This is a genomic window from Labilibaculum manganireducens (assembly GCF_963665805.2).
In the GTDB taxonomy this organism is placed as follows: Bacteria; Bacteroidota; Bacteroidia; order Bacteroidales; family Marinifilaceae; genus Labilibaculum; species Labilibaculum manganireducens.
In genome coordinates, this window is record NZ_CAXXEE010000003.1 from 1,384,119 (window position 1) to 1,441,789 (window position 57,671).

Genomic DNA, 57,671 nt, shown 5'->3' on the forward strand with positions numbered 1-57,671 from the left:
AGTGGCATCAGTTATTTTGTTGTAATCAAGAGTAAATTCCTTTATCTCTTCGAGATAGATATTCAGAGGCGTTGTTTCATATTGTTTTAATTGTTCCGCCGTATAGGTTTCACTAAACGTTTTATAGCCTGATTTCTCTACTTTTATGCTGTAATTTTGCAGTCCATCATTTATTGTTAACACATTTAATGCTCCGTTTATTTCTTTATTGAGACATTCTTTGTTATTCGCTGTTAATGTAATGTTGGCATTGGTCGCAATTGCAGTTTGGTTGTCATCGAGTGTGTAAATGCCCATTGCAAAATCGAATGTTTTAATGTATCTGAATCCAAACTCAACATAACCAAAGTCAGATGGTTCAAAATTATCAATACGTAATACTTCGGGAGTAACCGTAGTTGTTTCGTTTAAGTTAACCGAAAAGTTAATGGCAAGAGGGTCATTAACCAAATTGGCTAAATCAGAGCCGTCTTTGGGCGTCGCATAGGCTACATTGCCATTGATATCGAGTAGTAAAAACTCTGTTAGTGTGTAGTGTCCAACTTCCAGCAATAATTTATTTGTAATAAAATTGCCGTTAAAACTAATTAGTTCAATTTGTTCCAGTTCGTAAACTAAGTTGCCATTGTCATCAGCAATAGAAACTAAAGCAGACTTTACATTGGTAACTTCGGTAGTTTTTAGCTTGTTTCCAACTGCAGACTTTGTGCTGTTTTCGCTAACTGTCATTTTAAATTCAACCGGGCTTAGAGTTTTGTTGTCTTCAATACTATCTTTATTGCAAGCTGTAAATGCAACTAGTATTAAAAAGATACCTGTAAGAAAATTTTTCGTATTCATAATTTAAATTTTTAATATTTACACTCATATAACAATCAATACCTGTTGTTCCCTAGTGAAATATTAGAAATAATTTATAACACCAACAGTCATGTTTAGGTAAATGGGATTCCTGTTAATGATTTTGTTGTTGGCATTCAATGAAGTACGAGTTCGCCCGCCAGCCATAAAATAGTAGTGTAAATTGTTAGAAAAAAACTTTAGCCCCGTACTTATTCCTACTGATATATCTAGTTTATTAACTGCTTTTGGATTATATGCGGAAAATGGTGAGGTGTAATTTTCTTTCAAAGTGATAGCATAAGTTACGCCCAAAGAGCCAAATACACTCCATTTTGCGTTAATAGGAATTGAGTAATCAATATCGAATGGTATCTCAAGATACGAGGATTTATATTTTTGCCTAAATACAGCCACAGAATCGGTTACAATGGTTTGTGTAATAGGAATAGTGTCGGTGTGTATTATAATTCCCTCAGAACTTTTTTCCTGCCATGTAATTCCTTCCAAATGTGTTTGTCTGGAAAATATTTTGCGGGTTTTCTTTATTGAAAATCTTTCAATGAATTGGGTATACAACAGACCGGTTTTGAATGAAAAACGTTTGATGGTATATCCAAGTTTTATTCCGCCGCCGATCCCATAACTGGCCACACTATTGTTTAATATTTGAACCTCTTCGGTACTGAGTGTATCACCTTTGCTAAAACCAGGTGAAATGCCTAATTCTTTTTTTATCTGAATGGAATAAAAGTATTTGTTTGCTGAGGGTTTATCTGTTGAAGTGTTTTGTTCTGCAATGTTAAGACATGAAAGCCTGAGACTATCGGAAGAGCAATTTTGGTTAACTGCTAATTTTGCGGAAATTAGAAAAATGCGCACCTCGTCTACTATAGAGTCAGTTGCAAGAGGTGTTGCTTTTAAAGTATCTGTTATTATATTTTTGTTGATATCAAGAGTAGGTTTGTTCGCAGTATCCAAAAGAGGACTACGATCACAAATATTTTTCTCTGATTGAATGATATTTTTCGAAATTGCTACATGCTTATTGGCGGATAGCTGACTTGTTTCGGGTTTTATTAAAACTTGAATGGATTTTGCAACAGGGGCAGTAACTTTAAAAAAAACCACTTGATTGTCAATTACTTTATAATTGTTGCCAGACTCCTTACAAATTTTTTGTAAAAGAGTGTTGATGTCAGCATCTTTAACATCAATACTCACTTTTTGAGCGTTTTTCATTATGGAAGTGTTGTAGACAAAAGAAACACCACTTTGTGTTTCAATAGCTTTTATTACTTCTATCAATGAGGTTTCGTTAAGTTGCAGGCTGATATTTTTATTTTCTAAATTTGTTTGGGCGAAAGTGAAGGAATGAAAAAAAAGGAAAAACACCAGGCATGAATTTCGGGTAATTAGCAAATTGTAAATTTTTAATGTGAGATTTCAGGTTGAATATAATTTGGTGGAGGTATTATTTCTGCAGGTTTGTATTAACATCCGTCTCCTTTTAAAGTGAGGGTACCGTTATTTATTAGCTCTAAATTAAATGATAAACAAATTATTTTAAGAACTGATTCCAGACTTGATTTTTCGAAATTTGCACTAAGTCTGCAGTTTTTGATGTTTTTAACATCAAGCTGAATATGTACCTTGTAATGATTATTGATGTCATTAATAACCTGCTGTAATGGGCAATCGTCAAAAGCCAATGTTTGGGTCAACCAGGAATTGATATTGGAATTCTTTTCGGCATGAGATTTATGAAGTGTTTTATTAGTTTTGCTGTAGACAATCATGTCACCGGGATTTAGTATATCCAATTTGCCTTTCTTATCATAAACTTTCACCTGCCCGGATGTTACATAAACGTTAATTTGTTTGCTGTTTATGTAATTGCTGACGCTAAATGAAGTTCCGGTCACTTCTACGAAAAGCCCGCTGCAATCTACAATAAACGGAAGGTGGGTATTTTTTTTAACTGAAAAGAATGCTTCACCATTAAGCTGTACAGTGCGATTTTTGATGCCGTATTTATTTGAGTACTGCAAAGAACTATTTTTATTTAAAGTTACAATTGAGCTGTCGGGCATTAGTTTTTCAGAAAGGATACTGTTTGTTGAAGAAAGTAATATCTGTTTTGGTTTATCCTGAATCAAAAAGGTAATAATAGCTCCAAGTACAATTATCCCTGCAATTTTTAGAACTCTTCTTAATTGCATTGCAGGCTTTGGTTTAACTGTATTTTCTTCTTTAATATTTGCTTTCGAATAAATTTGTTTAAGCGCTTTTTCTTCATCAATGCTTTCGTAAAAAAGAAGGGCATCAACGGTTTTTACTGTTTGCTGCATACCGAGAAATACTTCTTTAAATTGATCGTCGGTTTGCAGCAGATTAATTACCTTCTGTCTCTCGGCTTCTGAAGCATGGTTGCTTAAAAAGCGGGAAATAAGAAGTTCGTTTTCTGTATGTTTTGTATTACCTGACATTTTAAGAAGAGATTTATATAGTTATAACAATGCAAGTTGCTGATACCATAGTGAAAAGCATAAAAAAAAGTAAAAAAAGAGTTGAATTCAAATCCTCCCGTAATAATTTTAAGGCTTTACATATATGATATTCAACACCTTTAATGCTTATGTTGAGCCTGTCTGCTATATCTTGGTAAGAGAGTTCGAGTTTACGGCTCATAATGAAAACACGTCGCGTTTTGTCGGGTAGTTTTTTTATGGCCTTCCTTATTTCTTTTCTTATCTCATTTTGGTTGATCTCTATCCCATGGCAGTTGCTAAGGCTTTTCAGGTTTTGTATACTATTTTCGTCGTAAGTATCATACTTTTGTTTTTTCAGAAAATTGAGTGATTCGTTTAGTACAGCACGGTACAAGTAGCTGCCAATATTATCAGAAAGGTTAAGCTTTTCGCGTTTTTCCCAAATTTTAACAAACACGTCCTGTACTATTTCTTCTGCAATATCATTACGGTTAGTAATTTTAAAAGCGTGAAAACATAGTTTTTTATAATACTCCAGGTATAAGCTCTTGAAGGTGGCAATATCGCCTTGCTTAATTTTATAGACAGAGGAGAGGTTCGTATTCATATATTATCATAAAAGTTTTGCAATATAAGTTAAATATGGGAAATTGAAAAATCAAAAAAATTATAATTTCAGTTTCATATGACGTCATATTGGCTGTCTGTTTACATGAAAATTTTTCCGTGTAAATTGCAAATAAGCTATCTAACATGGAGAATAAGCAGAAGTAATTGATCATTTCTGTATCCGACAACGGAGTTGGAATGAGGATATGGATAAATTGTTTTGGCTTGAACATAGCCATTCAACATGGAAAACGAGTAATGAGAAGGGGACCGGGTTTGGATTGTTACTTAGAAGTTTATTGAGATGCACGGATGTGAAGTACAAGCTGAGTGCAATCAAGAGAAAAGTTGTACGTTTAATTTTATGATATCACTTAATTGATAATTACCAGCAAGCCAAATAAATGGCTTACTGGTCAGTTTTATAAACACTTCAGCAGTTGTCAAAGCACTAGTCAATCGGCAATGAAAAATAAAACATAGAACCTTTTCCCTGATTACTTTCTACATTTATCTGGCCTTTGTGACCTTCTACAATTTTCTTAACAATGGCAAGTCCTAACCCATGGCTTGCTTCACCACCTGTAGGTTTAGTGCTGGTCTTTTGAAACATCGTAAAAACATTTTCAAGTTCTTCTTTAGGAATACCTTGTCCTTGATCAATAATTTGGGTGATTATCTGATCGTCTTTTTTTAATACTTTGATTTTTATCTTAGAATCAGGATAGGAATACTTGATTGCATTTCCAATAATATTATTTAAAACTTGTATAATTTGCCCTTCGTCAACAGACAATAATTGGTGTTCAATTTCAGACTCAACAGTAATTGAGATATTTTTCTTTTGAGCAAAAAAGCTATTGGTTTTAATGTTCCGATGAATCAAAGCTATATAATCAATTTCTTTTCGTTTCAGATCCAACTTACCCGATTCAATTTTTGAAATGTCCAGTAGATCGTTTAGTAAATACAGTAAATTTGAACTCTCCGTATGAATTAGTGAAGCAAAATCTTTATGCTCTTCATTTTTCATTTCATCTTCCAATAATTCCGAAAAGCCTTGTATTACACCAAGCGGACTTCGTAAGTCATGGGCTACGATACCAATAATTTCGTTTTTTTGTTCATTAAGAACTTTCAACTTAAGACTCTTTTCTTCCATTTGTTCAATTAAAACATTGATGAAAAAAATCAGGCGGGAAAGAATTCGGTTGTGTTGATTTGTATATGGATCTATGAGGGTATGCTTTTTTAATGTGTCATTGGAGGATTCGGCTTTTGTTATTGGTTCTCCTTCTCGAAATCCAACAGTCACCATTGAAGAATTAAGTAAGGCATGAAATGAGTTATTCGAAAAAAATTCACCAAATGTGTAAAAACCAGCAGTTGGGGCGATAGCATTAAAAGGCAATGTTTCAAAGTCAACTTCATCCTGCATTAAAAATCTTCTGCAAATACAAGTGTATATAAAGATAGCTTCAGGTTTAAAATTACACATTTGGTGTTGCAATACAGCTGATTCTTCTTTAATAGTTTGAGGATTGCCGTATCCAATACGAAATTTTTCACCTGCCTTTACATCTGCTACCATTTGTATGGACTGATCATCTTCATTCACAAAAAATGGAGTTCGGGCAATTTCGTGATTATTCCGGGTTATTATAAAAGGAAATTCTAGGCTGTTTTGAAAGAAATTGCTGTCGGCTTTAATTCCTAAATATTTTTCATAAACCGAAAACGCAGGCATATTATCAATGGTTTTAACCGCCACATCACCTACATCGGTTATTGTCATTTCTTTGCTCAGAGGTTGCCAACCAAGACAGGTTGACAATTCAATTTGTAAATTGTTCCCTGAAAAACAAACTGCAACAACGCCTTCTTTATAGCATTGTTCCCCATCGAAAACCAATGTTTCGCGCTCATTTGCATAATCACCGGCTCCACCGCCAAAAATTGGAAAATCGAGACTTGAAGTTGCCAGAGTGTTAAATATTTTCCCAGAATCGTTGGCGATAGGTGTGGAAAGTAATAGCATTCCCTTAATTTTATCATCCAGCAGTTTTGTGTTTCTAAGCAGTGCATTGCCAACCTTCTCTTCCTCTCCTAATTGGCAGCTGTAAGAAAATAAATTTAGCTTTGCGCTTTCGAAAAAGGAAAACAAGACAGCTGTTGAATTTGTGAAAATTCTACCTTCTGTAATTTCTCCCACTGATGTAGCTCCGGTAATTACAGCGTCAGGGTAAACTTCTTTAATTGTTTCACCTATTGTCAAATACCAGTCTGATTTATTATGAGCTGAAAATACTTGCACCAGAAGAGATTGATATGTTGTAGAATGGCTTATCTCATTAGATTGTAATATCTTTTTAAGATCACTAATATCTGATATTTTGAAATTGTGTTGATGCATGTTTTTGCTTTTTATGTGAAAAACGTATACAAGTTACCTCTTAAAAATTTAATAATTTCGATAGCTAAGCTGGAACATATCAAAAGATAATGGTTAAATTTTTTGTATCAAACTTTTTCAATAATTGAGATTGGTTCTTTACAGATTTATGGATGGTTTCTTTTATGATAGCAAAAGGAGTGGAGGGATTCGATCTCTTCACGAAAGAAACATTTATCAAAATCATTAAATGTAAATTTTATTGATGGTAAAAACCAATATAAATGTATTCTTTATGTGATAGTGATTGTATTTACCAACATAAATTGTTTGTGTTTGAATTGTTTTTTATATATTTATGCGAGATAATGCCAACATTAAATACATATAAAAACATTAGTGATGGAAAATACCAACAATAATTGGGTTTCGATGAGTGATAAGGCAATTATTTCTACAATTGGCAGGTATGTAAAAGAGCAACGTTTGCTTCAAAATAAAACACAGGCAAAAATTGCTGAAGCGGCTGGAGTTAATCGCTGGACCGTGAGTCAACTGGAGAAAGGGGAAGCTGTTTCATTGATTTCATTACTCCAAATTCTGCGGGCTCTTGACTTACTGCATGTACTCGACAATTTTAAGCTTGAAACTAAGTTAAGTCCATTGGAACTGGCTAAGTTGGATAAGCAAAAAAGACAAAGAGCCAGAGGCAAGGATGATAACAAGCAAAATGAAAGCGAATGGTAGAAATAAGAACGGCATATGTAAAAATTTGGGGACAGACTGTTGGGGCTGTAGCCTGGGATGAGAATCAGGGGCTGGCCAGTTTCGAATATGAACCTAAATTTAAATCGAAAGGAATTGATTTAGCACCAGTCAAAATGCCGGTTCAATCCAGTCAACGCATATTTTCATTTCCTGAACTCAGGCCTTCAAAAAACAGCGAACACGATACATTTAAAGGTTTACCTGGTTTATTGGCCGATGTGTTACCCGATAAATATGGAAATCAGCTGATTAATGTTTGGTTGGCACAAAATGGTCGCCCGGCTAACAGTATGAATCCAATAGAACAACTCTGTTTTATTGGAACAAGAGGAATGGGAGCGCTGGAATTTGAACCCACACAACTCAACTCTAATAAAAACTCTTTTCAGGTTGAGATCAATGGTTTGGTTGATATTGCACAAAAAATGCTCGGAAAGCGGGAAGATTTTGAAGCCAATTTGAGTGAAGATGAACAGCAGGCAATGATGGAGATCCTAAAAATTGGAACATCAGCTGGTGGAGCAAGACCCAAAGCCATTATTGCCTACAACAAAAAAACGGGTCAGGTTCGCTCCGGACAAGCGAATGCTCCCAAAGGTTTTGAGCATTGGTTAATAAAGCTCGATGGTGTAAGTGATGCTCAATTTGGAAAAACCATTGGTTATGGAAGAATCGAAATGGCCTATTACAACATGGCAAGGGACTGTGGAATAGAGATGATGGAATCTGACTTATTGGAAGAAAATGGCAGGGCACACTTCATGACCAAACGATTCGATCGGGAAAATGGTTCTCAAAAACACCACATTCAAACTTTCTGTGCAATGCAGCATTACGATTTTAATGAGGTAGGAAGTTTTAGTTATGAGCAATTGTTTCAGACCATGAGAACACTGCGCTTGCCATATCCTCAAGCAGAACAGATGTATCGAAGAATGGTATTTAATGTGATTGCACGAAATTGTGATGATCATACCAAGAATTTTGCTTTTAGATTGAAAAAAGGAGAAAGTTGGGAGCTGGCACCCGCATACGATATTTGCCATGCCTACAGGCCCGACAGTATTTGGGTGAGTCAGCATGCCTTAAGTATTAATGGCAAAAGGAAAGATATTACGAGAGAAGATTTAGTCAGCTTTGCAAAAGCAATGAATATTAAAAAAGCAGAAAAAATTATTGCTGAAATAAACAGTAAAGTGCAAAATTGGAATAATTATGCCGATGAAGTAAGTGTTGATTTTAAACTTCGGGATGCAATTAAAGGAACACTATTGAATTTTGAGAATTAGAAACCACTTAAAATGCTTACCGATATTAAACCAAATAAGAAAAAATGAAAAATTTACTGCTGTCAATTGTATTCATAGTTTATGGATGCATGGTATTTGGCCAGAAAACCACATATGAATTAAAAACAGACATTAATTACTACAGCGATTCCATAAATTCGGGTGATGCTTACATAAAAGAGCGTTGTGTTTTAGACATTTACTATCCGGTAAATGTAAAAGATTTTGCGATTGTAGTCTGGTTTCACGGAGGAGGGTTAAAGGCTGGTAATAAGGAGTTTCCTGCAGTATTAAAAGAGAAAGGCGTTTGTATTGTTGCGGTTAATTACCGTTTATATCCAAAAGTAAATGCGCCAAAATACATCGAAGATGCGGCGGCATCGGTAGCGTGGGTTTTCAAAAATATAAACAGTTTTGGCGGGGATTCAAACCTGATTTTTGTTTCGGGACATTCTGCCGGTGGATATCTTACCAGTATGATTGGTTTGGATAAGAGGTGGCTGAAACCCTATGGGATAGATGCGAATCAAATTGCAGGTCTGATTCCATTTAGCGGTCAGGCCATTACCCATTTTACGGTTCGTGAAGAACGGGGAATAGCAGGAACGCAACCAGTTGTTGATGATTTGGCACCACTTTTTCATGTAAGACCGGATGCTCCGCCTTTACTTCTAATTACCGGCGACCGGGAACTGGAATTATTGGGACGGTATGAAGAGAATGCATATTTAATGCGAATGATGAAGGTTGTTGGCCATAAAGAAACTAAACTTTATGAATTGAATGGTTATGGACACGGAATGACTGAACCAGCTTTCCCTTTGCTGTTAAATGAAGTGCAAAGAATTGTAGAAAAGAAAAAAGAAGAGGCTAAATGATGACATCAAACTTCGATTTTTCAATAGTAAAGGAGCATGTTTACGACAAATGTGCTTTCGAAATCACGAACTTTGTTTTGGAAAAGGAAAGCAAGGAATATAATGCCTGCGCATTCAAAATCAATAATTTTTTGGCGATAGCAAGAAAAGCAAAAATTACTCCTGCAAAAACAGGACAATTTGTTACCGTATGGAAAAGGGATACAAATGGGCTGACACAAGCTTTTAGTATCTCCGATGGAATCGATTTTTTCATCATAAACACTCGCTCAGGCAGCTATTTTGGACAATTTATTTTCCCTAAATCAGAATTGGTAAAACAAGGCATTATTGCAACTGACCGAAAGGATGGAAAAAGAGGATTCCGCGTTTATCCACCTTGGGATAAGGCAAATAGCAAGCAGGCAGAAAAAACACAAAAATGGCAGTTAAAATACTTTTTGTCCGTTGATATTGATCAGCCTGTTGATTTAGATCGGGCAAAATTTCTTTATTCTAAAACGGGGGAGTCAGAATTGAGGGAGACAAATCAAACCGTTAATGTTTGAATCGAAAACCCATTTAGAGAATCCAACTAAAAAAGCTTTACTTTTGGCATCTTAACAAAGAGTAGGATGGTGACGAAAAGAAAGATTGAATTATTAGCGCCGGGCGGAGATGTTGATTCCATAAAAGCAGCGATATTGGCCGGTGCAAATGCGGTGTATTGCGGACTGGATCAGTTCAATGCCCGGAATAGAGCTGTCAATATTGGTTTTCAAGATCTGCAGGGCATTTTGCATTTGGCTCACAGCCACAATTGTGAAGTTTTTCTTACACTCAATATCATTATCATAGAACGCGAAATTCCGGCTCTGATTAGTTTGCTGAACAAGTTGGTAAATACCAGTATTGATGGTGTAATTGTGCAGGATCTGGGAATGCTTTATCTGCTCAAAAAGTATTTTAAATCACTCAATGTTCATGCTTCTACTCAGTTGACCACTCATAACGAAGGGCAGATAAAATTCCTGAGCAAACTTTCTGCAACCCGGGTAAATTTATCCCGCGAGTTGAATATCCATGAAATAAAGCATCTGACATCCGCAGCGCATAAGAACAATGTTTTAACAGAGGTGTTTGTGCATGGTTCCAATTGCATCTCCTTTTCGGGACTCTGCTATATTAGTTCTGTTTTAAGTGGGAATTCGGGCAACCGCGGTCGTTGCAGTCAACCTTGCCGCGATCAGTACAAGACTACTGCAGCAGGCAAAGAATACCCGCTGAATTTAAAAGACAATTCGGCCTTTTTCGATCTGAAGGAATTGTACGATGTCGGTGTTGATTCCCTAAAAATTGAAGGAAGAATTAAAAAGTGCGATTATGTGTACACGGTGGTGGATGCCTGGAGAAAGCAACTCGATACTTTTTACTCACAAAGCAAAATTGGCACGGATGATAGCCTTTTGTACAAAGTTTTTAACCGCAGCTTTTCAAATACTTTGCTAAAAGGGGAGATCAGCAAAAGCATGTTCATCGATAATCCCCGCGATCATTCCATCAAGCATCTTTCCGAAATTAATTTGTACGCTTCCGCTGATGAGGCAGAAGTTGGGCAGTTAAAATTATATCAGGAAAAGGAAGAGATAAAAGCAATGGTTGAAGCTAAGATCAATCAGGTGAGTGCTGAAAAAGCGCCTTTACAAATTTATCTTTCCGGAGAATGTGGCTCTCCATTAAAAGTTTCTGTAAAAACACCGGAGGCAGGCTTTGATATATTTTCGGAAAGCAATCTGTTCAACAAGGGCACAGAGGTGTTGACTGAGGCTATGGTTTTAAAGCGATTCAAAGCTTTTAACGACACCGAATATTTTATAGAGGAGTTGAATTTGGAAGGCATAAAGGCTGAGGTTTATATTTCTTTTAAAGAGCTTACTTCACTTAAGAAAAAAATCCTGTTCATTTTAAATGGATCGAAAGAAACTGTTGTTCCGGTTACTCTTCCTGCCATAAAGAATCCTGAAAAGGAGATTGATAAACCGAGGCTTTCAGTATTGATTTCTTCTGAAAAAGATGAGTTTCTTGTTAATGAAACCAAAGCCGACATCTATTTTCAGCTGCCCAATAGTTTTAAGGGCCAATGTTCTCACTTTGTAGATTTCTTTGCAAAGAACAAAAATTTGATTCCTTACTTTCCTTCGGTGATTATTGGGGAAGATTATACTGCGGCGGTCGAATTTCTGAAACAGCTAAAACCAAAATTGATTGTCACCAATAACACCGGCATAGCTTACGAAGCTTATCAGTTGGGAATAGATTGGATTGCAGGTTCGCAAATTAATATTGCGAATTCGTATGGCCTGCTGGCTTTAAAAGAGGAATTGAATTGCTCCGGGGCGTTTATCTCGAATGAGTTGAACCAAAATCAGATTAAAAACATAAAAAAGCCGGTAAATTTTAAAATTCACTACAGCATTTATCATCACATTGTACTAATGATCAGCAGACAATGTTTGTTTCATCAGGTAACTGGTTGTGAGAAAAACCGGGTGGATGATACATGCATTCAGCAATGCGGGAAATCATCATCCATCACCAATCTGAAAAACGATTCGTTTTTAATTGAAAAATCAGAAGGAAACTATCATACCATCTACAATCAGAACAATTTCCTGAATACAGACATTCTAAATGAATTGCCAGCTGTTTTTTCTTCTTTACTGATTGATTTACGAGATGTAAAAACCGAGAGCAAGCTATTGATATCGAAATCAGAAGTCATTCAGCTTTTTGAAAATCTGCTTGACGGAAAAGCAGATTCTGAAACGAAAGTGAAGGAAGTGATTCAATATACCACCAACCGACAATACAAAAAGGGAATTTAGTTGTATCCTTAAAAGGAAAGAGCAATCTTTGCACAATCAAAAAAACATAGCCTTAATCCGATATCCGCAGATAGAAATAATGGAAGAGAGTCAAAAACCACAGCATAAAGTAAAGCCTAGATTTCAACCCAGAGGTTGTGCCATTCTTCACGAAGATCAGGATATAATTGTTGTTGAGAAAGTGAGTGGTTTGCTAACCATGGGAAGTGATCGTGAGCGCACGAAAACAGCTTATCAGCATGTAACGCATTACGTAAAAAAAGGAAATCCGCGATCGAAAAACAGAATTTTTATTGTGCATCGTCTGGATAAGGATACTTCAGGCGTATTGGTATTTGCCAAAACAGAAGCGGCAAAAATATTTCTGCAAACCGAGTGGCAAAGTTTCAGTAAAACATACATTGCTGTTGTTGAAGGAAAGCTGGACAAAAAGGAGGGCATTATAGAATCGTACCTGACCGAGAACAGCATTCACAGGGTTTTTTCTGTTAAAAATCCGAACAAAGGGAAGTATGCAAAAACCGGTTATAAGGTCATCAGGGAATCGAAATACTTTAGTATGCTCGAAATAAACTTGTTTACCGGCCGTAAAAATCAGATTCGCGTTCATTTCTCCGAACATGGACATCCGGTGGCGGGCGACAAAGTTTATGGAATAAAAGGAAAGGGAGTGAAGCGCTTGGCTCTTCATTCGGCATCGCTTACCATACAACATCCTTTTACTAAAAAAGAGATGACATTTGAAACAAATACTCCGGGTTTCTTTAAACAACTTATGAAATAAACAGGAAATAAAAAGGGTGAAGGGTAAAACAGTCCGGAATGCCTTTACAATCTTTTCGGGACTGTCCGCCCGATTTGCGGAATGTCTGCCCAAAATAGGACAGTCTCAGCCCGATTCGGAAATCTTTCACCACATTTATTTTTTCGCCATTCTCCTTTTCCCATCATGCATCTCTGTTTTGGGCTTGTAACAATTTCTTAACAATAAAGCTGTGTTTTTTTATTATTTCATAAAATAGGTTAGGCTATAAGTTAACAGGCGCAGTATATATTTATTGTATAAATTAATCTGTTATTTATGCCTAAAAGCAAACGCGAAGTAGATGTTTTGGTTCTTTCTGATATTCATTTGGGAACCATGGGATGTCGGGCCGAAGAACTGTTGAAGTACCTAAGTTCGATTCAGCCTAAGAAAGTAATTTTGAATGGAGACATTGTTGATATCTGGCAGTTTAGCAAACGATTCTGGCCAAAATCACACATGCGCATCATCAAGCATTTTACCTCTTTTTTATCCAAAGGGATTCCTGTTTATTACGTTACCGGAAATCATGATGAATTGCTTCGGAAATTTGAAGGTTTTACCTTGGGAGGTTTAAGTATCGTGAATAAAATCGTTTTGAATCTCGATGGAAAAAAGGCGTGGATATTTCATGGCGATGTTTTCGATGTTACCATGCAGTATGCCAAATGGCTGACCAAGTTAGGATCTATTGGTTATGATCTGCTGATTCTGATTAATTCGGCTGTTAACTTTTTTGCTAAAATGTTGGGCAAGGAGAAGGTGTCTCTATCTAAGAAGATCAAGAACAGCGTGAAGTCGGCTGTGAAATACATTAATAATTTCGAGGAAATTGCCGGAGATATTGCCATAACAAAAGGCTACGATTATGTAGTTTGCGGGCACATTCATCACCCTGAAATGAAGGAAATAAGTAATAAAGAAGGGGCAACAATGTATCTTAATTCAGGAGATTGGATTGAAAGTTTGAGTGCTCTGGAATATCACCAGGGGAAATGGAGTATTTATGAGTATAATGAAGATGAAAATGCCAGAGATGTAGTTCCTGATTTGGATAGTTACAAGCTGGATGATTACGATAAAATATTCAAGGAGATGCTCACTGAATTTACATCCAATAATAAGCTTATTGCATCCTAGTTCGTTATTACAAGCTTTCTCTTTTCTATATTATACTGAATCAATGAAAATACTATACGGAATTCAAGGTACCGGCAATGGACATTTAAGCCGGGCAATTGAATTAATACCTCATTTAAAAGAAGAGGCCGAAGTCGACATTTTAATTTCCGGTCTTCATCACGATTTGGAATTTAAACATCCAATCAAATATAAAAAGCAGGGACTGGGCTTCTTTTTTGGTAAAAGCGGAGGTGTTGATATTTGGAAAACCATTCGAAAATTTAATGTTTACCGTTTTATCCGGGATATAAAATCACTTCCGGTTGAAGAGTACGATTTGGTAATCAGCGATTTTGAACCGGTTACAGCATGGGCCTGCAAACTGAAAAAGGTATTCTGTTTAGGGCTTAGTCATCAGTCAGCAATGCTGAATAGCAGAACTCCTTTGCCCGGAAACATAGATGCATTCGGATTTAAAATCTTAAAATACTATGCTCCTTGCTCACAAAATTTAAGTTTTCATTTTAAAGAATACGGGCACAACATGTTTACACCGATAATACGAAGGGAAATCCGCAAATTGGAGGTGCAGAACAAGGGCTTTTATGTGGTGTATCTGCCGGCTTATTCCGATGAGAAAATAATCTCAGTGCTGTCGCAGTTTTCATCTACAAAGTGGTTGGTTTTCTCAAAACACAGCAAGCAGGCATATCAGAAAAATAATATAAGCGTAAGGGCGGTTAATTCAGAAGAATTTATTGAAGGATTAAAAGATTGTGAAGGTGTTCTTTGTGGTGCCGGTTTCGAAACACCTGCCGAAACCATGCATTTGGGCAAGAAGTTGGCGGTAATTCCAATGAAGAATCAATTCGAGCAGGTTTGTAATGCCTATGCATTGGAAGAATTAGGAGTTCCCGTTTTTTATGATTTGGAGGAATACAGTATTAAATTAATTGGGCATTGGTTAAAAGAAAAAGAAAAGTCTGTTCGTATAAATTACCCCGATAACGCACGAAATGTAATCAAACATCTAATGAATCATTTCACGGTAAATATTTAGGTTTTCTGTTCATATTAAGCATTTTATTTCTGTTTAATTGATAGAACAGAACTTTCAAATATATTGGTTTCATGGGCTTTTTATTGTATTTTTCCCGAATTAGGAACAATAAAAATTACCATATGTCCGAATTTATAAATAACAATCAGGCAAGAGTTAATTCGTTATATGACTTTTGCTTTCAGCTGATAAATGGAGCAAAAGGTACCGGATTAATCAAAAAGCATCAAACGGCTATCGACCAATTAACACCAAACGATATTGTTTTGGTAGTGCATCGTTTGGTTGAGGCAAAACTTCCGATGGAAGATCTTAAGATAGGGATCAATAAAGCACTCAACGTATTTCACAGGCAGATACATAATCATCCAAAGCCTGATGTGGACCCGACTCATTTTTTGGGCATTATGATGCAGGAAAATGCTGAGCTGGATACTCGCCTGAAGGAAATTAAACCATTGGCAAAAAGCATCAATACCATAAAAGATGAGGTGAAATTGGCTGATGAATTGTCTTTCCTGAAAACTAAGATAGAAGCCTTGGCTGAGATGGATAAGCATTACCAGCGCAAAGAAAATATTTTCTTTCCTTATTTCGAAAATCAGTTTCCCGATTACAAATGTTTGGGTGTAATGTGGTCCATTCACGATGATATCCGAAGAGTTCAAAAGCAATTGACTGCAGAGCTTACATCCAGCTTTATCAATCTGCAATTGATTAATAAATTGTTGGGTGATTTGTTCTTTTTCATGTATGCCATTATTTCAAGAGAGGAATATTTATTGTTTCCGGTGGCATTAAATGCCGTTTCGGAGGAATTGTGGGAGGAAATGAACGAACAAAGTCATGAAATTGGCTTCAGTTTTATCGAAGCTCCCAAACTGGTGAAAAAGGAAAAAAAACAAGAAACAAACAAGCGCGAAATGGCAGGAAATAAATTAGATATGGATCAATTGGGAGATGCAGTACTTAACTTTGAAACGGGACTAATGACTTTGAAACAAGCGATGATGTTGCTGAATCATTTGCCGGTTGATATTACCATGATTGATGAAAATGACCGGGTGTGTTTCTTTTCCAATCCGAAAGAACGCTTTTTCCCCCGCTCGAAAGCGATCATTGGAAGAACGGTACAGAATTGTCATCCACCCGAGAGCGTTCATGTGGTTGACGATTTGGTGAAAGCGTTTAAAAGTGGTGAAAAGGACAGCGAATCGTTTTGGATTCAGATGAAGGGGAGATTCGTTTTGATTCAGTATTTCGCTTTACGCGATGAGGATAATGCTTACAAAGGCTGTATTGAAGTCAGCCAGGATGTAACTGATATCCGCAGACTGGATGGCGAAAAACGCTTGATGGATTAAGAATAGTTACAAAGGATAGATGCCAAATATTAAATTCTCTGTGTTTCTCTGAGGTGTATTGTTTTCTGTTATTGATCAAAGAAGAACAAGTCCTGCTGGTGGATAAACTTTAAAAAGCCTGCAATTCATAAAGATTTGCAGGCTTTTCTCATATTTTGAAAGCAGGGTTTAGAGTCTGCTCATAAATTTCACAGGATCGATGATGTATCGAATATGAGATGCGTTTCCGATGTTTCCTCCCTCGTCAGAAGCTTCAATTTCGAAACTTAGTTTCTTGCCATCTACTTTTACCAATTTAGCGGTGCAGGTAATTAAAGCTCCAACTTTACTGGCTTTGCTGTGTTTGGTGTCAATTTGAATGCCGACACTATCGGTGCCTTTTTCCATTTCCGGATCAATACAGGCAACTGCCGTATTTTCCATGAAAGCCACCATGGCCGGTGTGGCAAACACTTCCAGTTTCCCGGAGCCATGATGTATTGCTGTATCTGTTTTGCTGACAGTCATTGTTTGTGTTACAGATAATCCTTCTTTTAATGCCATATAAATAATTGTTAATATCGTAGTTAGATGATTAAAATTCCGATGTGAAATGGAATTCCAATTTGGGGTAATTGCTTTGTGCCATTTGCAGCATATAGCCAGAATCAGCAAGGAAAACATCTCTACCGTGTTTATCTTTTGCGATGTATTGATATTTGGCTTTTTTAAACTCTTTCAGCTGTTCATCATCGTTGGACTTAATCCAGCAAGCTTTGTGAAGGTTGATATGTTCCCAGCGGCATGAGGCAGTATATTCGTGTAGTAAACGATATTCAATAACTTCGAACTGAAGTGCACCCACTGTACCAATAACCTTGCGGCCATTAAATTCAGAAGTGAAAAGCTGAGCAACTCCTTCATCCATTAATTGGTCAACACCTTTTGCCAGTTGTTTCGATTTCATCGGATCAGCATTCTCGATGTATTTAAACAACTCAGGAGAGAAGCTCGGAATTCCTTTGAAGTGGATTTTTTCACCTTCCGTTAAAGTATCACCAATTTTAAAGTTTCCCGTATCGTGCAAACCAACAATATCACCCGGATAGGCTTCCTCAATAATCGATTTTTTCTCGGCCATAAATGCAGTTGGACTCGAAAACTTTATTCTTTTTCCGTTTCGTACATGCAAATAAGCAGTATTTCTTCTAAATACACCCGACACAATTTTCACAAAGGCAATGCGGTCGCGGTGATTTGGATCCATATTCGCATGAATCTTAAAAACAAAGCCTGAAAATTTTTCTTCTGTAGGTTCAATTACACGCTCAACAGTTTGGCAAGGACGGGGAGAAGGTGCAATCTGAATAAAAGCATCCAAAAGTTCCCGAACACCAAAATTATTTAAAGCCGAACCGAAGAAAACAGGAGCAATTTTTGCATCCAGATATTCCTGAATATCCAATTCAGGATAAACACCTGAAACTAGATCAAGTTCTTCTCTGAGTATTTCGGCATCATCCCCAATGTATTCTTCCAATTTAGGATTGGAGAGATCGTCAAATTCAATGGTCTCCTGAATTGTTTGAGTTGCCGGTGTAAACAAACTCAAATTCTTCTGGTAGATATTGTAAACACCCTTAAAATCAGGTCCCATGTTAATTGGCCAGCTTAAAGGATTCACACTGATTTGCAATTCGGTTTCAATCTCATCAAGCAAATCGAACGCGTCTTTTCCGCTTCGGTCCATTTTGTTAATGAAAACAATAACCGGAGTTTTTCGCATTCTGCAAACCTGCATTAATTTTCTGGTTTGTGCCTCAACTCCTTTTGCAACATCAATAACGATAATTACACTATCACATGCTGTAAGTGTTCGGAAGGTATCTTCAGCAAAATCCTGGTGACCTGGTGTGTCAAGAATATTTATTTTGTGACCCTTGTATTCAAATCCCATAACGGAAGTTGCAACAGAGATTCCTCTTTGTCGTTCAATTTCCATGAAATCGGAAGTAGCCGTTTTTTTTATTTTGTTTGATTTTACAGCACCAGCAACATGAATAGCACCACCAAATAAAAGTAATTTTTCAGTTAGTGTTGTTTTTCCCGCATCCGGATGAGAAATAATCCCAAATGTTCTTCGTCTTTTTATCTCGTCTTTAAACCCCATTGATAGTATTTTCTTTAAAAATAAAAGCATGCAAAAGTAATCATTTTTTGCTGATTATAGGTGTTTAGCTGCCGATTAAATAGCTTGCCCTCTAGCAGCCTAATGAACCCCATGCAAGGGCGGTTGCCCTGGGATATGGTGCTTTAAAGCGCTAACGATTGCTTAATTCAATTTGATTATTTCTGCATTTTCTTTCATTTTCTTTTTGTAGATTTACGCTTCAAAATTGCGGATAATAAAAAATTTATGAAGCGAATAGGATTACTTTCTGATACTCATGGATGGCTTGACCCGGTTGTGGTAAAACATCTTAAAGAATGCGATGAAATATGGCATGCCGGAGATATCGGAGGAATTGAAATTGCTGATAAATTAGCTGAAATTGCACCACTTAGAGCCGTTCATGGAAATATAGATGACCATAATGTTCGCTTGGTTTACCCAAAACACCAACGCTTCGTTTGCGAGGAGGTTGATGTCTGGATCACACACATTGGGGGTTATCCAAAAAATTACGATCGGAATGTAAAACCCGAAATTTTTGAGAATGCTCCGCAATTATTTATTTCAGGTCATTCGCATATTCTTAAGGTTATTTTCGATAAAGAATTGAATCTTTTGCATATAAATCCGGGAGCATCTGGAGTTCATGGTTATCACAAAGTGCAGACTATGGTCAAATTCACAATCGAAGCAAAGGAAATTAAAGATCTTCAAGTTGTGGAATTTGGGAGTAAGGGCAAGTAAAAGCACCTAACTTACCGAAGTTCAGAAATACCTGAAAAGTCTGTTTCATCAAGGGGGAATTTATTGGAAGGAAGGAATAATTATGTTCCTTTTTAAGCGGTCTGAAAACTCATGAAGATTTTTAGTACATGCTTTTTAATATACCAAGTTTTTGTTATATTTAGATATTTAAATTTAATTATACTTAGCAGATCAGTTTTTTACTGAAAGCCTTATAAACAGCTGTAAGCCAGAACGCAGGTGTTTGAGTAAGACGCACAATAAAATGCATAAAAAGATCGGGAAATCCGATAATAATTTATTTATTTTGTAGACTTTTTCGAATTCGAAATAAATACCAATGAAAATATATATAAATCAAAAATTCATCAAACTATGCTATTTGATTTTAAATTGATAAAATCTGTTTACGAACAAATGCCTGAAAGGGTGAAAAATGCCCGTAAAAATTTAGGCAAACCGCTTACCTTAAGCGAGAAAATTTTATACTCCCATTTATCTGTTGAGGAAAAAGGGAATAAGTTTACAAGAGGAGAAGATTACGTGAATTTTGCTCCCGATAGAGTTGCCATGCAGGATGCGACAGCGCAAATGGCACTTTTGCAGTTTATGAATGCCGGGAAGACTAAAGTTGCTGTACCATCAACGGTTCATTGCGACCATTTAATTCAGGCATCAATTGGTGCAGAGAAAGACTTGGCTGATGCAAAACAACAAAACAACGAAGTGTACGATTTCTTAGAGTCTGTTTCTCAGAAATATGGAATTGGATTTTGGAAGCCAGGTGCTGGTATTATTCATCAGGTTGTATTGGAAAATTATGCCTTTCCTGGAGGAATGATGATTGGAACCGACTCGCATACTGTAAATGCAGGAGGACTGGGAATGATTGCAATTGGTGTTGGTGGTGCCGATGCTGTGGATGTGATGGCAGGAATGCCATGGGAATTAAAAATGCCTAAATTAATAGGAGTGAAGTTGACCGGTAAATTAAGCGGTTGGGTTTCTCCTAAAGATGTAATATTAAAAGTTGCCGGAATTCTTACTGTTAAAGGGGGAACAGGCGCTATTGTTGAATATTTTGGCGAAGGCGCTGATGCGATGTCTTGTACCGGTAAAGGAACCATCTGTAATATGGGAGCCGAAATTGGTGCAACTACATCAATTTTCGGTTACGATCAAAATATGAGCAATTATCTTCGTCACACAGGACGTGAAGATGTTGCTGATTTAGCAGATGTGGTAATGGATCATCTTCGTTCGGATGAGGAAGTGTATGAGAATCCTGAAAAATATTACGATCAGGTAATCGAAATCAACTTATCCGAAATGCAGCCATATATTAACGGTCCTTTTACTCCTGATTTGGCTCATAGTTTAAGTGAATTTGGAAAGGCTGTTAAAGAAAATAATTACCCTCAAACATTGGAGGTTGGACTAATTGGATCGTGTACCAATTCTTCTTACGAAGATCTTTCAAGAGCAGCATCTTTGGCCAGGCAGGCTAAGGATAAAAACCTGAAAGTAAAAGCAGAATTTGTGGTGACTCCGGGTTCTGAATTGGTAAGATATACAACGGAACGTGATGGTATTTTAAAGGAGTTTGAAGACATCGGCGGAGTAATTATGGCCAATGCCTGCGGACCTTGCATCGGACAGTGGAAACGTCATACCGAGGATCCAACCCGTAAGAATTCTATTATAACTTCATTCAATAGAAATTTTGCCAAACGAAATGACGGCAATCCAAATACTCATGGTTTTGTAGCATCACCGGAATTGGTTACTGCCCTGGCTATTGCGGGAGATCTTTGTTTTAATCCGATGACCGACACTTTGATTAATGAAGATGGTGTTGAAGTGAGATTGGATGAACCAAAAGGTTTGGAATTTCCACCGAATGGTTTCGATATGAAGGATTCCGGTTATTTGGCTCCCGGTGCTGATGGAAGTGCGATTGCCATTAATGTGAATGAGAGTTCGGAGCGCCTGCAGCTGCTTGCCCCATTTCAAGCCTGGGATGGTAAAGACTGGACTGGGTTGAATTTATTGATTAAGGCAAAAGGAAAATGTACAACCGATCATATTTCTATGGCAGGACCATGGTTAAGATACAGAGGACATTTGGATAATATTTCTAATAACATGTTGATTGGTGCCGTTAATTATTTCAATGAGGAAACCAATTCGATATTTAATCCGGTAAACGGCAAATATGAAGAAGTGCCTGTTACAGCAAGAGATTTAAAAGCCATCGGATTGGGCTCTGTTGTGGTTGGAGATGAAAATTACGGCGAAGGCTCATCAAGAGAACATGCGGCAATGGAACCACGACATTTAGGTGTTAAAGTGGTAATCGTTCGTTCTTTCGCCAGGATCCATGAAACAAACCTAAAAAAACAAGGTGTTTTGGGATTGACATTTGCAAACAAAGCTGATTACGATAAAATTCAGGAGAAGGATAAATTTGATGTTACCGGATTAACAGATTTCGCTCCTGGAAAACCATTGAAATTAATTGTTACGCATGAAGATGGTTCAAAAGATACAATTGTAGCGAACCATACCTATAACGATGTTCAAATTGAGTGGTTTAAAGCAGGAAGTGCTTTAAATTTAATCAGAATACAAAACGCAAAATAAACAATAAACATTTCCTAACGTGAAATCAGTCTCCCCGGTTGGTTTCCAAACATAAAGTTTAGACCATATGAAAAAAACACTAAAGCAAACTTTGTTCAAAAAAATTAAGGAACATAGACCTAGAACAAAAAGATTATTGGAAGAATACGGGGATGTAGTTGTTGATCAGGTTACAATATCCCAGATAATTGGAGGAATGAGGGGACTGAAATCTTTGGTTACAGATATCTCTTATCTTGATCCGGATGAAGGGATACGTTACAGAGGATTTACATTGAATGAAGTAATTAAAGGCTTACCAAAACCTAAAGGAGGCGACATGCCTTACGTTGAGGGATTGTTTTATTTGCTCCTTACCGGAGATTTCCCAAATCAGGAAGAGGTAATGCAGGTTGTTGATGAATTTAGCAAGCGTAGAATTGTACCTCGCTATGTTTACGAGGTAATTGATTCATTTCCATGTTGCAGTCATCCTATGGCCATCTTTTCAACGGCCATTCTTACGTTAAACAGGGAATCTGTTTTTAACAGACAGTACCATGCCGGATTAAATAAGAAGGAGTATTGGGATGCAACTTATGAAGATGCATTAAACCTGCTTGCTAAACTTCCCGAGATAGCTTCTTACATTTATAATAAATTGTATCGTCAGGGACCAAGAATCCAATCCAATCCTAATTTGGATATGGGAGCCAATTTTGCTCACATGATGGGCGTTGCAAAGCCTTACGACGATGTGTCCCGTCTGCATTTCATCATCCATAGTGATCATGAAAGTGGTAATGTGAGTGCGCATACAGGCCATTTGGTAGCCAGTTCATTATCAGACATTTATCTTTCTACATCTGCAATGATTAATGGTTTGGCCGGTCCATTGCATGGTCTTGCCAATCAGGAAGTTTTAAGATGGCTGCAAGAGGTAATGGATAAAATGGACAATCGGATTCCTACTAAAGAAGAGATGACCCAGTTTGTATGGGATACACTAAACTCGGGTCAGGTGATTCCTGGTTTTGGTCATGCTGTATTGCGTAAGACTGATCCAAGATATATGCTTCAGCGCGAATTTAGTTTGAAACATCTGCCTGAGGATCCTATTTTTAAATATGCGGATATGCTGTATCAGGTAGTGCCTGATATTCTTAAAGAGCATGGAAAGGCGAAGAATCCCTGGCCAAACGTTGATGCGCAATCTGGTGTAATTCAGTGGCATTACGGAGTTACTGAATACGATTTTTATACCGTTCTGTTCGGTATTGGCCGTTCAATTGGTATTTGTGCCAATGTGATTTGGGATAGGGCATTAGGGTATCCTTTGGAAAGACCAAAATCAATCACAACTGATATGCTGGAGAAAATTGCGGGTATTAAGAAAATGGTGGAAGCTGAAGAATAAAAACAATTTGTGATATAATAAGACTGAGCTGATTTCTGAAAGGAAATCAGCTTTTTTTACAGCAAAAAAAACTGCATAAAAGTTGGTGAAGACTTTTATACAGTTTTGCGCAAAAACTAACAATATGGAAAACGTTCCAATGAATTCAATTACTAAAGAAAAGAGAATCACTTTAAATCCTGCTGCACAATTCTAACCCTAACCTAAACCTTGCAGGATTTAAAGTATCCTCGCAGCAGAAGCACATGCTGCTAATCACTCTCATTTCACAATTTGGTTAATAACCTTATTGTGATATCCCTTTCACCTTACAAATATGGATGTTTTTTTAGAGAGAAAAACCATTGGTTTTACCCAATGTGAAGGATAGAAATACTCAAAAAAAATGGGTGTTTTACGCCATTTTAATTATTTGTATTGCGTAATGGATTGGTGGCTGGTAGATAGAAAGAGAAAAGCCAATCGATATTCGATTGGCTTTACATGTTGATTATTTTTCAGAGGAAATAAGTAATCCCCGAATTTCTAGTTCTAATTTCTCGAGATCTTTACCAACCTGGTTTTTCATGTTTTTAAATTTATCGGTTATATTATTCGATAAATTTTTATAGTAGTCAACCCCGTTTAAAAGGTTGTCTTTGTACTTTTCAAGAGATCTAAGTTGTTTCGCTACAGGATTATGAAGCTCATCAATTTGTTCTTTTAAATAGTCAATATACAGACTCATTTCTTTTATGAACATATGAGGCCGGTCTGTTCTAACAATCAAATTTGTTCGATTGTAAATGTGATCAACCATTTCCTTCAATTTAGCCTTTTTCGAAAAATATGCCAGATTTGGTCCAGGACAAATCGAAACTCCATCACCATCTGCTTTTGTATCGATATGATTTACCAAAAAAGAAGATGCCGACAAACCTTTACACAAACATGTTTTTTCAAGAAGCAAACTAACTTCTTTTTCATATTCTTTTTCCGAAAGATTTTTCTCTTTTAAATCAGCCAGTTTTAACTTTTGGTATTGAACTGACGCGGTACAAATTGGTTTTTCAGTAAATTCAGTATTGGCTAACATGTATTTTTTTGTACACGCGCTTCCTGGCTTGTTTTCTGCAAATTTCTTAAGAACATCTCTGTCTCTGGTGTTTGCAACAAGGTTGTTGTAACGAACACCTAAAGGAGAAGCATGGCTAAGCTTTAAATCTTTTTCCTGAGCTTCCTCAAGTAGGTGTAAAGTATTTTCATCAACGTCGCAGGCTTCAGGAACCAAAAGAAACGGAGTTCCCCAGCCAATAGAATCAAGATTGTAATGGTTCATCAAAAACTCTTGTTCTTCAGCTGTTCCAACTCCACCTTGTGCGGTGATTCTTATGTCTAAATTTGATTTTGGGCAGACTCTTTCTTTTCCCTTTAGAGCTTGAAATAAAATCTCGCTAAGAGTTATTCTTAATTCCTCTCTGTTATTCTTGAATTCTTCAAGAATCGGCCCCATTAAAAAGCCTTCGGTTGCAAAAGCATGACCGCCGCAATTCAAACCGGATTCAATTCGGAACTCCGAAATCCAGATTCCTTTTTTTGCAAGGAATTTACCTTGTATTAAGGCAGAGCGGTAATCACTGACTTTCAGAACAATTTTCTTCTTTATATAGCCATTTTCATCCGGATAAAAGTCTTCAAATTGCTCTAAATAACCATATAAGCGTGGGTTCATTCCGGCAGATAAAACCATGGAGCTCTCCAGGTTACTCATGGCAAATCCACGAAGAGCTGCATGTGCATCGTTATATTCTGCAGGTAATTGCTCACCTTCATAAAAGTTATCTTTGTCTAGCTTGGTCATGATGTTTACATCAATAGAACCAAGAGGAAGGTTTTTCACCAACCATTCTTTCGCTTCCTTTACGTAAGAACTGCCTTCAAATTTTTCTTTAAATTCTTTTTTTACTTCAGAAAAATCAGGAAGTAAATCAAGATATTCCTCTAGATTTTCTTTCTTTTCTTGTACGGATGCTTTTAGATTCTCAAATTTCTCTTTTACGATCTTATCTATTAAATTGAGGTAAGAGGTGATTCTTTCTGCACGAAAATCTTTAGTCTTCTCCGAAATTGGTAAAAATGGCAAGCTGAGTTTATTGCAATACAATTCTCTCATTTTCTCAAGTAGAATATCATCAACAATTGAAACAACAGATGAAATTCCTAAATGAGCCACTTTTACAGGAGTGTCCACCGTAAATCCGGTTCCCATAACTGGGATATGGAAACTATGTCCTAAAATTTTACTCATGTAATTGGATATTGATTTTTATGATTTTTTCGGCAAATTTCATTAGCTGAAAAAACAGCATTTAGCTACAAAATTGCCTTGCGCAAGTTAGCCTATTTGTCAATGATATCAAAGCTATTTTGGGTATTTATATTTCTTATTCAGGAAAAAACGCTTAAAACATGAATAAGATAGAAAAGCCTGATAGATAAAGGGTAAGTGGCATTTAAAACAGCAGATATTGATCTTTCGAGGGCGTAAGATCAATGTTTTCTATTTCCAGCAGTTTAGCCTTATTGGATAGTCCTCCGGCATAACCGGTAAGTTTCCCGTTTTTTCCAATAACCCGATGACAAGGAATTATTATAGGAATAGGGTTTTTAGAATTTGCCATTCCGATTGCTCTGCACGCAGAAGGTTTATTTATAGCCAAGGCAATATCCAGATAAGAACACGTTTTCCCATATGGAATCTTCAGAAGTTGATTCCATATTTGTTTTTGAAAAGCGGTTCCGTCAGGTGAGAGTTTCACATCAAATGTGGTTCGCTCATTGGCAAAGTAGGAAATTAATTGATCGGCAAACGTTTTCAATTTATTGGAATCTTTAATCCAATTTGGTTTTATTCCATTTGATTGATTCCCTTCATCAAACTGAATCTGTTTTAAACCATTATCATCTGCAACAAGCAACAAATTACCCACAGGAGAAGGAAGAATATCGTAGTAGATCATATCAGTTGACTTAGAAAATAATGATGTGTTAGTTCTTGTCAATGTACTAAATATTATAAAGAACAACACGGAATGTTGCTTTCTGTGCTGTAAAAATAATTAATCTGATAATAAACCATTTATTACTACCGAAGAGCAGAAGCATCCGAATAGAGGAGGCATATAGGAAATGGTACCTACATTTGATCTTTTATTTTTGCTTTCAGCGAGTATAACTGCATTTTTAGATACATCTTCCGGGGAAAAAACGACCTGTACGCCTTCGTGCACTCCTAATTGGTGAAGTTTTTTACGAAGCATTCTAGCCAATTTGCAGTTATACGATTTTGAGATATCAGTAATCTGAATTTTCGTTGGATCCATTTTTCCTCCTGCACCCATTGCACTCACAATTTTCAGATTGTTTTGTAAACTGTGGTAGATGAGAAATATTTTTGGAGCTAAAGTATCTATTGCATCCAAAACATAGTCGTACTTTTTTTCTCGCAAAACTTCAATCATTCTCTCGTCCCGTAGGTATTCGTTAAGGATGTTGAGTTTTAAATTTGGATTGATATCCAAAAGACGTTCGCCCATTACTTTTGCCTTATCTTTTCCCAGATTGCTGATACTTGCCGGAAGTTGACGATTAAGATTTGTAATTTCAATATCATCGCCGTCAACAATGGTCATTTCTCCAACTCCGGCACGGCATATTTGTTCAGCCGCGTAAGCTCCAACACCACCCAGTCCAACAATAAGAACATGTGCATTTTTCAACTTGTCTAATTTATCATTACCAAGAAGCAGTTCTGTTCTGCTAAGCCATTCTTTATTCATAATCGATTAAAACAGGTCGTAAAATTTGATAGTAATTCTTTTTTCAGATCCTCTATTTCAAGGTTTTTTATCGTTGCTGCCTTTTTGTATAATTCTTCAATATCTGTATTGCTATCATCCGTTTCGAGAAATATTTTTTTTGCAGGAAGCATTTTTAAAATGTGCTGCAGATTCTCATTAATCAGTAAAGCCTTTCCAAATGAAATATAACATCCCAATTCTATTAAATCCTCGGCAATCTGCAAGTTCTTAACAAATCCATGAATGATCCATGGAAGTTTAGTATTTGTTTTTTTACGTATGCTGATTATTTCGGAATAACACTTTACACAATGAATAATTACCGGTTTATTAAATTGATCCGCTATCTGCAATTGTTTCCAAAATACTTCTTCCTGAATGGAAAGAGGAGTTTCGGTCATTCGATCGAGCCCTATTTCTCCTATTGCTAAAACTGACGGGTATGAAGCCAGATTTTTCATTTCATTCAATGCCGAAGGAATGTTTACTGACTTAATTGCCCATGGATGAATTCCTGCAGAATAATATACCGTTTGGCTGTCTAACAGTTGTTCTTCCTGCTGAATTGATAGGATAGAACAAACATTGGACTGATAACTACAGTTATGCGTATGGATGTCGATATAAGGCACCATTGACAAAGTCATTTTTTTGGCAAAAATACAAATATTGCTGATTGATCCAAATTTCGTGCTTTAAGCAGGCAGTCTCTACAGTATAACGTTTTAATAACTTGTGCTTTGAGTAATAGGAAGTGTGAATTTGTTTAATTTAGAATAAAAAATACACCGTAAGCCTTGCAAAAGCAGAGATTCTTCCTTAGCTTGCGAGTAATAAGAGAACGTTCTTTGGAAATAAGATAATAGCATACCGCATTAATTATCGATTGTTAAACTCAACATTTATAAGATACCGAGAAAGCTACATGCTTGCTAAAGCGGGCCCCAACCTTCGGGTTGTTTCGGCACAGGGGATACTTGATCAGGCTGGCACTCAAATCCTGTCATTAAGGAGTTTAAAATCCTATTAATTAGTGCGGTTTTTTTGTGCTTTTTTTTTATGTTCTAATTGTGCAAATCCACACATAATCAAGTTGATGCAACTCAATAGTCTTTGACTGAAGTGTTTTATATTTTTGAAGTTTTTTCTCGTTTTATGAGGTATTTGGTACCTCCTGCATAAAAGTTTAATTCAATAACATTCCAGCAAATTAGTTTCACTAATATCCGTTCTGCCTTGTAGCGACTAATTTTTGCAATTCTGCAATATTGATTGAGACTAATCTCTTGATTACGATTAAGGTATTCCATTAAAACGGCTTCTGTTTCGGTGTATTTTAAATAGGTTCCGATTGGTTTTGATTTTCGTTTCCAAACTTCAAGAAGAACTTTGTTTACCAGAATATTTTCATCGTCTTTTCGCAGGTATGCCAACCATTTTCCTTTTTCATTTTCGGCATAATGAGGCATTTTTTCGGAAGGTGGTACAGTGATTTCCAAAACATTTTTTCCGCTTATTTGCCAGACTTTGCTCTCGAAAGTAATTTTAGGACGACTGTACATATCAGCAGCCGCTTTTATCATGTGGAATTCTTCTTCTACTTTTGCTCCGGCAATTTTCCCATTGTCTTTTACTCCAATAAGTAATTTTCCCCCGTCGGTGTTGGCAAAAGCAGATAATGATCTGGCAATTTTTCGGGAATCAGTAATGCAGAATTTAAAATCCTGCTGCTGATGTTCTCCCTCACGAATTAATTTTTCTATATAGTGAACCATAGCTAATATTCTTAAATAGGGTTCGAATTTCGGTTTGTTCTATTCAAAAATGATTTTCATTTCGCATCGCTGGCACTGAAATTCAAGTTTGTAGCGATTTTTATTATCAACAAGATACAATGGTTGATTTGTTTTTTGTCCGGTACTAACCTCCTTGTTGCACATACCAAATTCATGACGCAAACAATGCTTTGTGGTCATGATTGTTTTCCCTTTGAAATTGGATTGCAGTTCAAAACCTTTTTCGATTTTTTCGACCCCACACTTGTGATAAAACTCTTCGGCCTTACAATTGACCACATTACCCATATAATTCAGGTTTTTTGTATGATATTTGGGATGCGAGATTAACGCTTTCGTTTTGGGTTGTTGAAATGCATTAAGCCGATTCTCAGTTAAAGAATCAAGAACCTGCCGGCGCAACTCATTAAGCACTTTGGCCTGAACAAAGGGTGCTTCGGTAAAGTTGGTTTCAATGGAATTGATCGAGTAGATTGAATCTCCCGATTTCGACAATTGATTTTTAAGATTAGTAATTGCCATTTCAGCATTGCGGGCCAATTCAAACTCTTCCTTAAGTTGAACCGAAGCACTAATGCCGTCTTCATCTGCAGCAAATAAGGTCAGAATATTTTCTTTAAATTCAAGAAAAAGATCTGCTGAAATTCTTCTGATAGAGTTGTCTCTTTTAAGAGTTTTGGCAAATTCATGATCGTTATTACGATACAAAACAGCACCTTTAACCAGCATGCTCATTTCATTGGGGAATACCTGCTTTCCTTTTACTCCGTTTGCCAGAATCCCTTTTAGCAGTTTATTGTGATTAAAAAAGCAAAGTCCATCTCCATTATGAATTTCAAATTTGCTGTCAATAATAAAATGATCTTTACGGATGTCAACAATCTTACCAATTTCTTTTCCTAATGATTTTGGCGTATGGAAATTTGCAATTTCGGGAATTCTACCTGTAAAAAAGTAGTTTGTAAATCCCCGGTTAAAAGTTCTCTCTAAATCGGGTTCAAAGTTTGGTTTGACTGTTCCCGACGATGCTTTTTCAAACTCTTGTTTCTTTGCAAAAACATCATCTAATTCTTTTCTGTAATAGCTTGTAACATTCTTTAGATAGGAGCTGTCTTTTAAACGCCCCTCAATTTTCAGAGAGCAAATTCCGCTTTCCACCAATTCTTTCATATGAGCGGAGAGATTCAGATCTTTTAGAGAGAGCAGGTGTTTGTCTTTCGCAATTACTTTTCCTTCTCCGTCAACCAAATCGTATTTCATCCGGCAAGCCTGACTGCATTCTCCGCGATTTGCAGAGCGTCCGCCAACAGCGTGAGAGAAGTAACATTGACCACTTAGTGAAACACATAAGGCGCCGTGAATAAAATATTCAAGTTCTGCCGTGGTATTTTTGCGGATTTCTTTAATCTGATCCAGGGAAAGCTCCCGGGCAAGAATAATTCTTTTAAATCCGACTTGCTCCAAAAATTTAATCCGATCGAGATCGTAATTATGAGTTTGTGTGCTGGCATGAAGTTCGATAGGCGGAAGATTCATTTCCAGAACTCCCATATCCTGAACAATCAGAGCATCAGCCCCAAGTTTATAAAGTTGATGAATCAGCTCTTCAGCTTCTTTTAATTCATGGTCATATAGAATCGTATTCATCGTGATGAATACTTTCGCCCGGTATTTATGAGCATATTTAATCAACTCCCCAATATCTTCGAGAGTATTTCCTGCGGCGGATCGGGCACCAAATTTAGGTGCACCAATATATATAGCATCAGCTCCGTAATTAATGGCAGCCATTCCTGTTTCCAGATTTTTGGCTGGAGCTAACAGTTCTATTTGTTTCATGTGTCTGAAATTGTTTAAAGATGTCAGAAGGAACTTATCTTGATTAAATAATCATGCTCAAGTATGAGTTAACAATTATTAAATTACGGACGTTTCATTCTTTTCAAATTTTTAGCGAAGATACGAACCAATCTTGAGATCAATAGAAATTCAACTTGATTGTTTTCTTGCTCAGTGATAAATAGCAACTATAAATTCATTTATACTTATCTCTAATATTTCTTTTTTTAGAAATCAGAATCTTATTTATATCTTGATTAAATAAAAATAACGAAAAAGAAGATGAATAAAAATACATTATTGACTCCTTTTGCGATTGGTAGAATCGAATTGGAAAATAGAATGGTAATGGCTCCAATGACCAGAAACAGAGCCGGAGAAGGAAATGTTCCGACAAAATTGATGGCAGAGTACTACAAACAAAGAGCAGGAGCAGGTTTAATCATATCAGAGGCGAGTCAAATATCACCTCAGGGAATGGGTTATCCGGCAACGCCTGGAATTTACAGTAAAGAACAGGTGGATGGTTGGAAACAAATTACAAAAGCTGTTCACGATAAAGGCGGGAAGATATTTATTCAACTATGGCATGTTGGGCGGATTTCGCATCCCGATTTTCACAATGGAGAATTGCCGGTATCACCTTCCGCTATTCGTCCGGAAGGACAGGCATTTACGTATGAGGGACTGAAAGATTTTGTGACTCCGAGAGCTTTGGAAACAGAGGAGATTGCAGCCATTGTGGAAGATTATAAAATGGCAGCTAAAAATGCGAAGGATGCTGGTTTTGACGGCGTTGAAATTCATGCAGCAAATGGTTACTTAATCGATCAGTTTTTAGAAGATAAAACAAATCACCGAACCGATAAATATGGTGGAACGGTAGAGAATCGAGCTCGTTTTCTGTTTGAGGTTTTAGACGCAACACTGCAGGTTTGGGATTCTTCATCGGTAGGTATTCGTCTTTCTCCCAGTGGTTTGTTTAATGATATGGGAGATTCGAATCCAACATCAATTTTTAATTATGTGATTGATAAATTGAATGCATATGATCTTTCTTATTTGCATTTGATTGAATCATTGATTCCTCTTGATGATCATCCGCAATTGATTAAAGATGTAGCCGGTTATTACGGGAAACAGTACAGGGGCGTTCGAATGGTGAATGGAGGATTTACGAAAGAGACAGGTCATGAAGCAATTGCTTCGAAAAAAGCAGAATTGGTTTCTTTCGGAGTACCCTATTTAGCCAATCCTGATTTAGAAAAACGATTTGAACAAGGCGCTGGATTGAATGCAGCTAATAAGGAAACTTTTTACGGGGGTAACGAAGTTGGATATACCGACTATCCGGCTCTTGTGTAGATTTTAAAATTAAGAGGGTGTCCAAAAAGGTTAATCTTATTGTCATTCTGAGCTTGTTGAAGAATCTTTATCTTTGAATAACAGATGTTTCCACTTCGCTCAACATGACATTTTCAAATAAAACTTTACTTTTCGGACACCCTTTTTTAGATTTGATTCAAGGCTTTTTCGAAAATGCTGATTAATTCTTCGATTGGTTCAGTGCCGACTGATATCCGAACCAATTCCCAGTTGATTTCCTTTTCGGTAAGTAGTTTTCGTCCTTCTTTGGTCTTAATTAAATCGTAATGAGCCAAGTAAAAATAAGGCATTACCAAAGTGAATTCTGTGCCAAGACTTGGACCTTTTGGAAGTTCAAGAGCATCATAAAATTTTTCAATCGAACCATCAAATTCAATAGAAATTAATCCGGTATAGTTGTTTTCCTCTTTCTCAATTTTCGAATAGTTTGCTGCGTTTTTTTTATTGTGCGACCAATTAACGGTTTTTACTGCAGGATGGGATTCGAAAAAAAGAGCCAATTCGAATGCATTTTTTCGAATGGATTTAACTCTCGATTCCATACCTGAAATTTGAAATGCAATTCTTTCCAAATCTCTTCTGTATAATTCTTGTTGGTAGGGCTTTAAATCAACCAAATTGTTCTTTGTCCAGTTCGAATTGGGATTTGGAACAACACAACCAGCCATAACATCAGCCATTCCAGATGCAAATTTTGTGAGGCTTTCTACGGCAAAATCGCAGTAAGGCAGATAATTCATATTCACGCATGTTCCAATGGTTCCATCCACAATTAATGGGATATTGAGCTTGCTTAAATGCGAATATAGAAAAGGCAAATTGGGAGTATGAAGAAAAGGATTGGTTGGAATTTCGGTAAATACTGCGGCAATTCTCTCTTTGTTAGCTTCAATTACCAACAGTAATTCTTTCTCGTCATAAACAGAGATTACCTCAAAATAAGATTCACTGTACTTTCTCAAAATATCTATGGTATCGGTGTATAACCAACCATATTGGATGAAAACAGTGGCTTTTTTTAGCTTTTGAATTTGATTAATGCCCTCAAAAAGAGAATATATCGCATTCATTCCACTCGAAAATAGTTCAATGTTTTGATTCTTATCTAGCAGGAACTGTTTTTGGAGTTCTTGTTTAACGTGCTGTTCCGGATTAGTAGAAAGAATTTCCTCTTGATGCGGATTGTTTATGAGTTTTAGCTTGAGTAAGAAATCTTCTAATTGTCTTGAAAAAACTTTGTGCCCGGTATGTTGAATAAAGTCGCATGCTTTTTTAAAAGCAGGATTTTGCGAATCAACAGAAATGGTGAAGATTCCATTTAATTCATATTCCCTGAAATCAAGTTCAAAAAAACTGCTTACAAGTTGACAGGAAGATTTTGATGGAAACAGGAAGACATGTTTCTCTTCGCTAATTGAAAAATGAGCCTTAAAATATTCAATAACCATTGTTTCGTAGGGATGACAAAAAAAGCGGGGATAGCCTGTTTCCATGCAATTCCGCCAGTTATTCTTATTTTCTTCATAGGAATATACATCCTGAATAGTTGGAAGACTAACGGAAATAGCGTGAACATTGTTCGGTGGAATCGATTTTCCGCAAGCTATGTTTCGGAATGGGTTTTTAGCCATGCATTTTTCCATTAAATTATTTAAGTGCGTTTTCTAAATCTTCAAGCAGATCATCGATGTGTTCCAAACCAATGGATAATCGAACTGTGGATGGGAAGATTCCAATTGCTTGCAGATCCTCTTTAGAAAAGGATGCGTGACTAATTTTAGCGGGAATTTCAATTCGTGAATCTGCAGTTCCGAACGAGGCTTTTTCTCCAAACCAGCGAGTGGCTGCTACCAATTTTTCAGCCGTTTCAACATTCTGCATGTGAACGGTTAGTACACCGGGGAAAATTTTCATTTGAGATTTTGCCAATTCATGCTGCGGATGATTTTTGGAACCCGGATACACCAGCTTATTCACTTTTGGGTGTTTCTCCAAATAGTCAGCAACCTGAATTGCACTTTGTTCATGATGCTTGAGTCGTAAGGGGAGAGTAGGTATTCCCAATGAGATTAAAAATACATCAAAGGGATTTTGGGAACGGCCTTCGGCATTGGCAAAGTAGGCAACCTTTTCGCCATCTTCCTCCGATTTAGAGACCAAGGCACCAGCAACAGTACTTCCATGTCCTGAAATGTACTTTGTAGCGCTGAAAACAGAAAAATCAGCTCCCAGATCGAGTGGTTTCTGAGATGCAAATGTTGCGAGACTATTATCAACTGCGAATTTAGTTTCGTTGCTTTTGGCAAGCTTTGTCAATTCTCTTAAATCAATAATTTTCATTCCCGGATTGGTGGGCGATTCACAGAGAAGCAAATCAAATTTTTCTGTTTTCAGTAAGTTTTTAATTGCCGAAAGATCAGTAAAATCAGCAAAGAAAACTTCTACATTGTATTTGTCTTTATATACCTGTAAAAGTCGGTAAGTGCCACCATAACAATCTTTTTCAACCAAAATTTTACTGTTTGCTCTCAATACAGTTTCAAAAAGCAAGGCAATTGCTCCAATCCCGGTATGAGTGCACGAACAAGATGCCCCATTTTCAGCCTTGGCAAAAACCGTTTCCAAAGCATCTCTTGTTGGGTTATCAGAACGGGTGTAATCGTAAATTTTAGATCCGGATTGTTTTTTCAGATCAAAGGTAGCTGTTTGATAAATGGGCAGGTGCGAGGCTCCGTATGGATCGTATACGCCACCCTCCTCAGCCAAATGAGCAAGTAAAGTTTCAATATGCATTCGTGAAAAATTGATTAATAGTTATCGGCTTTTTATTCAAAAAAACTTGCTTGTTTTATTGTGGTTGCAGCAGGAAATTTAAAAGCTTATCACAAATTTAACTTTTCGGATGAAGAATTGCTTCTGAAAAGCAAAAAAAAGATGTATTTGTCTTTAATTTTGATTGGAGATAAAAAAAGAGCCTTTGGGCACTTCTGTTTTATTCTGTGATTTCTATCGAATATGCAGCACTAAATGTTTTGCCCGAATCAAGAGATTGAATGATTTCTTTTTCAGAAAATTCCCGGCTTGAATCATAGCTGTCGGCGATTCCAATCCAAGGTTCAATGCAAACATAGGGTGCATTTGGTTTGGCCCAAAGTCCAAGATATGGGAAATCATCAAGGCTGACTTTTAAGGAGAAATTTGAATTCTTACTTCTTAATTTCACAAAGGAGGATTTTAGATTTTTAAAAATCAGAGCATCCTTTGCGAAAAGATCTGGTGCAAGTTCGATTCGATCATTTTCATCTAAAATCAATTTTCCTTCCTGGCCAATAAGTCCATTGTCGACAATCATCCAGGTGTGTGCAGTTTCTTTTCGCTCAAATTCAAGATAGTAATCCGAGTACCTTTCACCTTCCTTTAACGGACATGCAAAAGCCGGGTGTCCACCCAGACAGAAAAGCATACCCTTCGAGCCTGTGTTTACAACATCATGTTTTACATGTAATTTCTTACCATCCAATATATAATGAATGTAGAATTCAAATTTGAAAGGATAAAGTTTGCTCGTGTTTTCATTTGATTTTAATACAAAACAAAGCTCATTCTCTGATTTGCTGTGCAATTGAACATCTTCATTGTTTCGAACGAATCCATGCTTGGGCATTGAATACTCTTTGCCTTCATGAATGAATCCATCTTCTTTCAGACAGCCGATAACCGGGAATAGGTTAGGAGCGTGGCTTCCCCAAATTTCAGGATTGGCTTGCCACATAAATTCTTGATTTGTAGAAATCGATTTGATGCTGCAAAGTTCAGCTCCCTTTTCAATTACCTCAATTTTAAAGAATTCGTTTTGTATGCTGTATTTCATTTCGCTATTCTGTTTTGTGCGTTTACTAATATTAAAAAAGGATTTCGAAACCGAAATCCTTTGATATTATTGGATTGTATTATATCATTTCAATGTCTTCTTTTTTCAGCCAACCTTCATTGCCATCGCTGAGAAGAATGTTTCGCCAATCCTGTAACTCTCCAATTACTTTAACTTTTGTGCCTTCGTGCAGTAAGAACAATTCGGTGCCGCTTTTATCAGGAGAACCTTTAATAGTAACACTAGGGCTAACAATAATTGCATGCTCACGAATATTGATTTCATCCGTTTTTTTTGATGCAAAAGAATAAGTCATGATTGAAATGCCAAAGGCAAAAAAAGCGAAGAAAAAACCCAGCTTTTTTAGTCCCGATTTATTGCTGTACAGATAAAAACAGGCAAAAGTAAGCGTCAGTAAGAAAAATAAAATTGAAAAGTAAGACCATATATCAGCCGAAAAACTATTTCGAATTCCGGAAAACCATCTTTTTATAAATATTTCGGGCAAAACATCAAACTTATCTAATACATGTTTACGGGCTAAGTCTAAATTGTACTGAATATCCTTGTCATTAGGAGAGAATAATAAAGCCCGTTCATAGTTTAAAATGGAAGAAGAGATTTCCCCTGTTTTGTAGTAAGCATTTCCCAGGTTAAAATAAATTTCCGGAGCTTCTAAATGAGTATCTAAAACAAATTCGTAAGCTTGAATTGCTTTCTCGTATTCTCCGTTTTTATACATCTCGTTGGCCTCAGCAATTGGGTTGACCTGAGCCCAAACCTGAGTGCTTAGAAATATGGCGAGTATAAATTGTAATGCTTTTTTCATCTGTTTATAATTTTTATGCAATTGTCAGATGTAACTTACCTTGATTAATTAACCATTCTCATGTATGAGTTAATAATTATTTAATCATGGACGTTTCATGCTTAATTCGATATTACACAATCAATTAATCTATTTTATATTTTTCTCTAACTTGGTGATTGTATCCATGCTTGTCTGATACAACTCATCCATTTCCGACGATCCGGCCGATGGAGAATACCTTGCAAACTCGCAGGTGTCCAGTATGCTTAGAAATTCATCCTTAAGTTCTGATTCAACTCCTTTACTAAGCAAAATTTCACTAATATTTTCTTTATTCAGATTCTCCAATGGTAAATTCAGCTTATCGGAAGTATATCCCCAAATTGCTTTTAGAATTTCATCGTAAAACTGATCCTTCTGTTTTGCTTTTAGACTTGCCGAAGCCATTTTTAATCTTTTCATCGCAACGCGGTTAGCACGTTTGTTTTTTAATTTAGCGGTGTCGGCATTTTCTTTTATTCGTTTTCTGTTGAATACAAATGCTAAAACAAACAGGAAGAAAGGAATGATATACGCCAAATAGAAATTTGTGGTTCCAAAGAAAACCTCGCCTTTTAATTGAGGTGTGAAATCGTTGGTTTTAATATAGCGGATATCTTTTCCTAGAAATTTCACCTTCTCTTTAGTAAAGGAGCTAATGATAGTTCCTGAATTATCTCCATCTCCTTTTGCTACTTTAACGGTAAATTTTTTGGTAGAACGTGTTCTGAATATTTTAGCTTTGGGATCGAAGAAGCTGAAATCAACTGACGGAATCTCATATTCACCAGCATGCCGGGGAATAATTAAATATTCAAATGTGGTTGAGCCACTCATTCCTGCTTCTGAGCTTTTTAAATTCTGCGATGTTTTTGGGTCGTAAACTTCGAAATCGGCAGGAAAGTTAAATTCCAAAGGTTTAATCAACTTCAGGTTTCCGTTACCTTCTACTTTTACCCGCATGGTAATCGCATCATTCGCTTTCACTGAATCTTTATCGATAGTTGTAGACAAAGTGAAATTTCCAACGGCACCATCAAAACTTGCAGGTTTGTTGGATGGAAAGTCTTTCACCTTGATTTTTATAGGTTTGCTTTTACGGGGCACTCTAATGTCCTGATAATTATCAAAGAAATCATCGAAGAAACCACTTCGTTTGTTTGCCTGACGCTGACGAATGATAACCTCTAATTCAAAAGGATCAATTGTAATTTCACCGGTGTGCTGAGGAAAAAGAATTAATTTACGGATGATTCCGGTATTGTAAATGGTACCATTGATGTTTTCTCTTTCTAAAGAAATTTGCCCTGGGGTTGGTACTTCCTGACTTAAAAAACCGTCAAACGAAGGGAATTTAGAATCACCAAATCCAGCAATGGTAAGTCGTGTGTATACTTTAATGGTTGCAACAACGTGCTCACCCATATAAACATTATTCCGATCTAATTTTACTTTAACAAATAAATTGTCTTCTGTGATTTTTTGGCTTGATGCAGAGTTTTGTGATTGTTTTGAACCGGTATCCTGCCGTGTTTTATCGACCTTAACGACTTCAATGGTTAGTGAATTTGATGTTTTTTTCTCACCATCAACAGTAATTGCTGCAGGTTTTATCTCAAATTTACCTTCTTCTTCAGCCAAAAGAACATAGGTGTACGAATAGGATGAGCTGGAAGTAACTTTTCCATTAATAATTTGCGTACTCATGCTGCTTGAAGTAGAAGGCCCCATAAGAACCCTAAATCCATCAAGTTCTGGAATTTGAATGTTTTTACCCTTGCTGTTAAGGGAATAGGTTAAACGAAATTGTTCGCCAAGTTCCACTACATTTGGAGCCGAAGCAGTAAATTTAATTTCATCGGCAAATACCGATGTTGTAATTAAAATGACTGTTACTAATGAGAGAAGTATTTTCTTCATCTGTATCATATTGTATTTCAGATGTTATAAATTCAATTAAATAGTTGGTTAAACAGATTCGCAAATTTACTGATTAATCAATTAGGAATAGTCAATTTGAAAGATCAATTACCAATCCTTTTTGATTTTGGTTCTTTTTGCTTTTTGAGCAACCGCTTTAGCTTTTTGTACCTTTTCCTGAACCTTCTTTTCATCATTTTCAAGAGCTTCCAACAAGCGGTTGGCATCCTGTTCAGATATCTTATTTTGCTGTTCCTCAGGATTACCTTTCTTTTTATTCTGATCTTCAGGTTTATTTTTCTGATCTTTCTTGTCCTGGTCTTTTTTATCCTGATCCTTGTTTTGATCTTTTTTGTCTTGATCCTTATTCTGGTCTTTTTTATCCTGATTTTTGTTCTGGTCCTTATTTTGATCCTGTTTCTTCTTCTTTTCTTCCTCTTTCTGTTTCATTTTTTTTGCATATTCCAAATTGTATTTGGTTTCTTTCGAATTTGGAAAGTTACGAAGGGATTCTTTGTAAGCCTCAATACTTTCATCAATTTTCCGGTTCATCAGAAGAGTATTTCCAATGTTGTGGTAAATTTCTCCGAGTTTTTTAGGATCCTTTTCAGTGGCCGTTAGTGCCTGGTACTGCTTTAATGCTTCATCATACTTCTTTTGTTTGTACAAGGCATCTCCCAAATTAAAGCCGGCCTCATACGAATTGATTTTTTTATCAAGTGCTTTTCGATATTCTACTTCCGAGTTTTCATATTCATTCCCCTCGAACAATCCATTGCCCTTGCGGATAAATTTTCGCTCCTTTTGTGCCAATGCATCCAAACTAAAGAGGCAAAGCATACCGATGAATAATGCTATATATTTGTTCATAATAATCAGAATTGAGTTCTATTTCGATGGTTTAAACAAATTGATATCTTTTAAATGGCGGTTTTTACGTTCCAGAACTAAAAATTCCAGAAAGAGCAGCAACAATCCTATGGCAATAAACAATTGGAATTTTTCGTCGTATGCAGCATATACTCTCTGCTCCAGTTCCGTTTTGTTCATTTTATTTATTTCACTAAAAAGGGCATTTAAACCAGTTGTAGTATTGTTGGCTATCACCGGTTTTCCTCCCCCGGCAGTAGCAATTTGTTCAACCATTTGCTGATCCAATTTTGATATTACAATATTACCCTTTTCATCCCGTCTGAAATCCCGGGATCCGGGACTTACAGGAATTGGAGCACCTTCCGGTAATCCCATGGCAATAGTATGTACTGTAATTCCTTTATCGAAAGCTGCTTTTGCCGCCGAAATTGCATCATCCTCATGGTTTTCACCATCAGTAATTACAATAATAGCTTTGCTGGCCTCACTATCGGGAGTAAAACTGTTTGCAGCTAAGTTTATTGCCGCACCAATTGCAGTTCCTTGTATGGGAACAATATCAGTACTAATGGAGGACAAGAACAATTTTGCAGATGCATAATCTGTTGTTATCGGCAATTGAGTATATGCCTCGCCGGCAAAAACGACCAAGCCAATTTTATCATTATTCAGTTTGTCAACCATTTTGGAAACAGCTCGTTTTGCGCGTTCCAATCTATTGGGTTGAATGTCTTGTGCCATCATCGAATTGGATACATCCAGCGCAATGATAATTTCTACTCCTTTTCTTTTAATGGTTTGTAGTTTTGAACCAAATTGGGGTCCCGCAAGACCAAAAATGATAAAACTTAAAGCCAGCAACAGAATACCGAACTTGTAAAACGGTCGGGTAAAGGAAGCGTATGGCATTAGCTGCGAGATAATATTCATCTCACCAAACTCTTCAAGAGCTTTCTTTTTTCTTGAATAACTGATCCAATATATAATTACAAGAATTGGAAGTATCAGAAATAAGTATAGAAGATCCGGATGATCAAGTCGAAATTGATTCATTGTTCAATGATTTTCTGTGTTCAATTAATATCAATTACGGAATGTTCCGCAATATTGAATTACGCAAAGCAATTTCAAGAAGTAAGAATAAAGCGGCAAGCAACGCAAAAATTAAGTATTCCTCGCTTTTTGTAATGTATTGTTTCACCTCAATTTTACTTTTCTCCAACTTATCAATTTGTTCGTAAATTGCTTTTAATTTATTGTTGTCAGTTGCCCGAAAGTATTGACCACCTGTCATATCAGCAATTTGCTGCAATACTTCTTCGTCAATTTTTACAGGCATGTTTCTCATACTAATACCAAAAGCCGTTTGAATAGGGTAGGGAGCCATTCCCATGGTGCCGATACCAATTGTGTAAACTCTTATTCCAAAGGTTTTTGCTAATTCTGCAGCCGTAATAGGAGCAATCTCTCCCTGATTGTTTACTCCGTCGGTTAAGAGAATAACAACTTTCGATTTTGATTTGCTGTCCTTTAAACGATTCACCGCATTGGCTAACCCAAGCCCGATTGCTGTACCATCTTCAATCATTCCACTTTGGATGTCGTTGAAAAGGTTGATTAAAACAGCATGATCGGTTGTTAAAGGACATTGAGTGAAACTTTCGCCGCTAAAAATTACCAATCCAATTTTATCATCTTCGCGGCCGGTAATAAAGTTCACTGCCACTTCTTTTGCAGCTTCCAATCTGTCCGGTTCAAAATCGCGGGCAAGCATACTACTCGAAATATCAAGCGACATAACGATGTCAATTCCTTCCGTAGTTACATCTCTTCGGCTATTGCTCGATTGCGGGCGGGCAATAGCAAGCACTAAAAATACTATTGCTAAAACCCGAAATACAAATAAAGCATGCCGCAAGTAGTATTTGTAGGTTTTGGCACTTGAATGAAAGCTTTTTGATGTTGACACCTGAATACTTGCATGAGCATTCTTGTCCTTTAAGATGTACCATGCAATTAATGGTATCAAAAGGATCAGCAAGTAAAAATATTCAGGATTTGCAAATTCTATAGAACTCATACTTTGTATTTTCAAAGTTTACTTTTCTTCCTTTTTTGTCTCTTCCACTGCAATAGATTCTTTTTCCTCTTTAGCAGGAGCTTCTTCTACAATGGTAGTCTCAATAATTTTGTAGGCAAATTTCAAACTTAGTTCATTTTCATCCTGAAGGGGGGTGAATTTAGCGAATTTGGCTAAATCGGCACGTTCAAGAATGTCCTTCAGTTTGGCATGCCAGTCTGAATTTACCTCCATAGCATTTACTGCTTTTAATATCTCATCAGTAGTTGATTCCTGAGTTGATAGTTGGAAACGTTCATCCAAATAATACCGGATTGTATCTGTAAGGTCAGAATGAAACTGTTTCACCTTTCCGGTTTCCCAAAGCTTTTGTTTTTTGATCTCATCCAACTTGCGTAAGGCAATAATATGAGCCGGTTCGGCTGGTTTTGCTTTAACGAATAAAGGTTGGTTTTTCTTCCGCTTACGCAGATACAAAATCAATAAAACAATTAATGCTGCAACAATCAATCCACCAAATATCCAGGGAGCAATTTCCGCAAAAGCGATTGGTGTATGTATTGGCATTACAATGTCAAAATTAGCCTTGCTGGTATCAATATCAAAGGTTTTTACGCCCAATAACATTGTATCCGTTCGAATGATATTCATCAGATTTTCGTCATGAATCTTGAATTCAAAAGGATTCATTTTGTGAACACCATCATTAAAAGAGGTAATCAAAAAGTTTTTATTCACTTTAATATTTCCATTCTCCAACGGGATAGTATCCTGAGGAGATTGTTTTATGATCTCGACTCCCGAACCAATGCTGTCCATAAATATCGGAAACTCTACCCGAAGACTTTTTGGCTGTTCTATGGAAAGTAAAAGGTTTATTTGATCACCAATAACAATAACATTGGTATCGAGTTGTGCGCTGTAGTTAATCCCTTTTTCTTCTTCCTGAGCAAAAGACGAGAAGGAGGAAAAAGTAGCTCCCAATACAATTGCAAATGCGACAAGTGCTTTTGTCAATAGTTTATTTGGGATGTTCATTCTATTTGTCATAGTCGTCTGCTTCTAAAATTATTGTCCTCTTCGTTTAAATAAGGCAATTAAGGATCTCACATAATCCTGATCGGTTCGAATATTTGCCACATCTACACCAGACTTTTTAAATGTTTCGGTAAGCAGAGTGTCTTTCTCACGCCACCATTTGGCGTAGTTTTCTCTTACCTTTTTATTCGAAGTGTCTATCCAACTGTATTCGCCTGTTTCCGCATCCTTAATTTTAATCAATCCAATTGATGGGATTTCCTGTTCGCGTTTATCGAATATTTTAAGAGCTACAAGATCATGTTTTTTATTGGCAATCGTTAATGCATTTTCAAAATCTTCATCAATAAAATCTGATATCACGAAAGTGGTGCAGCGTTTTTTAATAACCTGTGTAAGGTAGCGTAAAGCATTACCAATATCAGTATTCCGATGTTCCGGTTTAAAATCGATTAGTTCACGAATGATTCTTAGTATATGAGACTTACCTTTTTTAGGCGGAATAAACTTTTCAATTTTATCCGAAAAGAAAATCATCCCAATTTTATCGTTGTTTTGAATGGCCGAAAAGGCAAGCACAGCGGCAATTTCTGTAATCTGATTTTTCTTTAGTTTGGAGATGGTTCCAAATTCACGGGAACCACTCACATCAATCATCAGCATTACGGTCAGTTCACGCTCTTCTTCGAAAAGTTTTACGTAAGGTTGATTGTAGCGGGCGGTTACATTCCAGTCAATATTTCTGATGTCATCACCATATTGGTATTCCCGGACTTCGCTGAAGGTCATACCGCGTCCTTTGAACGCAGAATGATACTCGCCGGCAAAAATATTTCGGGAAAGACCTCTGGTTTTGATCTCTATTTGCCTGACGCGTTTTAATAATTCACTAGTTTCCATAGCTAATTACGAATTGAGAATTACGAATTAATAATTAAATCGTGGTAATCATGAATTACAAATTGAGAACCTAATTTGTAATTCATAATTCATAATTGTTACGGTACTTCAACGGTATTCAGTATTTCACTAATAATGTTCTCACTAGTGATATTGTTTGCTTCAGCTTCGTAAGTCAATCCAATTCTGTGACGAAGTACATCATGACAAACTGCACGGATATCTTCAGGAATTACGTAACCTCTTCGTTTAATAAAAGCATAAGCTTTAGCCGCTGAAGCCAAACTGATACTGGCACGTGGCGATCCGCCAAATGCGATCATATCCTTAAATTGTTCCAATCCGTAATCGGCAGGGAAACGGGTTGCAAAAATGATGTCTACAATGTATTTTTCAATCTTTTCATCCATATAAACATCTTTCACTACGTCACGCGCCTTGTTGATGTCTTCCGGTTTTAAGATTTGAGCTGCTTTTGGAAATACCTTCAAAAGATTTTGACGCATAATTAGCTGCTCTTCATCTTTTTTAGGGTAATTGATCACCACTTTCAGCATAAAACGGTCAACCTGTGCTTCCGGCAGAGGATAAGTTCCTTCCTGCTCAATCGGATTTTGAGTGGCCATAACCAAAAACGGTTCTTTTAATTTATAGGTGGTGTCACCAATGGTGATTTGTCGCTCCTGCATGGCTTCCAATAAAGCAGCCTGTACTTTTGCCGGAGCACGGTTAATCTCATCTGCAAGAATAAAGTTGGCGAAAAGAGGCCCTTTTTTTACTACAAATTCTTCTTTTTTCTGACTGTAAATCATGGTACCCAACAAATCGGCAGGTAACAGGTCAGGAGTAAACTGAATACGACTAAATTCAGCTTCTATGGTAGTTGCAAGTGTGCTGATTGCAAGTGTTTTTGCCAGTCCGGGAACCCCTTCCAGTAATATATGACCATTCGAAAGTAATCCTATCAATAAGCTTTCAACAAGGTGCTTTTGACCAACAATAACTTTGTTCATTTCCATAGAAATCATATCCACAAAGGAACTTTCTCTTTGGATACGTTCATTTAGTTCTTTGATATCAACTGTTTGGATCATTAGAAATATATTTAATTACTTGAAAAATTTACATAAAAAGAATCTGATTTTTCAGAAAACCTTTACAAAGATAAACCTTTGAGCGTTTTATGAAAATGCATGCCCGTTAAAAATTGTTAATGGTTTTAGCAAGGAACAAGTGACAAGGAACAAGTGGCAAGGATCAAGGAATAAGGAATAAGGAATAAGGAATAAGGAATAAGGAACAAGCGGCAAGGTTCAAGGAATAAGTAACAAGTAACAAGTAACAAGTATCGAGGAATAAGTATCAAGTAACAAATTTCAAGGAGTTGGTTTGTACTCCGTCGTATCCTGACTATAAGCAAGCTGTAAATGTCAGGTTACGACTAAAAACAATTTACAAATACACAAAAATGGAGATACTACTGTGGATCAAGTAACAAGTAGCAAGTAGCAAGTAACAAGTATCAAGTAACAAGGAACAAGGAACAAGTATCAAGGAACAAGGAACAAGGAACAAGCTCCAAGGGACAAGGAATCCAATTGTTCATTATTCCGTTCCTTTGTTCTTTCATTTTCGGACTTGCTAAAAATGCTTACTTTTGGGGAGAATCAGAAAATACTATTTAAATTGAAGAAACGATATTTTATTCGCCTAAGTTATAAAGGAACAAACTATCATGGTTGGCAGATTCAGCCGAATGCAAGTTCTGTTCAGGAGGAACTGAATAAGGCCTTGTCTACTATTTTAAATCAGCCAATAAATGTGGTTGGCTGCGGAAGAACGGATACAGGTGTGCATGCCAGCGATTTTATGGCTCATTTCGAGGTGGATGAAAACTGTCGGTTCGATTGTGAAAAACTGGCTTTTAAGCTGAATCGCTTTTTGCCTCATGATATTGCCATTCGCGAAGTGTTTCGGGTGAAAGCTGATGCGCATACCCGTTTCGATGCTATTTCCAGAACTTATTATTATAAAATTACCAAGCATAAAAATCCATTTCGTACCGAGTCTCATTGGAAAAATCAGCATGAGTTGGATGTTGCAGAGATGAACGAGGCGGCTAAAATTCTGTTCGAATACATCGATTTTACAAGCTTTAGTAAGTTGCATACCGATGTGAAAACCAATAACTGCAGGATAGCAAAAGCTGAATGGACTGAAACTGATGATGAATTGGTATTTAAGATTAAGGCTGATCGGTTTCTTCGTAACATGGTTCGTGCCATTGTTGGGACTTTGGTTGAGGTAGGACGTGGAAAAATGGATTTGGCTGGTTTTCGTGAGGTGATTGAAAGCAGGAATCGATCGAATGCGGGTTCTTCGGTGCCAGGCCATGGCTTGTTTCTAGCTAAAATTGAGTATCCGGATGGTTTAAGAATAGAAGATGTGTAAGCCGCTGTTTTTATTTACCGATGGAAGTGTAAATCCGCAATCTAAAATTGGTTTTGGAGCCGTTCTTCTTTTACAGGATTTGAATGTCTCACTGAATGAAGCTAAAACTCTGGTAAAACTGAATCGTTTCGAAAATACTTCTTCTACAAAACTGGAGCTGCAGGTTTTACTGTTGGCTCTGAATAAAATTGATTCGGACAATTGCCATGTAATTGTGTACACCGATTCTCAGAATATTATTGGTTTGCCGGCGAGGAGAGAACGTTTTGAAAAAAACGGCTATTGTTCCAAAAATGGAAGGCTCATTGCGAATCATCAATTGTATCAGGAATTTTACGGACTGACCGATACTTTACAATGTGAATTTGTAAAGGTGAAAGGGCACAAGGTTTCGGGTCAGAAAGATCAGGTTGATCAATTGTTTACATTGGTGGATCGAGCTTCGAGAGTTGCGTTGAGGGGATGATAATTACGAATTATTATTTTTGTACTTATCGTCCTCTTCATTTATAGGAGCCAGCAAATTTTTGAAAACCAGAGTGCGAACGGGAGTTGCCAACGAAGAAGTGGCTCAGGCAAATTTGCGAAAGCAATACGAATTTAATTACCTGGATGCTATAAAGATATTTGGCAAAACTTTTGCCAACCGCTTGCTCCCGCAAACTGTTTCGAAGAAAAAAATTGAGGCAGAATTGCTTGCTACTGAAGCATAAGCTCTCAAAAAAAAGAAAAGTATGCTGTGTAAGTTTACATGGCATACTTTTCAAAACGAAAACAGGCTTTGTAAACTTGCACGGCATACTTTCCAAAATAAAAATGGCTCATGTAACATTACATAGCCCATTTCTAAAACAAAAAATAGTCCATGTAAGATAACATAGCCTATTTCTAAAAATAAAAACAGGCTGTGTAAGATAACATGGCATACTTTTCAAAATGAAAACAGGCTGTGTAAGATAACACAGCATACTTTTCAAAATAAAAACAGGCTTTGTAAGCTTGCTGAAGGTGTTTGATAAAATTTGAATGGTAAAAGTATCTGGTTGAAAGATTTAAATCATGTTACGAACTGGTGTTTATGGGTAGGTGAGAAGAAGTGACAAAAAAAGACCACTTGGGGTGGTCTTTGGTCTTGGCTAGTCTTCCAAAAAATGAGTAATGTTTCTAATTTTACCGACTAGAATGTGCGGTAGGTGAAGTGACTGGTGGGAGTTTGCTTGATTAGGCTTTATTCATCAAAGTGTTTTTTAATTTTTAGTTATGGTAAATTTTAATCATATTTTTTACGAACTTAAACTATTTTTCCATGCCGACGATAGTATCATAGTTTTATTGGATTAGGATTTCCAGAATCAAGATAATTGACTAAATTTGCTGATAGAAGAACAAAATGAGTCAAGCTGATTACATAAAGGATATTGCAAGGTTTGGTCTTGAGAATGATCAAGATCAACTTTTGGAAGTATTGAGTAAATTGATAGAGCATTCACGGCAAACTAAAAAAGTGAACTTGGCTTTACAGTTACAATCGATACTAAAGGAAGGGTTACGCGCACAACAAACTAAGGGTTTAGCGACTGTAGGATCCAAAAAATATTATTTAAAAGAAGATGATCGTGCATTAAATGAATTGATCATTGAAAAACTTACTTCAGATTATTCTTTTGAAAATTTAGTTTGTTCTGCTGGCATCAAAGAGGAATTAACTTATTTCGTTCAAGAGCATCGTGATATTGAATTGCTAAACAAATTCGATTTACCTGTTTCAAACCGTATTCTTTTTCATGGCCCATCGGGTTGTGGAAAAACATTGGCTTCATACGTACTAGCCGGCGAGTTGGATATGATGATGTATGTGGTGAATTTAGGAGCCATTGTTTCTTCAAAATTGGGTGAAACCAGTAAGAATCTATCGAAATTATTCAGACAAGCGACCAGTGAAAATTGCATTATTTTCTTCGATGAGTTTGATTCTATTGGTAAAGTAAGGGATTATAGTCAGGATCATGGCGAAATGAAACGTGTAGTTAATACTATTCTTCAGCTCTTTGATTATTTACCTCAGAATAGTATTGTTATTGCTGCGACCAATCAGATGCAAATGATTGATGAAGCTTTATTGCGCAGGTTTGATATGAAAATTAATTTGGGCTTACCTACCAATGCTCAAATTCAAGAGCTGATTGAAAAAACTTTGGCTAAATCACCCTTTAAATTTCGCACCAAAAAGGAACTGTCTGAAATTATTAAATTATCAGAAGGATTATCCTTTTATTTGATTCAAAGATCAATCATAACAGCTATCAAAAGAACACTGTTTGGTTTAAAGGATTTAGAAAAACCTAATCTATACCTTGATTCTGCAATTTTAAAAGAGTTAATCTTAAAAGAAAAAGTCTAAACTTCTGCTTCAAGGTCGGCTTCTGCAATTGCTACTAGATTATTAATTAACTGTAGCTCATTGTAAAGAGAATTAAGAGTTTCATTTTTTGCAGGAACCTGCTCAATTGTTATCACTAAGCTATAAGGGATTGCTTGTTGAAATGGTTCTTTTTCAGCTTCTGTTAGTAGCTTGTTAAATGCTGAATTAATGGCGATTTTAAAGCAATTCTGTTCATTTATTATATTTTCTTTCTTGACATTGAAGCTAATTTTCTGAACGTTGCTAACCAACTTGCTTTTGTAATAATAATCCTGTACCCATCCTTTTGAGGATGAATTCAGTTTAATTTCCTTGCTCGAATTCCCATTGTACCCATCAGGTACATTAATTTCCCTTTCATTTCCATTTTCAGAAATTTTGGTTTCTATGTGATTTTCATTTAGTTCTAAATTTTTACCTATGGCGAAAGTGACATGATAAGGACAATACAACAACTGATTATCTTGCTTTGGTGGAAATTTAAAACAAAGTGTCGCGGTAATTTTTAATAGTCCAATTTTCCTTATTGCAATGTTTAAATATTCCGGGAGAAATACTGGAAAAGATTTTATATATCCGGGATAGATTTCATCTTCAATTATTAACGTTGCTTTATTATCATCTGAAAAAAGAATTGTATCAATATCAGGGGTTCCATATCCCATTATTCGTTTCTTTTGATTATTGGAAAAAGCTTGAAATTCAGAACCTGTCTCGATCTCACTGGAACCATTTATCAACATGGCTTTTATTGTTTGCATGTCGAGATTAGGGTATTTTGAAACCAATTTTGCAGCAATGTTTGCAGCTATTGGGGTTGCATAACTCGTGCCTATTTGTTTATATGTTCTTTCATGTAAGTCAGATGACAAAATTTCTAATCCTGCTTCACTTCCATTATCATAATCAATTTCTCCCAACATTCGAACTTCAGTATAATCACCCCCAGGAGTTAGAATGTCGGGTTTTCGGTAATAATGATTTGCTGTTTGTGCATTAAATGTGTCCTGGTCATCAAAGTTATAATGCAGTTTTCTTGAATAGATTGCAGGAAATGTTTTTGAAAGCGCAAAGTTTTGCAATTCACTGTTTTCGAAATTATCTGCAATTGCTCCAATGGTTATGTTGTTCATGCTTTCAGCTGGTGGAGCAATATTTGCATTTTGCGACTGAAATTTTACTGGGTAATCTCGAACGCCTTGAATTTGAAATATATGATTTGTTGTGGAGATAAAAATGAGAATGTCTAATTCTGAAGAAACTTTGTCTAACAGTTTTGCATACGTTGAAAATTCCTGATTGTCTTTTAATGGGAAATCGGCATAGCCAATGGTTAAAGTAAAAATTCTAACATTATATTCTTCATGAGCTTTTCTTATTAAATCTATTGTCGCGCTTTGAGAAATTGCACCTCGTTTTCCATTGAGTATTTTTATAGAAAGTAATTTAGCATCCGCTTTTACTTCTCCTTTGTAATCCGGAATAAGTTTATTCCCAAATGCAGCAAATGCAGCGACTCCTGTTCCGTGATCGCTTTCATCTAAAAAAGAACCTGTTCCTGTTGTGTCAAATTCTCCATTACTTCCAATTAAGATACTTGCTAACGGAGTTTGATCTGAAATACCGGTATCAATAATCCCAATAATGGGTAAATCTTCGTTTGAATTGATTATTTCAAAACCAAACTCTCGTGAAGGTAAACTATATCTGTTTGGTAATATTACTGCTCCAGAACCGGAGCATGTAGCATAGATAAAATCAAAATTGTTCACTATTTCAATGACAGTTTCAAATGAAGTATCAAAGAGCTCGGCATTATCTTCGTTTAGTTTGTGGCTTAAGTTGTTTCTTTCCAAGTATTCCCTGAATGCTACTTTTTGGGGATCAATGAGTTTTCTTTCCATTAATCCTTTTCCCATAAATGTAAAGTGAATATTTTGATAGTTGTTTATAGTGCTAAGCATGTCGTTTGATGAGAACAATCTAAAACTCTTTATAAACAATATTTTCCCATCAAAATGTGAGTTGATATTTTTCAGTTTATTATCAATAAAGGCCAGAATTTGGCTGTCAAAGAATCTATATCTTTCCTGATTTTCGATTGCAAATAATGTATTTTTGTTGAAGTTTGACAGATGAAGGAGTGCCAGTCCAAATCTTTCGAGATAATAGTTTTCATATTTAGGCTGGTCAAATGCTGCAAAAAATTCCAGTTCCATGAGATCAAAATGCACTGGCAACTTAATCGTCCTTTTTGAGTGCCTTAATTCAATATCAATATTGAATTGTCTTCTATTTTCTGCAAATACCTCTGCCATGTAGGTGTAATCCGGTTCTTCTTCTTGATCTTCATCGTCATTACCTTTACCGCCACCGATTCGAGATTTGTATTCAACTAATCCTTCTTGAGGATTACGAAAGTATAAGTGTGGTTTATTGTTATCTGCCATGGTCGTAAGTCTTTGGGGAATTTTTTATACTGCATTTCCGAAGTTATGAAAAGTAAACATATTAACAAAAATACCAGCAGTAAAGTTTGCTTTCAGAAAAAAAATGAGATTACTGTAATTATTGGCGGGCGAATTCTCAAACTTTTGGGCGGGCAGCCGGAAATTGCGTTTATCAATAGTAAAATAGCAGCTGCATTTGTATTTTTCATGATGCGTTGAAACAGACAGCAATAATTAAGCTCGCATAAAAAAATGCCAGCTATTCTTTCGAATTTGCTGGCATTTTTGTTTTTAATACAAATGATTCAAAAACCAATTTATTGCTGCTTTTGCCACGATATCGAACTGTTCGATATAAGGTGTGAAATGTCCGCCTGGTAGGGTGATGAGCTCTTTTGGCTGCAGACTTTCCTGATAGCTTTTTAGGCAAAGGTCTGTGGGGGTAACAATGTCTTTTAAAGCGACTACAAATAAAATAGGAGTAGGGCTTACCATACTTGCATAAATGCCTGGTTCATACATCCTGGCGTATTCGGTACTTCGGAAGGTAACCTCATTACTGGCTGATGTTGATAATGCTTGTGCTTTTGTATAGTATTCCCTGGCTTCTTCCATAGGATATAGTGGGTTAAGATTAGCTTCACCAACCAATTTTTTCATCATCGGCTCTTTTCCTTTGAGGCGGTTTATTCGGTCTTTACTTACTAGTTTCCAATACCCGTCATCTTTTTGGGCAGGCATTCTTCTCGAGCTGCTTTGAGATCCGCTAATGGTAGGAACCTGAGATACGACACATTTAACTCTCCTGTCGGTTGCTGCTGTAACAATAACATGACCACCAGAATAACTTGTTCCCCATATTCCGATTCTATTGGCATCCACTTTTTCTAATGAAGCAGCATAGCTAATGCTGTTTTTGTAATCGTCTATTTGCATAAAGGGATTGATTTCTCCTCTTGGTGTTCCTTCGCTTTCGCCAAGATTTCTGTAATCGAACAGAATCACAGCAAAGCCGTTTTCTGCAAATAATTCGGCAAACTTGTTTATATAAGCTTCTTTGGGAAGGCCAAATCCATGCGCCATAACAATAGCCGGACATTTGCTGTTTTTGTGAGGAATGTATTGTAATGCACAGATTTTTAAACCATCACTTAAATAATTTACTTTCGTTAGACTGTAATTTTTCATATTTCTCCTTTTATCGTTTTAAATTAAAAGGACAAATGTAGTATTCAGGTGTAAAGCCAGATTGTTCAATAAGTTCTATTGATTGTCCATTTAGTCCATATTGAATTTTCTGAAGGCAGCAGGGGTGATGTTAAAGTTTTTCTTAAAAACTTTGTTGAAGTGAGAAACACTTTCGAAGCCACAGTTAAAAGCAATATCTGATATGTATTTGTCTGAATTGACAAGTTGAAATCGGGCACAATCCAGTTTTTTTTGCAGTATCCATTTGGCGGGCGTGTTTTTGAATAAGAGCATAAAATCCCGTTTGAATTTGGAAACACTCCTATTTGATAATCTTGCTAATTGCTCTACCGTATATTTTTTTTTGAAGGTTTTTTCCATCAATAGTTTCAGATCATTGTAATTGTCCGATAGCGAGTTGAAAAAAACTTTTGCCTGTACTGATCTTTCGGTAAGTAAAATAACCAATTCGTTTATTTTTAGCTCCATTAAAGCAGGGTTGTTTTCATTTTCATTGATGTAAGAAAGATAATGCAATATGTAGTCATCAATCATTTTATCCCTGTTGAGGATCACAAAGGGCATTTGTGGATGTTTCCCCAGCGAAATATCCTTGGGATATTTAATAAAAGTGTTCTTAAAATAAATGACCAATGCCTCGAATTCTCCGTTTTTAGGAATGTATTCGGTCATTTCATGAATGCCTTTTTTCAATAACAATAATTGATGCTGATCGACTTCGATCGTATTGTTGTCTTGGATGATAATCTTTTTGCCTTTCAGAATAAAAACGAATGCATTTTCCTGCATTAAAATTGATTGTTTTGTTGAAATCGTATTCGTTTTCCATTTCGCGAACAATAGATTTTTGTTCTTTAAAATTTTTTCTTTTGGAAAGGCTTTCATTTTGTTAAAAGTAATTTTTTAGCGGAGATATTGATTCTCCGCAAGGGAAAATCAAAAGCGTTTTCGAAGTTATGAAAAGTAAACAGATTAACAAAAATACCCGCAGTAAAGTTTGCTCTCAGAAAAAAATGAGTAAACCGTTGTGTTTTGTAAGAACTGCTGAGGAAGGGGTTTATTTTTTTGTTAAAATCCCAAAAGGAGAGAAGGGGTAACAGCAAGCTCAGCAAATTTGTAAGAGTGAAAGGACACAAAGTTTCGGGTCAGAAAGATCAGGTTGATCAATTGTTTACATTGGTGAATAGAGCTTCGAGAGTGGCGTTGCGGGAGAATTAATAATTTTGTCCTTATTGTCCTCTTTATTTATGGGAGTTAACAAATTTTTGAATGTAGGGGTGCTGTGCTGTTTTGTTTGACAACCTTTGTCAGCACCTCCGTTAGATAAATCATATTCTCCATTTCCAAACCTAATGCAAGCTTACAACCCGCTTTATTTTCCATTCATTATTTTTGTTTTCCCACACAATTAAAAAACGTCCTACTTTTGAAGGTGTCCCAATTGGTTCTTGATTATTATGAAATTTTTGCAAACCTATTTCAATTGCTCCAAAGTCTTTAACAGGATAAACTTCTATGCTTCCTTTAACTAGTTCTCTTGTTACTTTTCCACAAATATTTTTTTTGGTTGCAGAAATTATGTCTTGTTTTGATGTCATTACTCCTCCTTGGTCATGATAAAATTCAATATTTTCTGAAAAGAAAGTACCATACTTGTCAAGATTCAAATTGCAGGTATTATAAGCCTCAAAAAAAATACTGTCTAATTTAACTATAGTGTCGTATAGTTGTTGGTTGTCTGGCTTATAATTTTTTGTCAAACGATACATTGGTTTTTTTGTTGTACTACAACTTGCCAATAGTGTGATAAGTGTTAACAGCGGTATAATTATAGTCTTAAAGTATTTCATTATTTTTTATGTTTGTTATAGTTTTATTTTGTTTCGATATCAATTATTTTTTGTCCGTTTTCACCCAAATAGTGAGTTAAAAGTTTTTGATAAATTTTATAGCCATCATCCACATTCGTAAAAATTAAAAGACCTTGTTTTGTTTTAGGGAAGATAAACACAATAGTTTGAACACCTTTGTCAGCACCTCCGTGAGACAAAGCATATTCTCCATTTCCTAAATCGTAAATTTCAAAACCCAAGCCAAAATGCTTGCTGTTTTTGGTTTCGACTTGATTTGTAGTCATATCGTCAAAAACTTTTTGGGTCAATCCTTCGCCATTCATTACACTGGTCAAAAACTTTCCATAATCTTCAATGGTTGTCAATAAATTGTCTGCACCATTTGCAGTTTTATTTTTTTCTGTTTCATAAGCAACTCCTTTATTGTTATAACCTGTTGCAAATCTTAAACTGTCTGTTTTATTGTCCCAAAAATATTTGGTGTCGGTCATTTGCAAAGGAGTAAAAATTAATTCGCTTGCTAATTGGTTAAGTGATTTATGGAATTTTGCTTCCAACGCTTTTCTCAAATATTCAAAACCTTCTCCTGAATATTGATATTTCGTTCCTGGTGTAAATTCAAAATGTAATTTTCCATCTTTGTTATTTCCACGCCAATTGGTAAAACCTGTTTGGTGGCTTAAAATATGTCTGGTAGTAAGCAATTTGCTATTTGGGTCTTTTGAAACATCTGGGTCTGTCCAATATATATGAATCGGTTCATCTAAATTCCACTTGCCTAAACTCACTAATTTTAAAGTAACCATTGCAGTTATAGGTTTGGTCAGTGAAGCCACATTAAATATAGTATTGTATGGTGCTGCTGTTCCTTTTTTGAGTTCTCCAAACACTTTTACCTGTTGAAGTTTTCCGTCTTTAATTACGCCGATCCCCAGGGTAGGAACTCTGTTTTCCGCTAAGCATTTTTCTATTTCTTCGTCATTGTCAAAAATTGATTTTGAAGAGGAAAGCTGTTTTACCTGATGTTCGTAACTCAACGATTTTGTGAGTTTCCATTCGTCATTTTCTATAAGCCAAACGTGAGTAAATTTAGCTGAACTCCCAAATTGCTCAGGTTTATTTAGTTGTTTTTCAAAGAACTGATGCACTCCCTCTTGAATTGCGCCATAAAGATTTCCTTTGTTGTAAAGAGCATAAATTTCAGTGCTTTTGGGCAAGAGTTCTCTTCTTGCCTGATAGTTGGATGGATTTCCACACAATCCATTTTGTAAATCATTGAGAAATTTCTTTTTATCGGAAATCCCGTCTTTGTCGTGGAAGAATTCAAACTTTTCACTTAGCAGGTTTTCAAACTGTGAAATGTCGCAAGTGTTGAAGCCTACATTAAAAAGCAAACTGTCCTTTGAGAGGATGATTTTGTATAGGTCTGAATTTTTAGCAACCTGTGCCTGGGGCTTTACAATGAAAGTGATCGTAAAAATGAAGCTTAATAAAATATATTTTGCCATGTCTGTTTTTTATCACAAAGATCAAAAGCAAATTTATTCTGTCATTAAAATCTCCCCGACAATAACCTGTCAAAAACCCGACAATTTTATATCATATTGAAATGCAGGCTGTAATACAGCTTTTTTCTTTTGTCTATTTCAACTGCATTTCTAAGAACGAAATAAACATTTGAAAGAATCAAAAGAATCAAAAGTATTAAAGTAAAGTTATGTCCGGACTTTGTGAAAATACCTAACATAAACACAATGGGGGCTATGATTGTCCACATTATTTGTAACGAAATAATTTGTTTTGTTATGGGGTTCTTCAATTTCATTGCAAACATTAATATAAGCGGAACAAGAATATTTAAAGGAGGAAGAATTATGAATGGCAAGGAAGAAAGGTTGACTAACTTTATTGATGAGTAATTTAATAAATTGTCTTCTTCCTTTGGTGTTGTTTTTTCGTTACTATCTTCTTTGTTTTCAATTCCGGGTTGTTTGCTTCGCAATTCTTTTTCCTGGACGCCTAATGCTTCTCCCAAAACTCGAAGTGTATATCCTTTTGGATCTGTTCCTGCTTCAATTCTCTGAATTGTCCTTACAGAAATACCGGATTTCTTCGATAATTCTTCTTGAGTAAGATTTTGCTGTTCTCTTATATTTTTAAGTTTGGACATTCTGTTGTTTTAAAAACGTTTCGCGGGTATGGTGGTTTTCTTTCCGTTCAATTGTAATTTTTTCTATTAGCTGTCAAGTGAAATTTAAACTTCTCTTTCGTCCGTTTTTTTAATCATTTTTAGAGTGAAGCCTCCAAGAATTAGTATGATTAGAGCCATAACCGCCCACAACCATTTTTCATCGGCAAAAAGTGGTTCCGATTTAGGTGTTTCCGATTTTGTAATTATTTTTTCATCACCAAGGGCAAGTGTTGTTATCGATTTAGGGATGTTGTCTGAAAATCGGGAAATGTCATAATTTGGTCTTCGGGCATTGGTATTTCCATAATAAAGGAAATACTTCGCGGGTTTCGAAAATCGAACCAGTAACTCATAAACAGAGCCTTCTATCTCAACATTGCTAATGGTAAGCGCTTCATTGTCTGAATTTTTGATGATGATTTTTACATGCTGAGCAACTGTATTGCTGAATTTGAACTCATTTTTTTCAATGGAGTTGAGCGTGCCCGAAGCAAGGGTTTGATAGTTGTATTTCCATCCAAGTTCAGTTTTGGTACTATCCGTTACATACTGAATGTGAACGGGTCTGTAATAATCAAATGATTCGAGAATATTTACCTTAAGATTATTTACCAAAACGGGTAACTCCAGATCAATGTTTACCTCAGTCTGTTTGCGCTTTTTATTCTCAATGGTGTTGATTTTCTTTATTTGGTAATTGCGGGATTTTCCTTTTACAATCTCTTTAAGAAATAATGCCGCACTTTCCAGCTTAGGTTTTTCCCCGCTTTTGATTCCTATTCTGTAAAAAGCATAATTGGCATTTGGAAAATTAAGTTTCGAAAACTGATAATTGGTGTGTGCATTGTTAATGGATAGTATTCTGTAATCCTCGACAAGAGTATACCAATTTTGTTGATCCTGACTTCCTTCAAGAGTTGTTTTCCAATCGAAATTTTCCTGTTCGAAATTTAACTGAATTTGATTTATTGAATTGGAGGTGGGAACTTTAAAGGTGAAGTAATAGCCGTTTTTATCCCTCGATTGATTCAATAATTTAAAGTCAACATTTACATTTTTTATTTGATCTTCGGTGGAATGTATAATGTACGGTGCTTCGAGCGTGTCATTTTGCTCAGAGATGCCAATAATTCTAATATCGTTCAGGTTTGGGGAAATCTTCCCGAAAATTTCATTCGGTAGTTCCAGTTTGTGCCATTGATCGTTTGTACCAATAATTTCTCTTTTGTAGTTGAAATTATTCTGCTGGCCAAAGGAATTGGAGAATGCAAAAAGTAACGGAAGG

General features: G+C 36.2%; 49 protein-coding genes (2 of these 49 cut by a window edge). 18 read left to right on the forward strand and 31 right to left on the reverse strand.

What is annotated here, in order from left to right:
- The 5 genes from ACHZAX_RS05220 to ACHZAX_RS05240 form a co-directional block, all read right to left on the reverse strand.
- A protein-coding gene (locus tag ACHZAX_RS05220; protein ID WP_320018295.1) for a DNRLRE domain-containing protein crosses the window boundary here: on the reverse strand, nucleotides 1–840 show its 5' portion. 510 nt of this gene lie to the left of the window's left edge; the window shows 840 of its 1,350 coding nt (coding positions 1–840); it begins with the start codon at nucleotides 838–840; its stop codon lies off the left edge, out of view.
- A 63-nt stretch (nucleotides 841–903) separates the two neighbouring features.
- Nucleotides 904–2,148, reverse strand: coding sequence for an outer membrane beta-barrel protein (locus ACHZAX_RS05225; protein WP_394698217.1), 1,245 nt, complete (start codon nucleotides 2,146–2,148; stop codon nucleotides 904–906).
- A 185-nt stretch (nucleotides 2,149–2,333) separates the two neighbouring features.
- Nucleotides 2,334–3,329, reverse strand: a complete 996-nt coding sequence (locus ACHZAX_RS05230; protein WP_320018297.1) for a FecR family protein — start codon at nucleotides 3,327–3,329, stop codon at nucleotides 2,334–2,336.
- A gap of 13 nt (nucleotides 3,330–3,342) precedes the next feature.
- The gene (locus tag ACHZAX_RS05235; protein WP_320018298.1) at nucleotides 3,343–3,939 is read right to left on the reverse strand and encodes an RNA polymerase sigma-70 factor; all 597 of its coding nucleotides are present in this window, start codon (nucleotides 3,937–3,939) and stop codon (nucleotides 3,343–3,345) included.
- A gap of 453 nt (nucleotides 3,940–4,392) precedes the next feature.
- Entirely contained in the window at nucleotides 4,393–6,354 is a 1,962-nt protein-coding gene (locus ACHZAX_RS05240) for an FIST N-terminal domain-containing protein (protein ID WP_320018299.1), read from the reverse strand.
- A gap of 381 nt (nucleotides 6,355–6,735) precedes the next feature.
- On the opposite strand from ACHZAX_RS05240, the gene ACHZAX_RS05245 reads away from it, so the two are divergent.
- From ACHZAX_RS05245 to ACHZAX_RS05285, 9 genes are all read left to right on the forward strand, one after another.
- The gene (locus tag ACHZAX_RS05245; RefSeq protein WP_101308469.1) at nucleotides 6,736–7,080 is read left to right on the forward strand and encodes a helix-turn-helix transcriptional regulator; all 345 of its coding nucleotides are present in this window, start codon (nucleotides 6,736–6,738) and stop codon (nucleotides 7,078–7,080) included.
- The gene (locus ACHZAX_RS05250; RefSeq protein WP_101308468.1) at nucleotides 7,074–8,390 is read left to right on the forward strand and encodes a type II toxin-antitoxin system HipA family toxin; all 1,317 of its coding nucleotides are present in this window, start codon (nucleotides 7,074–7,076) and stop codon (nucleotides 8,388–8,390) included. Before ACHZAX_RS05245 ends, ACHZAX_RS05250 begins: the two co-directional genes overlap by 7 nt.
- A gap of 44 nt (nucleotides 8,391–8,434) precedes the next feature.
- Nucleotides 8,435–9,268: an alpha/beta hydrolase gene (locus ACHZAX_RS05255; RefSeq protein ID WP_320018300.1), complete on the forward strand. Its 834-nt coding sequence runs from the start codon at nucleotides 8,435–8,437 to the stop codon at nucleotides 9,266–9,268.
- On the forward strand, nucleotides 9,265–9,816 hold the full coding sequence (locus ACHZAX_RS05260) for a MepB family protein (RefSeq protein ID WP_101308466.1): 552 nt from the start codon (nucleotides 9,265–9,267) through the stop codon (nucleotides 9,814–9,816). The genes ACHZAX_RS05255 and ACHZAX_RS05260 overlap by 4 nt, the downstream gene beginning before the upstream one ends.
- A 66-nt stretch (nucleotides 9,817–9,882) precedes the next feature.
- Entirely contained in the window at nucleotides 9,883–12,132 is a 2,250-nt protein-coding gene (locus tag ACHZAX_RS05265; protein WP_320018301.1) for a U32 family peptidase, read from the forward strand.
- Between the two features lie 28 nt (nucleotides 12,133–12,160).
- A complete protein-coding gene (locus ACHZAX_RS05270) occupies nucleotides 12,161–12,916 on the forward strand; it encodes an RluA family pseudouridine synthase (RefSeq protein ID WP_218972995.1) in 756 nt (251 codons plus the stop codon).
- Between the two features lie 297 nt (nucleotides 12,917–13,213).
- Nucleotides 13,214–14,077: a UDP-2,3-diacylglucosamine diphosphatase gene (locus ACHZAX_RS05275; protein WP_320018302.1), complete on the forward strand. Its 864-nt coding sequence runs from the start codon at nucleotides 13,214–13,216 to the stop codon at nucleotides 14,075–14,077.
- 43 nt (nucleotides 14,078–14,120) lie between these two features.
- Nucleotides 14,121–15,119 carry a glycosyltransferase family protein gene (locus tag ACHZAX_RS05280; RefSeq protein WP_101308462.1) on the forward strand — a complete coding sequence of 333 codons (999 nt, stop codon included), beginning with the start codon at nucleotides 14,121–14,123 and terminating at the stop codon, nucleotides 15,117–15,119.
- A 122-nt stretch (nucleotides 15,120–15,241) separates the two neighbouring features.
- Entirely contained in the window at nucleotides 15,242–16,483 is a 1,242-nt protein-coding gene (locus ACHZAX_RS05285) for a DUF438 domain-containing protein (RefSeq protein WP_320018303.1), read from the forward strand.
- Nucleotides 16,484–16,651: 168 nt separating this feature from the next.
- Here the strand turns inward: ACHZAX_RS05285 and ACHZAX_RS05290 are convergent, their stop codons facing one another.
- Together ACHZAX_RS05290 and ACHZAX_RS05295 are read right to left on the reverse strand one after the other, a co-directional pair.
- Nucleotides 16,652–17,026 (reverse strand): thioesterase family protein, encoded by a 375-nt coding sequence (locus ACHZAX_RS05290; protein WP_101308460.1) that lies wholly within the window; start codon nucleotides 17,024–17,026, stop codon nucleotides 16,652–16,654.
- A 31-nt stretch (nucleotides 17,027–17,057) separates the two neighbouring features.
- A complete protein-coding gene (locus ACHZAX_RS05295) occupies nucleotides 17,058–18,662 on the reverse strand; it encodes a peptide chain release factor 3 (protein ID WP_245870248.1) in 1,605 nt (534 codons plus the stop codon).
- A 216-nt stretch (nucleotides 18,663–18,878) separates the two neighbouring features.
- Here ACHZAX_RS05295 and ACHZAX_RS05300 point away from each other — a divergent pair, with 216 nt between their 5' ends.
- The 3 genes from ACHZAX_RS05300 (at nucleotide 18,879) to ACHZAX_RS05310 (ending at nucleotide 23,418) form a co-directional block, all read left to right on the forward strand.
- Entirely contained in the window at nucleotides 18,879–19,379 is a 501-nt protein-coding gene (locus tag ACHZAX_RS05300; protein WP_101308458.1) for a metallophosphoesterase family protein, read from the forward strand.
- A gap of 375 nt (nucleotides 19,380–19,754) precedes the next feature.
- The gene (locus ACHZAX_RS05305) at nucleotides 19,755–22,022 is read left to right on the forward strand and encodes an aconitate hydratase (protein WP_320018304.1); all 2,268 of its coding nucleotides are present in this window, start codon (nucleotides 19,755–19,757) and stop codon (nucleotides 22,020–22,022) included.
- A gap of 67 nt (nucleotides 22,023–22,089) precedes the next feature.
- The gene (locus ACHZAX_RS05310; protein ID WP_101308456.1) at nucleotides 22,090–23,418 is read left to right on the forward strand and encodes a citrate (Si)-synthase; all 1,329 of its coding nucleotides are present in this window, start codon (nucleotides 22,090–22,092) and stop codon (nucleotides 23,416–23,418) included.
- 490 nt (nucleotides 23,419–23,908) lie between these two features.
- Here the strand turns inward: ACHZAX_RS05310 and ACHZAX_RS05315 are convergent, their stop codons facing one another.
- The 6 genes from ACHZAX_RS05315 to ACHZAX_RS05340 form a co-directional block, all read right to left on the reverse strand.
- The gene (locus ACHZAX_RS05315) at nucleotides 23,909–25,705 is read right to left on the reverse strand and encodes a hypothetical protein (RefSeq protein ID WP_320018305.1); all 1,797 of its coding nucleotides are present in this window, start codon (nucleotides 25,703–25,705) and stop codon (nucleotides 23,909–23,911) included.
- A gap of 205 nt (nucleotides 25,706–25,910) precedes the next feature.
- Nucleotides 25,911–26,417 carry a methylated-DNA--[protein]-cysteine S-methyltransferase gene (locus ACHZAX_RS05320; RefSeq protein WP_320018306.1) on the reverse strand — a complete coding sequence of 169 codons (507 nt, stop codon included), beginning with the start codon at nucleotides 26,415–26,417 and terminating at the stop codon, nucleotides 25,911–25,913.
- Nucleotides 26,418–26,516: 99 nt separating this feature from the next.
- Nucleotides 26,517–27,236, reverse strand: a complete 720-nt coding sequence (locus ACHZAX_RS05325) for a tRNA threonylcarbamoyladenosine dehydratase (RefSeq protein WP_320018307.1) — start codon at nucleotides 27,234–27,236, stop codon at nucleotides 26,517–26,519.
- On the reverse strand, nucleotides 27,233–27,904 hold the full coding sequence (locus ACHZAX_RS05330; protein ID WP_320018308.1) for a TatD family hydrolase: 672 nt from the start codon (nucleotides 27,902–27,904) through the stop codon (nucleotides 27,233–27,235). The genes ACHZAX_RS05325 and ACHZAX_RS05330 overlap by 4 nt, the downstream gene beginning before the upstream one ends.
- A 480-nt stretch (nucleotides 27,905–28,384) precedes the next feature.
- Nucleotides 28,385–29,032: an AlbA family DNA-binding domain-containing protein gene (locus tag ACHZAX_RS05335; protein WP_101308451.1), complete on the reverse strand. Its 648-nt coding sequence runs from the start codon at nucleotides 29,030–29,032 to the stop codon at nucleotides 28,385–28,387.
- A gap of 39 nt (nucleotides 29,033–29,071) precedes the next feature.
- Nucleotides 29,072–30,892 (reverse strand): peptidase U32 family protein, encoded by a 1,821-nt coding sequence (locus tag ACHZAX_RS05340; protein ID WP_320018309.1) that lies wholly within the window; start codon nucleotides 30,890–30,892, stop codon nucleotides 29,072–29,074.
- A 282-nt stretch (nucleotides 30,893–31,174) separates the two neighbouring features.
- Between ACHZAX_RS05340 and ACHZAX_RS05345 the strand changes: the two genes are divergently transcribed.
- Nucleotides 31,175–32,257 (forward strand): alkene reductase, encoded by a 1,083-nt coding sequence (locus tag ACHZAX_RS05345; RefSeq protein ID WP_320018310.1) that lies wholly within the window; start codon nucleotides 31,175–31,177, stop codon nucleotides 32,255–32,257.
- A 146-nt stretch (nucleotides 32,258–32,403) separates the two neighbouring features.
- On the opposite strand, the gene ACHZAX_RS05350 is transcribed toward ACHZAX_RS05345, so the two are convergent.
- The 11 genes from ACHZAX_RS05350 to ACHZAX_RS05400 form a co-directional block, all read right to left on the reverse strand.
- On the reverse strand, nucleotides 32,404–33,909 hold the full coding sequence (locus ACHZAX_RS05350; protein WP_320018311.1) for a PLP-dependent transferase: 1,506 nt from the start codon (nucleotides 33,907–33,909) through the stop codon (nucleotides 32,404–32,406).
- Between the two features lie 16 nt (nucleotides 33,910–33,925).
- Nucleotides 33,926–35,071: a trans-sulfuration enzyme family protein gene (locus tag ACHZAX_RS05355; protein WP_320018312.1), complete on the reverse strand. Its 1,146-nt coding sequence runs from the start codon at nucleotides 35,069–35,071 to the stop codon at nucleotides 33,926–33,928.
- Nucleotides 35,072–35,270: 199 nt separating this feature from the next.
- Entirely contained in the window at nucleotides 35,271–36,149 is an 879-nt protein-coding gene (locus ACHZAX_RS05360) for an aldose 1-epimerase family protein (RefSeq protein WP_320018313.1), read from the reverse strand.
- A 79-nt stretch (nucleotides 36,150–36,228) separates the two neighbouring features.
- Nucleotides 36,229–36,978 carry a tetratricopeptide repeat protein gene (locus ACHZAX_RS05365; protein ID WP_101308445.1) on the reverse strand — a complete coding sequence of 250 codons (750 nt, stop codon included), beginning with the start codon at nucleotides 36,976–36,978 and terminating at the stop codon, nucleotides 36,229–36,231.
- A 129-nt stretch (nucleotides 36,979–37,107) separates the two neighbouring features.
- Nucleotides 37,108–38,919 (reverse strand): BatD family protein, encoded by a 1,812-nt coding sequence (locus ACHZAX_RS05370; protein WP_320018314.1) that lies wholly within the window; start codon nucleotides 38,917–38,919, stop codon nucleotides 37,108–37,110.
- A gap of 108 nt (nucleotides 38,920–39,027) precedes the next feature.
- Complete coding sequence (locus ACHZAX_RS05375; RefSeq protein ID WP_320018315.1) at nucleotides 39,028–39,789, reverse strand: tetratricopeptide repeat protein; 762 nt, start codon at nucleotides 39,787–39,789, stop codon at nucleotides 39,028–39,030.
- Nucleotides 39,790–39,807: 18 nt separating this feature from the next.
- On the reverse strand, nucleotides 39,808–40,845 hold the full coding sequence (locus ACHZAX_RS05380) for a vWA domain-containing protein (protein ID WP_101308443.1): 1,038 nt from the start codon (nucleotides 40,843–40,845) through the stop codon (nucleotides 39,808–39,810).
- Between the two features lie 34 nt (nucleotides 40,846–40,879).
- Complete coding sequence (locus tag ACHZAX_RS05385; RefSeq protein ID WP_218972994.1) at nucleotides 40,880–41,872, reverse strand: vWA domain-containing protein; 993 nt, start codon at nucleotides 41,870–41,872, stop codon at nucleotides 40,880–40,882.
- A gap of 18 nt (nucleotides 41,873–41,890) precedes the next feature.
- A complete protein-coding gene (locus tag ACHZAX_RS05390) occupies nucleotides 41,891–42,922 on the reverse strand; it encodes a hypothetical protein (RefSeq protein ID WP_320018316.1) in 1,032 nt (343 codons plus the stop codon).
- Between the two features lie 18 nt (nucleotides 42,923–42,940).
- On the reverse strand, nucleotides 42,941–43,810 hold the full coding sequence (locus ACHZAX_RS05395) for a DUF58 domain-containing protein (protein ID WP_101308441.1): 870 nt from the start codon (nucleotides 43,808–43,810) through the stop codon (nucleotides 42,941–42,943).
- Between the two features lie 98 nt (nucleotides 43,811–43,908).
- Nucleotides 43,909–44,904, reverse strand: a complete 996-nt coding sequence (locus tag ACHZAX_RS05400; RefSeq protein WP_101308440.1) for an AAA family ATPase — start codon at nucleotides 44,902–44,904, stop codon at nucleotides 43,909–43,911.
- A gap of 592 nt (nucleotides 44,905–45,496) precedes the next feature.
- Between ACHZAX_RS05400 and truA the strand changes: the two genes are divergently transcribed.
- The 4 genes from truA to ACHZAX_RS05420 all read left to right on the forward strand — a co-directional run bounded on the left by truA (nucleotide 45,497) and on the right by ACHZAX_RS05420 (nucleotide 48,662).
- Nucleotides 45,497–46,261 carry a tRNA pseudouridine(38-40) synthase TruA gene (gene truA, locus ACHZAX_RS05405; protein ID WP_320018317.1) on the forward strand — a complete coding sequence of 255 codons (765 nt, stop codon included), beginning with the start codon at nucleotides 45,497–45,499 and terminating at the stop codon, nucleotides 46,259–46,261.
- The gene (locus ACHZAX_RS05410; RefSeq protein WP_320018318.1) at nucleotides 46,254–46,727 is read left to right on the forward strand and encodes an RNase H family protein; all 474 of its coding nucleotides are present in this window, start codon (nucleotides 46,254–46,256) and stop codon (nucleotides 46,725–46,727) included. Before truA ends, ACHZAX_RS05410 begins: the two co-directional genes overlap by 8 nt.
- Nucleotides 46,728–46,788: 61 nt before the next feature.
- Nucleotides 46,789–46,974 (forward strand): hypothetical protein, encoded by a 186-nt coding sequence (locus ACHZAX_RS05415; protein WP_320018319.1) that lies wholly within the window; start codon nucleotides 46,789–46,791, stop codon nucleotides 46,972–46,974.
- A 677-nt stretch (nucleotides 46,975–47,651) separates the two neighbouring features.
- Nucleotides 47,652–48,662, forward strand: coding sequence for an AAA family ATPase (locus ACHZAX_RS05420; protein WP_320018320.1), 1,011 nt, complete (start codon nucleotides 47,652–47,654; stop codon nucleotides 48,660–48,662).
- Here ACHZAX_RS05420 and ACHZAX_RS05425 read toward each other — a convergent pair.
- Entirely contained in the window at nucleotides 48,659–51,133 is a 2,475-nt protein-coding gene (locus tag ACHZAX_RS05425; RefSeq protein ID WP_320018321.1) for a S8 family peptidase, read from the reverse strand. The genes ACHZAX_RS05420 and ACHZAX_RS05425 overlap by 4 nt on opposite strands.
- A gap of 45 nt (nucleotides 51,134–51,178) precedes the next feature.
- Here ACHZAX_RS05425 and ACHZAX_RS05430 point away from each other — a divergent pair, with 45 nt between their 5' ends.
- Entirely contained in the window at nucleotides 51,179–51,352 is a 174-nt protein-coding gene (locus tag ACHZAX_RS05430; protein WP_320018322.1) for a hypothetical protein, read from the forward strand.
- A gap of 72 nt (nucleotides 51,353–51,424) precedes the next feature.
- Here the strand turns inward: ACHZAX_RS05430 and ACHZAX_RS05435 are convergent, their stop codons facing one another.
- The 6 genes from ACHZAX_RS05435 to ACHZAX_RS05460 all read right to left on the reverse strand — a co-directional run.
- Nucleotides 51,425–52,321, reverse strand: coding sequence for an alpha/beta hydrolase (locus ACHZAX_RS05435; protein ID WP_101308434.1), 897 nt, complete (start codon nucleotides 52,319–52,321; stop codon nucleotides 51,425–51,427).
- A gap of 90 nt (nucleotides 52,322–52,411) precedes the next feature.
- Nucleotides 52,412–53,227, reverse strand: a complete 816-nt coding sequence (locus ACHZAX_RS05440; protein WP_101308433.1) for a helix-turn-helix transcriptional regulator — start codon at nucleotides 53,225–53,227, stop codon at nucleotides 52,412–52,414.
- 464 nt (nucleotides 53,228–53,691) lie between these two features.
- Nucleotides 53,692–54,192 (reverse strand): nuclear transport factor 2 family protein, encoded by a 501-nt coding sequence (locus tag ACHZAX_RS05445; RefSeq protein ID WP_101308432.1) that lies wholly within the window; start codon nucleotides 54,190–54,192, stop codon nucleotides 53,692–53,694.
- Between the two features lie 23 nt (nucleotides 54,193–54,215).
- Nucleotides 54,216–55,703: a serine hydrolase gene (locus ACHZAX_RS05450; protein ID WP_320018323.1), complete on the reverse strand. Its 1,488-nt coding sequence runs from the start codon at nucleotides 55,701–55,703 to the stop codon at nucleotides 54,216–54,218.
- 86 nt (nucleotides 55,704–55,789) lie between these two features.
- Complete coding sequence (locus ACHZAX_RS05455; protein WP_101308430.1) at nucleotides 55,790–56,365, reverse strand: helix-turn-helix domain-containing protein; 576 nt, start codon at nucleotides 56,363–56,365, stop codon at nucleotides 55,790–55,792.
- An 84-nt stretch (nucleotides 56,366–56,449) separates the two neighbouring features.
- On the reverse strand, nucleotides 56,450–57,671 hold the 3' portion of the coding sequence (locus ACHZAX_RS05460) for a DUF3999 family protein (RefSeq protein ID WP_320018324.1). It continues 20 nt past the right edge of the window; only the last 1,222 of its 1,242 coding nucleotides appear in the window; its start codon lies beyond the right edge, outside the window; its stop codon occupies nucleotides 56,450–56,452.

Coding starts and splice junctions, on each gene's coding strand:
- ACHZAX_RS05230 (WP_320018297.1), bottom strand. CDS start 3,329: ATGTCAGGTAATACAAAACATACAGAAAACGAACTTCTTATTTCCCGC.
- ACHZAX_RS05235 (WP_320018298.1), bottom strand. CDS start 3,939: ATGAATACGAACCTCTCCTCTGTCTATAAAATTAAGCAAGGCGATATT.
- ACHZAX_RS05240 (WP_320018299.1), bottom strand. CDS start 6,354: ATGCATCAACACAATTTCAAAATATCAGATATTAGTGATCTTAAAAAG.
- ACHZAX_RS05245 (WP_101308469.1), top strand. CDS start 6,736: ATGGAAAATACCAACAATAATTGGGTTTCGATGAGTGATAAGGCAATT.
- ACHZAX_RS05250 (WP_101308468.1), top strand. CDS start 7,074: ATGGTAGAAATAAGAACGGCATATGTAAAAATTTGGGGACAGACTGTT.
- ACHZAX_RS05255 (WP_320018300.1), top strand. CDS start 8,435: ATGAAAAATTTACTGCTGTCAATTGTATTCATAGTTTATGGATGCATG.
- ACHZAX_RS05260 (WP_101308466.1), top strand. CDS start 9,265: ATGATGACATCAAACTTCGATTTTTCAATAGTAAAGGAGCATGTTTAC.
- ACHZAX_RS05265 (WP_320018301.1), top strand. CDS start 9,883: ATGGTGACGAAAAGAAAGATTGAATTATTAGCGCCGGGCGGAGATGTT.
- ACHZAX_RS05275 (WP_320018302.1), top strand. CDS start 13,214: ATGCCTAAAAGCAAACGCGAAGTAGATGTTTTGGTTCTTTCTGATATT.
- ACHZAX_RS05280 (WP_101308462.1), top strand. CDS start 14,121: ATGAAAATACTATACGGAATTCAAGGTACCGGCAATGGACATTTAAGC.
- ACHZAX_RS05285 (WP_320018303.1), top strand. CDS start 15,242: ATGTCCGAATTTATAAATAACAATCAGGCAAGAGTTAATTCGTTATAT.
- ACHZAX_RS05290 (WP_101308460.1), bottom strand. CDS start 17,026: ATGGCATTAAAAGAAGGATTATCTGTAACACAAACAATGACTGTCAGC.
- ACHZAX_RS05295 (WP_245870248.1), bottom strand. CDS start 18,662: ATGCTTTTATTTTTAAAGAAAATACTATCAATGGGGTTTAAAGACGAG.
- ACHZAX_RS05300 (WP_101308458.1), top strand. CDS start 18,879: ATGAAGCGAATAGGATTACTTTCTGATACTCATGGATGGCTTGACCCG.
- ACHZAX_RS05305 (WP_320018304.1), top strand. CDS start 19,755: ATGCTATTTGATTTTAAATTGATAAAATCTGTTTACGAACAAATGCCT.
- ACHZAX_RS05310 (WP_101308456.1), top strand. CDS start 22,090: ATGAAAAAAACACTAAAGCAAACTTTGTTCAAAAAAATTAAGGAACAT.
- ACHZAX_RS05315 (WP_320018305.1), bottom strand. CDS start 25,705: ATGAGTAAAATTTTAGGACATAGTTTCCATATCCCAGTTATGGGAACC.
- ACHZAX_RS05320 (WP_320018306.1), bottom strand. CDS start 26,417: ATGATCTACTACGATATTCTTCCTTCTCCTGTGGGTAATTTGTTGCTT.
- ACHZAX_RS05325 (WP_320018307.1), bottom strand. CDS start 27,236: ATGAATAAAGAATGGCTTAGCAGAACAGAACTGCTTCTTGGTAATGAT.
- ACHZAX_RS05330 (WP_320018308.1), bottom strand. CDS start 27,904: ATGACTTTGTCAATGGTGCCTTATATCGACATCCATACGCATAACTGT.
- ACHZAX_RS05335 (WP_101308451.1), bottom strand. CDS start 29,032: ATGGTTCACTATATAGAAAAATTAATTCGTGAGGGAGAACATCAGCAG.
- ACHZAX_RS05340 (WP_320018309.1), bottom strand. CDS start 30,892: ATGAAACAAATAGAACTGTTAGCTCCAGCCAAAAATCTGGAAACAGGA.
- ACHZAX_RS05345 (WP_320018310.1), top strand. CDS start 31,175: ATGAATAAAAATACATTATTGACTCCTTTTGCGATTGGTAGAATCGAA.
- ACHZAX_RS05350 (WP_320018311.1), bottom strand. CDS start 33,909: ATGGCTAAAAACCCATTCCGAAACATAGCTTGCGGAAAATCGATTCCA.
- ACHZAX_RS05355 (WP_320018312.1), bottom strand. CDS start 35,071: ATGCATATTGAAACTTTACTTGCTCATTTGGCTGAGGAGGGTGGCGTA.
- ACHZAX_RS05360 (WP_320018313.1), bottom strand. CDS start 36,149: ATGAAATACAGCATACAAAACGAATTCTTTAAAATTGAGGTAATTGAA.
- ACHZAX_RS05365 (WP_101308445.1), bottom strand. CDS start 36,978: ATGAAAAAAGCATTACAATTTATACTCGCCATATTTCTAAGCACTCAG.
- ACHZAX_RS05370 (WP_320018314.1), bottom strand. CDS start 38,919: ATGAAGAAAATACTTCTCTCATTAGTAACAGTCATTTTAATTACAACA.
- ACHZAX_RS05375 (WP_320018315.1), bottom strand. CDS start 39,789: ATGAACAAATATATAGCATTATTCATCGGTATGCTTTGCCTCTTTAGT.
- ACHZAX_RS05380 (WP_101308443.1), bottom strand. CDS start 40,845: ATGAATCAATTTCGACTTGATCATCCGGATCTTCTATACTTATTTCTG.
- ACHZAX_RS05385 (WP_218972994.1), bottom strand. CDS start 41,872: ATGAGTTCTATAGAATTTGCAAATCCTGAATATTTTTACTTGCTGATC.
- ACHZAX_RS05390 (WP_320018316.1), bottom strand. CDS start 42,922: ATGACAAATAGAATGAACATCCCAAATAAACTATTGACAAAAGCACTT.
- ACHZAX_RS05395 (WP_101308441.1), bottom strand. CDS start 43,810: ATGGAAACTAGTGAATTATTAAAACGCGTCAGGCAAATAGAGATCAAA.
- ACHZAX_RS05400 (WP_101308440.1), bottom strand. CDS start 44,904: ATGATCCAAACAGTTGATATCAAAGAACTAAATGAACGTATCCAAAGA.
- ACHZAX_RS05410 (WP_320018318.1), top strand. CDS start 46,254: ATGTGTAAGCCGCTGTTTTTATTTACCGATGGAAGTGTAAATCCGCAA.
- ACHZAX_RS05420 (WP_320018320.1), top strand. CDS start 47,652: ATGAGTCAAGCTGATTACATAAAGGATATTGCAAGGTTTGGTCTTGAG.
- ACHZAX_RS05425 (WP_320018321.1), bottom strand. CDS start 51,133: ATGGCAGATAACAATAAACCACACTTATACTTTCGTAATCCTCAAGAA.
- ACHZAX_RS05430 (WP_320018322.1), top strand. CDS start 51,179: ATGAAAAGTAAACATATTAACAAAAATACCAGCAGTAAAGTTTGCTTT.
- ACHZAX_RS05435 (WP_101308434.1), bottom strand. CDS start 52,321: ATGAAAAATTACAGTCTAACGAAAGTAAATTATTTAAGTGATGGTTTA.
- ACHZAX_RS05440 (WP_101308433.1), bottom strand. CDS start 53,227: ATGAAAGCCTTTCCAAAAGAAAAAATTTTAAAGAACAAAAATCTATTG.
- ACHZAX_RS05445 (WP_101308432.1), bottom strand. CDS start 54,192: ATGAAATACTTTAAGACTATAATTATACCGCTGTTAACACTTATCACA.
- ACHZAX_RS05450 (WP_320018323.1), bottom strand. CDS start 55,703: ATGGCAAAATATATTTTATTAAGCTTCATTTTTACGATCACTTTCATT.
- ACHZAX_RS05455 (WP_101308430.1), bottom strand. CDS start 56,365: ATGTCCAAACTTAAAAATATAAGAGAACAGCAAAATCTTACTCAAGAA.